General features: G+C 56.4%; 54 protein-coding genes (2 of these 54 running past the window's edge). 37 read left to right on the top strand and 17 right to left on the bottom strand.

What is annotated here, in order from left to right; genetic code table 11:
• Positions 1-16: the final stretch of a hypothetical protein gene (locus ACN08Y_RS02640; RefSeq protein ID WP_419111755.1), read on the top strand. It extends 548 nt beyond the left edge of the window; the window shows 16 of its 564 coding nt (coding positions 549-564); its start codon lies beyond the left edge, outside the window; the stop codon is at positions 14-16.
• A gap of 73 nt (positions 17-89) precedes the next feature.
• Here the strand turns inward: ACN08Y_RS02640 and ACN08Y_RS02635 are convergent, their stop codons facing one another.
• A complete protein-coding gene (locus ACN08Y_RS02635; RefSeq protein WP_419111867.1) occupies positions 90-893 on the bottom strand; it encodes an exodeoxyribonuclease III in 804 nt (267 codons plus the stop codon).
• A 189-nt stretch (positions 894-1,082) separates the two neighbouring features.
• On the opposite strand from ACN08Y_RS02635, the gene ACN08Y_RS02630 reads away from it, so the two are divergent.
• From ACN08Y_RS02630 to ACN08Y_RS02615, 4 genes are read left to right on the top strand one after another with little or no spacing between them, the layout of a single operon-like run.
• A complete protein-coding gene (locus ACN08Y_RS02630; protein WP_419111754.1) occupies positions 1,083-2,159 on the top strand; it encodes an ABC transporter ATP-binding protein in 1,077 nt (358 codons plus the stop codon).
• Positions 2,156-2,830, top strand: a complete 675-nt coding sequence (locus ACN08Y_RS02625) for an ABC transporter permease (protein WP_419098955.1) — start codon at positions 2,156-2,158, stop codon at positions 2,828-2,830. Before ACN08Y_RS02630 ends, ACN08Y_RS02625 begins: the two co-directional genes overlap by 4 nt.
• Positions 2,827-3,483, top strand: coding sequence for an ABC transporter permease (locus ACN08Y_RS02620; RefSeq protein WP_419098956.1), 657 nt, complete (start codon positions 2,827-2,829; stop codon positions 3,481-3,483). The genes ACN08Y_RS02625 and ACN08Y_RS02620 overlap by 4 nt, the downstream gene beginning before the upstream one ends.
• A 4-nt stretch (positions 3,484-3,487) precedes the next feature.
• Positions 3,488-4,423 (top strand): ABC transporter substrate-binding protein, encoded by a 936-nt coding sequence (locus ACN08Y_RS02615; RefSeq protein WP_419111753.1) that lies wholly within the window; start codon positions 3,488-3,490, stop codon positions 4,421-4,423.
• A gap of 112 nt (positions 4,424-4,535) precedes the next feature.
• On the opposite strand, the gene ACN08Y_RS02610 is transcribed toward ACN08Y_RS02615, so the two are convergent.
• Complete coding sequence (locus ACN08Y_RS02610) at positions 4,536-5,981, bottom strand: glyceraldehyde-3-phosphate dehydrogenase (protein ID WP_419111752.1); 1,446 nt, start codon at positions 5,979-5,981, stop codon at positions 4,536-4,538.
• A gap of 239 nt (positions 5,982-6,220) precedes the next feature.
• Here ACN08Y_RS02610 and ACN08Y_RS02605 point away from each other — a divergent pair, with 239 nt between their 5' ends.
• Genes ACN08Y_RS02605 through ACN08Y_RS02590 form a run of 4 tightly spaced genes read left to right on the top strand, consistent with a single transcriptional unit; the run spans position 6,221 to position 9,426 of the window.
• Positions 6,221-7,165, top strand: a complete 945-nt coding sequence (locus ACN08Y_RS02605) for a carbohydrate kinase family protein (RefSeq protein ID WP_419111751.1) — start codon at positions 6,221-6,223, stop codon at positions 7,163-7,165.
• Positions 7,166-7,223: 58 nt separating this feature from the next.
• Positions 7,224-7,745: a YbhB/YbcL family Raf kinase inhibitor-like protein gene (locus tag ACN08Y_RS02600; protein WP_419098963.1), complete on the top strand. Its 522-nt coding sequence runs from the start codon at positions 7,224-7,226 to the stop codon at positions 7,743-7,745.
• An 11-nt stretch (positions 7,746-7,756) separates the two neighbouring features.
• On the top strand, positions 7,757-8,590 hold the full coding sequence (locus tag ACN08Y_RS02595) for an HAD-IIB family hydrolase (protein ID WP_419111750.1): 834 nt from the start codon (positions 7,757-7,759) through the stop codon (positions 8,588-8,590).
• 26 nt (positions 8,591-8,616) lie between these two features.
• Positions 8,617-9,426, top strand: coding sequence for a glycerophosphodiester phosphodiesterase family protein (locus ACN08Y_RS02590; RefSeq protein WP_419111749.1), 810 nt, complete (start codon positions 8,617-8,619; stop codon positions 9,424-9,426).
• Positions 9,427-9,504: 78 nt separating this feature from the next.
• On the opposite strand, the gene ACN08Y_RS02585 is transcribed toward ACN08Y_RS02590, so the two are convergent.
• Positions 9,505-10,836 (bottom strand): uracil-xanthine permease family protein, encoded by a 1,332-nt coding sequence (locus ACN08Y_RS02585; protein WP_419111748.1) that lies wholly within the window; start codon positions 10,834-10,836, stop codon positions 9,505-9,507.
• Positions 10,837-11,131: 295 nt separating this feature from the next.
• Between ACN08Y_RS02585 and ACN08Y_RS02580 the strand changes: the two genes are divergently transcribed.
• The 6 genes from ACN08Y_RS02580 to mnhG are packed head-to-tail and all read left to right on the top strand — an operon-like array spanning position 11,132 to position 17,698.
• Positions 11,132-14,245: a Na+/H+ antiporter subunit A gene (locus tag ACN08Y_RS02580; RefSeq protein ID WP_419111747.1), complete on the top strand. Its 3,114-nt coding sequence runs from the start codon at positions 11,132-11,134 to the stop codon at positions 14,243-14,245.
• Positions 14,246-14,248: 3 nt separating this feature from the next.
• Positions 14,249-14,761 carry a Na(+)/H(+) antiporter subunit C gene (locus ACN08Y_RS02575; RefSeq protein ID WP_419110972.1) on the top strand — a complete coding sequence of 171 codons (513 nt, stop codon included), beginning with the start codon at positions 14,249-14,251 and terminating at the stop codon, positions 14,759-14,761.
• Positions 14,762-14,764: 3 nt separating this feature from the next.
• Positions 14,765-16,381, top strand: a complete 1,617-nt coding sequence (locus ACN08Y_RS02570; RefSeq protein ID WP_419111746.1) for a Na+/H+ antiporter subunit D — start codon at positions 14,765-14,767, stop codon at positions 16,379-16,381.
• The gene (locus ACN08Y_RS02565; protein ID WP_419111745.1) at positions 16,378-16,959 is read left to right on the top strand and encodes a Na+/H+ antiporter subunit E; all 582 of its coding nucleotides are present in this window, start codon (positions 16,378-16,380) and stop codon (positions 16,957-16,959) included. Before ACN08Y_RS02570 ends, ACN08Y_RS02565 begins: the two co-directional genes overlap by 4 nt.
• Positions 16,956-17,348: a monovalent cation/H+ antiporter complex subunit F gene (locus ACN08Y_RS02560; protein ID WP_419110969.1), complete on the top strand. Its 393-nt coding sequence runs from the start codon at positions 16,956-16,958 to the stop codon at positions 17,346-17,348. Before ACN08Y_RS02565 ends, ACN08Y_RS02560 begins: the two co-directional genes overlap by 4 nt.
• Positions 17,345-17,698: a monovalent cation/H(+) antiporter subunit G gene (gene mnhG, locus ACN08Y_RS02555; RefSeq protein ID WP_419098972.1), complete on the top strand. Its 354-nt coding sequence runs from the start codon at positions 17,345-17,347 to the stop codon at positions 17,696-17,698. The genes ACN08Y_RS02560 and mnhG overlap by 4 nt, the downstream gene beginning before the upstream one ends.
• A 97-nt stretch (positions 17,699-17,795) precedes the next feature.
• Here mnhG and ACN08Y_RS02550 read toward each other — a convergent pair whose 3' ends face one another.
• Positions 17,796-19,283 carry a peptide MFS transporter gene (locus tag ACN08Y_RS02550; RefSeq protein ID WP_419111744.1) on the bottom strand — a complete coding sequence of 496 codons (1,488 nt, stop codon included), beginning with the start codon at positions 19,281-19,283 and terminating at the stop codon, positions 17,796-17,798.
• Positions 19,284-19,525: 242 nt separating this feature from the next.
• Here ACN08Y_RS02550 and ACN08Y_RS02545 point away from each other — a divergent pair, with 242 nt between their 5' ends.
• On the top strand, positions 19,526-20,023 hold the full coding sequence (locus ACN08Y_RS02545; RefSeq protein WP_419110967.1) for a hypothetical protein: 498 nt from the start codon (positions 19,526-19,528) through the stop codon (positions 20,021-20,023).
• Between the two features lie 60 nt (positions 20,024-20,083).
• Here the strand turns inward: ACN08Y_RS02545 and pgm are convergent, their stop codons facing one another.
• A complete protein-coding gene (gene pgm / locus ACN08Y_RS02540) occupies positions 20,084-21,721 on the bottom strand; it encodes a phosphoglucomutase (alpha-D-glucose-1,6-bisphosphate-dependent) (protein ID WP_419111743.1) in 1,638 nt (545 codons plus the stop codon).
• A 221-nt stretch (positions 21,722-21,942) separates the two neighbouring features.
• On the opposite strand from pgm, the gene ACN08Y_RS02535 reads away from it, so the two are divergent.
• The 3 genes from ACN08Y_RS02535 (at position 21,943) to ACN08Y_RS02525 (ending at position 24,367) form a co-directional block, all read left to right on the top strand.
• Positions 21,943-22,272 (top strand): rhodanese-like domain-containing protein, encoded by a 330-nt coding sequence (locus ACN08Y_RS02535; protein WP_419098976.1) that lies wholly within the window; start codon positions 21,943-21,945, stop codon positions 22,270-22,272.
• 91 nt (positions 22,273-22,363) lie between these two features.
• Positions 22,364-22,696, top strand: a complete 333-nt coding sequence (locus tag ACN08Y_RS02530) for a hypothetical protein (RefSeq protein ID WP_419110965.1) — start codon at positions 22,364-22,366, stop codon at positions 22,694-22,696.
• Between the two features lie 201 nt (positions 22,697-22,897).
• Complete coding sequence (locus tag ACN08Y_RS02525) at positions 22,898-24,367, top strand: anthranilate synthase component I family protein (RefSeq protein ID WP_419111742.1); 1,470 nt, start codon at positions 22,898-22,900, stop codon at positions 24,365-24,367.
• Positions 24,368-24,397: 30 nt separating this feature from the next.
• On the opposite strand, the gene ACN08Y_RS02520 is transcribed toward ACN08Y_RS02525, so the two are convergent.
• A complete protein-coding gene (locus ACN08Y_RS02520) occupies positions 24,398-24,814 on the bottom strand; it encodes a hypothetical protein (RefSeq protein WP_419098978.1) in 417 nt (138 codons plus the stop codon).
• A gap of 182 nt (positions 24,815-24,996) precedes the next feature.
• Between ACN08Y_RS02520 and ACN08Y_RS02515 the strand changes: the two genes are divergently transcribed.
• From ACN08Y_RS02515 to ACN08Y_RS02495, 5 genes are all read left to right on the top strand, one after another.
• Positions 24,997-25,383 carry a GntR family transcriptional regulator gene (locus ACN08Y_RS02515; RefSeq protein WP_419104138.1) on the top strand — a complete coding sequence of 129 codons (387 nt, stop codon included), beginning with the start codon at positions 24,997-24,999 and terminating at the stop codon, positions 25,381-25,383.
• Positions 25,380-26,288: an ATP-binding cassette domain-containing protein gene (locus tag ACN08Y_RS02510; RefSeq protein WP_419104139.1), complete on the top strand. Its 909-nt coding sequence runs from the start codon at positions 25,380-25,382 to the stop codon at positions 26,286-26,288. The genes ACN08Y_RS02515 and ACN08Y_RS02510 overlap by 4 nt, the downstream gene beginning before the upstream one ends.
• Complete coding sequence (locus ACN08Y_RS02505; protein WP_419111741.1) at positions 26,285-27,238, top strand: hypothetical protein; 954 nt, start codon at positions 26,285-26,287, stop codon at positions 27,236-27,238. Before ACN08Y_RS02510 ends, ACN08Y_RS02505 begins: the two co-directional genes overlap by 4 nt.
• A gap of 137 nt (positions 27,239-27,375) precedes the next feature.
• On the top strand, positions 27,376-27,957 hold the full coding sequence (gene pyrE, locus ACN08Y_RS02500; protein ID WP_419098983.1) for an orotate phosphoribosyltransferase: 582 nt from the start codon (positions 27,376-27,378) through the stop codon (positions 27,955-27,957).
• Between the two features lie 220 nt (positions 27,958-28,177).
• Positions 28,178-28,864 (top strand): TrmH family RNA methyltransferase, encoded by a 687-nt coding sequence (locus ACN08Y_RS02495; RefSeq protein ID WP_419111740.1) that lies wholly within the window; start codon positions 28,178-28,180, stop codon positions 28,862-28,864.
• A gap of 27 nt (positions 28,865-28,891) precedes the next feature.
• Here the strand turns inward: ACN08Y_RS02495 and ACN08Y_RS02490 are convergent, their stop codons facing one another.
• The 3 genes from ACN08Y_RS02490 to ACN08Y_RS02480 all read right to left on the bottom strand — a co-directional run bounded on the left by ACN08Y_RS02490 (position 28,892) and on the right by ACN08Y_RS02480 (position 30,793).
• The gene (locus tag ACN08Y_RS02490) at positions 28,892-29,242 is read right to left on the bottom strand and encodes a PadR family transcriptional regulator (protein WP_419111739.1); all 351 of its coding nucleotides are present in this window, start codon (positions 29,240-29,242) and stop codon (positions 28,892-28,894) included.
• Positions 29,239-29,724: a hypothetical protein gene (locus tag ACN08Y_RS02485; protein ID WP_419111738.1), complete on the bottom strand. Its 486-nt coding sequence runs from the start codon at positions 29,722-29,724 to the stop codon at positions 29,239-29,241. The genes ACN08Y_RS02490 and ACN08Y_RS02485 overlap by 4 nt, the downstream gene beginning before the upstream one ends.
• Before the next feature lie 190 nt (positions 29,725-29,914).
• The gene (locus ACN08Y_RS02480; RefSeq protein ID WP_419111737.1) at positions 29,915-30,793 is read right to left on the bottom strand and encodes a hypothetical protein; all 879 of its coding nucleotides are present in this window, start codon (positions 30,791-30,793) and stop codon (positions 29,915-29,917) included.
• A gap of 379 nt (positions 30,794-31,172) precedes the next feature.
• Between ACN08Y_RS02480 and ACN08Y_RS02475 the strand changes: the two genes are divergently transcribed.
• The 5 genes from ACN08Y_RS02475 to ald all read left to right on the top strand — a co-directional run bounded on the left by ACN08Y_RS02475 (position 31,173) and on the right by ald (position 37,747).
• Positions 31,173-32,783, top strand: a complete 1,611-nt coding sequence (locus tag ACN08Y_RS02475; RefSeq protein WP_419098986.1) for an SLC13 family permease — start codon at positions 31,173-31,175, stop codon at positions 32,781-32,783.
• 372 nt (positions 32,784-33,155) lie between these two features.
• On the top strand, positions 33,156-34,181 hold the full coding sequence (fbaA, locus tag ACN08Y_RS02470; RefSeq protein WP_419098987.1) for a class II fructose-bisphosphate aldolase: 1,026 nt from the start codon (positions 33,156-33,158) through the stop codon (positions 34,179-34,181).
• A gap of 240 nt (positions 34,182-34,421) precedes the next feature.
• A complete protein-coding gene (locus ACN08Y_RS02465) occupies positions 34,422-35,627 on the top strand; it encodes a Fic family protein (RefSeq protein WP_419111736.1) in 1,206 nt (401 codons plus the stop codon).
• A gap of 475 nt (positions 35,628-36,102) precedes the next feature.
• Complete coding sequence (locus ACN08Y_RS02460; RefSeq protein WP_419111735.1) at positions 36,103-36,528, top strand: DUF3151 domain-containing protein; 426 nt, start codon at positions 36,103-36,105, stop codon at positions 36,526-36,528.
• Between the two features lie 133 nt (positions 36,529-36,661).
• Positions 36,662-37,747 (top strand): alanine dehydrogenase, encoded by a 1,086-nt coding sequence (ald, locus tag ACN08Y_RS02455; protein ID WP_419111734.1) that lies wholly within the window; start codon positions 36,662-36,664, stop codon positions 37,745-37,747.
• Positions 37,748-37,848: 101 nt separating this feature from the next.
• Here the strand turns inward: ald and ACN08Y_RS02450 are convergent, their stop codons facing one another.
• The 3 genes from ACN08Y_RS02450 to ACN08Y_RS02440 all read right to left on the bottom strand — a co-directional run bounded on the left by ACN08Y_RS02450 (position 37,849) and on the right by ACN08Y_RS02440 (position 40,332).
• Positions 37,849-38,247, bottom strand: a complete 399-nt coding sequence (locus ACN08Y_RS02450) for a hypothetical protein (protein ID WP_419110957.1) — start codon at positions 38,245-38,247, stop codon at positions 37,849-37,851.
• Between the two features lie 418 nt (positions 38,248-38,665).
• The gene (locus ACN08Y_RS02445) at positions 38,666-39,652 is read right to left on the bottom strand and encodes a hypothetical protein (protein WP_419111733.1); all 987 of its coding nucleotides are present in this window, start codon (positions 39,650-39,652) and stop codon (positions 38,666-38,668) included.
• Between the two features lie 2 nt (positions 39,653-39,654).
• On the bottom strand, positions 39,655-40,332 hold the full coding sequence (locus tag ACN08Y_RS02440; RefSeq protein WP_419111732.1) for a DUF6318 family protein: 678 nt from the start codon (positions 40,330-40,332) through the stop codon (positions 39,655-39,657).
• Between the two features lie 225 nt (positions 40,333-40,557).
• On the opposite strand from ACN08Y_RS02440, the gene ACN08Y_RS02435 reads away from it, so the two are divergent.
• Entirely contained in the window at positions 40,558-43,776 is a 3,219-nt protein-coding gene (locus ACN08Y_RS02435) for a DUF3427 domain-containing protein (RefSeq protein WP_419098994.1), read from the top strand.
• 144 nt (positions 43,777-43,920) lie between these two features.
• The gene (gene pheA / locus ACN08Y_RS02430) at positions 43,921-44,874 is read left to right on the top strand and encodes a prephenate dehydratase (protein ID WP_419104148.1); all 954 of its coding nucleotides are present in this window, start codon (positions 43,921-43,923) and stop codon (positions 44,872-44,874) included.
• Here pheA and ACN08Y_RS02425 read toward each other — a convergent pair.
• Positions 44,871-46,031 carry a diacylglycerol/lipid kinase family protein gene (locus ACN08Y_RS02425; RefSeq protein ID WP_419111731.1) on the bottom strand — a complete coding sequence of 387 codons (1,161 nt, stop codon included), beginning with the start codon at positions 46,029-46,031 and terminating at the stop codon, positions 44,871-44,873. The two genes, pheA and ACN08Y_RS02425, sit on opposite strands and share 4 nt — an antisense overlap.
• Before the next feature lie 145 nt (positions 46,032-46,176).
• On the opposite strand from ACN08Y_RS02425, the gene serS reads away from it, so the two are divergent.
• The 4 genes from serS to ACN08Y_RS02405 all read left to right on the top strand — a co-directional run bounded on the left by serS (position 46,177) and on the right by ACN08Y_RS02405 (position 50,260).
• Entirely contained in the window at positions 46,177-47,478 is a 1,302-nt protein-coding gene (gene serS / locus ACN08Y_RS02420) for a serine--tRNA ligase (protein WP_419104150.1), read from the top strand.
• Between the two features lie 211 nt (positions 47,479-47,689).
• Positions 47,690-48,646, top strand: coding sequence for a metal ABC transporter substrate-binding protein (locus tag ACN08Y_RS02415; protein WP_419110953.1), 957 nt, complete (start codon positions 47,690-47,692; stop codon positions 48,644-48,646).
• An 8-nt stretch (positions 48,647-48,654) separates the two neighbouring features.
• Complete coding sequence (locus ACN08Y_RS02410) at positions 48,655-49,404, top strand: metal ABC transporter ATP-binding protein (protein ID WP_419098999.1); 750 nt, start codon at positions 48,655-48,657, stop codon at positions 49,402-49,404.
• Positions 49,400-50,260 (top strand): metal ABC transporter permease, encoded by an 861-nt coding sequence (locus ACN08Y_RS02405; protein ID WP_419099439.1) that lies wholly within the window; start codon positions 49,400-49,402, stop codon positions 50,258-50,260. The genes ACN08Y_RS02410 and ACN08Y_RS02405 overlap by 5 nt, the downstream gene beginning before the upstream one ends.
• Here the strand turns inward: ACN08Y_RS02405 and ACN08Y_RS02400 are convergent.
• Positions 50,257-50,955 (bottom strand): metal-dependent transcriptional regulator, encoded by a 699-nt coding sequence (locus ACN08Y_RS02400; RefSeq protein ID WP_419099000.1) that lies wholly within the window; start codon positions 50,953-50,955, stop codon positions 50,257-50,259. The genes ACN08Y_RS02405 and ACN08Y_RS02400 overlap by 4 nt on opposite strands.
• A gap of 244 nt (positions 50,956-51,199) precedes the next feature.
• Here ACN08Y_RS02400 and ACN08Y_RS02395 point away from each other — a divergent pair, with 244 nt between their 5' ends.
• Positions 51,200-52,039, top strand: coding sequence for an HAD family hydrolase (locus ACN08Y_RS02395; RefSeq protein WP_419110951.1), 840 nt, complete (start codon positions 51,200-51,202; stop codon positions 52,037-52,039).
• A gap of 42 nt (positions 52,040-52,081) precedes the next feature.
• Positions 52,082-53,275 carry a glycosyltransferase 87 family protein gene (locus ACN08Y_RS02390; protein ID WP_419111730.1) on the top strand — a complete coding sequence of 398 codons (1,194 nt, stop codon included), beginning with the start codon at positions 52,082-52,084 and terminating at the stop codon, positions 53,273-53,275.
• Between the two features lie 6 nt (positions 53,276-53,281).
• On the opposite strand, the gene ACN08Y_RS02385 is transcribed toward ACN08Y_RS02390, so the two are convergent.
• The 3 genes in view from ACN08Y_RS02385 to ACN08Y_RS02375 are tightly spaced (at most 37 nt apart) and all read right to left on the bottom strand, a layout consistent with a single transcriptional unit that may run on beyond the window.
• A complete protein-coding gene (locus tag ACN08Y_RS02385) occupies positions 53,282-53,923 on the bottom strand; it encodes a recombinase RecJ (protein WP_419104153.1) in 642 nt (213 codons plus the stop codon).
• 37 nt (positions 53,924-53,960) lie between these two features.
• The gene (locus ACN08Y_RS02380) at positions 53,961-54,698 is read right to left on the bottom strand and encodes a hypothetical protein (RefSeq protein WP_419111729.1); all 738 of its coding nucleotides are present in this window, start codon (positions 54,696-54,698) and stop codon (positions 53,961-53,963) included.
• A gap of 1 nt (position 54,699) precedes the next feature.
• Positions 54,700-56,443, bottom strand: partial view of an AAA domain-containing protein gene (locus ACN08Y_RS02375; protein ID WP_419111728.1) — the final stretch only. The gene runs 2,066 nt beyond the window's last position; the window shows 1,744 of its 3,810 coding nt (coding positions 2,067-3,810); the start codon falls outside the window, past its right edge; its stop codon occupies positions 54,700-54,702.

Raw genomic sequence — 56,443 nt, 5'->3', positions numbered from 1 at the left:
AGACGCCACCATCTAAGAATTAAAAGCAGTGCACCCCACCGGCCCAACGTAGCTAACACAGCTCCCGGGTTGGCGGGGTGCTCCCGTTTCTAGTTAATCTCCACAACCACCGGGGCATGGTCCGAAGCGCCCTTACCCTTACGCTCCTGGCGGTCAATCTCCGCACCCACCACACGGGCCGCCAGTGCAGGGGAATAGAGCTGAAAATCAATCCGCATACCCTCATTCTTAGGGAAACGCAGCTGAGTATAATCCCAGTAGGTATAAGGCACAGAGGTATGAGGCCGGGCCACATCGACCAGACCCAAAGGCTGATCTAAAAAGGCTTGGAAGGCCGCACGCTCCGGCTCCGTCACATGGGTCATCTGATTCTGGCGGAAGAAATCAATATCCCACACATCCTCATCAAGCGGGGCAATATTAAAGTCACCTACCAGAGCAAACTGGGCGCCCGAATCCTGCTCCAACCAGCCCAGCGCCTCCTGCCGGAGCTGACCCAGCCACTCCAACTTATAGGCCATATGCGGGTCGTCCACACCCCGCCCATTGGGCACATACAGGCTCCACACCCGAACCCCACCGCAGGTAGCACCCAAAGCGCGGGCCTCCACCTGGGGCTCCTGCCCCGGCTTACCAAAAGCAGGCTGACCCGCAAAGGTGCGCTGAATATCTTCAAGCCCTACACGCGAGGCAAGCGCCACACCGTTCCACTGCGAAAGCCCAAAATGAGCTACCTCGTAGCCCGAATACTCAAAAATCTCAAAAGGGAAATTCTCATCGGTAGCCTTGGTCTCTTGAAGGGCGAGCACATCCACGTCGCTACGCTCTAACCAATCCTCTACACGGTCAGCGCGGGCACGAATCGAGTTCACATTCCAGGTGGCAATCTTCATGAGTTTAAGCCTAACAGGGCTACTAGCCACCAGCCTTTACCCCTGCCCGGCCACTGGGTTTAGCTCTGAGGGGGCAAGGGGTGAGGTAGAGCTAGCCTCTGGCAAAAATGAAAGTTTACTTAGTTTACCTGGGCTCTGATAGGTACTAGGGTGGTGAGACAGACCAGGTCGTCCACGAAACGAGTAAGCATGGCCCAGACACCGGCAATCGAATTTATAGCGGTCACTAAAAAATACGGAAACACTGCGGTAGTAGACAACCTTAACCTGTCCATACCCCAGGGGAAAATAACCGTCTTCGTTGGCCCCTCCGGCTGCGGTAAAACAACCTCCCTGCGCATGATCAACCGCATGGTTGAGCACACCAGCGGACAGATCCTGGTTAACGGCCAGCCCAATACCGACCAACCCGAGCACCAGCTACGCCGCTCGATTGGCTATGTTTTACAGCAGGCTGGGCTCATGCCCCACCAGACCGTTGTCGATAATATCGCCACCGTACCCCGGCTCAAGGGCACCCCCGCCCGTCAAGCCAGAGAAAAAGCACTGGCTCTACTTGAAACCGTTGGCCTTGACCCCTCACTGGCTAAAAAATACCCCGCCCAGCTTTCAGGCGGGCAGGCCCAGCGGGTAGGCGTAGCCCGTGCCCTAGCAGGCAACTCATCCATCCTGCTCATGGACGAGCCCTTTAGCGCTATCGACCCCGTCGTACGAGCCGAACTCCAAGAGAACCTGCTTGCTTTACAAAAGGAGCTCAACCTAACCATCGTCTTTGTCACTCACGACATTGACGAAGCAATCCTGTTGGGCGACTATGTAGCTGTTTTTGCCCAAAGCGGCCACATAGCCCAGTTCGGCACCCCCGAAGAAATCCTGCGCATACCTGCCAATGACTACGTGGCATCATTTGTGGGGCGAGACAGAGGAACCAGGCGGCTCACCTTTGCCCAAGCAGACGGCCTCACTCTCTACCCACTGACCTCACCCGAGGTCACCGCAGAGAGCTGGAAGCTACGCGTCACCGACGGCAAACCAGACGGCTGGGAGGCCGCAGGAAAATGCTTCCCCGGGGGCTCACTCTTTATACAGGGCGGTAGCCTGCGCGATGCTCTAGACTCGGCACTCTCTTCTCCCTCAGGCTGGGGCGTAGCTGTAGACCAAACTGGTCATCTACTAGGCCTACTCAAAGCAGAAGACGTTCTCCATGCAACCCGGCAGGAGCGAATCCAGCGTTACGGGATTAAGGGCGAGGGGGACAGCGCATGAGTTGGGCCCTCGATAACCTGGGCTATCTAAGCCGGCTCACCCTCCTGCACCTGCTCCAGGCACTTATTCCACTGATCTTCGGGTTCCTCCTATCACTACCCCTAGCCCGCCTAGCACTCAGCCGCCGTAAAGACGGGCGCTCCACCGAAGGGTACACCCCAGTAGGTAAGCTACGCCGGGGCCTAGTCATCAACGGCTCAGCCCTGCTGTATACCATCCCCTCTCTGGCATTATTTGTGCTCATGCCCCTGGTACTGGGTACCTCTATCACTTCCCCCGTAAATGTCTATGTTGCTCTGACCATCTACGTACTTGCCATGATGGTCAGAAGTGCTGTAGACGCCTTTGAATCTGTCTCACCCGTTACCCTCGAAGCCGCCACCGCGCTGGGCTACACCCCTGCCAGGCGGTTTCTCAAGGTGGAGTTCCCCCTGGCCCTGCCGGTCATGATTGCAGGCCTAAGGGTCGCCCTGGTCGCCAATATCTCTATGGTCTCGGTAGGCGCTGTCATTGGTATCCAGTCATTAGGCACCCTCTTCACCGACGGACTCCGCCGTGACCTACCCGCAGAAATTATCACCGGAATTTTACTGACAGTAGTGCTCGCCCTGATTCTGGACCGAGCCCTTGCCCTCGCCGGTAACGGCCTGACCCACTGGAGGAAGGCATGATTTTCGAACAAGTAGGGCACTGGTTCACCGCCCCCGGAGCCTGGTCCGGCGCCGGAGGTATCTGGCAACGCCTGGCTGAACACCTAGGATACTCGCTAGTCGTCCTGCTGATAGCGGCCGCTATCGCCCTACCCCTAGGAGCCTGGGTCGGGCATACCGGTAAAGGTGAGAACCTGGTGGTTGCTTCTACTGGAGCGCTCCGGGCCCTGCCCACCCTGGGTCTGCTCACCCTCTTCGCCCTCTGGCTGGGCTTGGGCTTCACCGCCCCAGCCCTAGCCCTCATCATCCTGGCTATCGCGCCCTTACTTGCTGGCACCTATGCCGGTATCTCCGCCGTAGACCCCATCACCATTGATGCCGCCCGCGCTCAGGGCATGACCGCCTGGCAGGTTCTGACCCGGGTAGAACTACCCATCGCCCTACCACTGATTTTTGGTGGCATCCGCAACGCTGCCCTCCAAGTTATTGCTACGGTCACCGTGGTCGCCTACATCAACCTGGGTGGCCTGGGCCGCTACCTCATTGATGGCCTAGCCGTCCGCGACTACGCCCGCATGGTTGCCGCCGTCATTCTGGTGGCAGCGCTCGCTCTTGTTGTCGATGCCCTGCTGGCTTTGATTCAGCGCCTACTGACCTATCCCGGATTAAGGTAAAAACATGACTTCATTCTCTTTCTCCCGCCGTTCTTTCTTCACCGGGCTAGGCCTGACCGCCGGTACTCTGGGTCTGAGCGCCTGCGGCCTGGACGGTTCTAGCGCCTTTGGTAGCGGGGCTCAGGCAGGCACCATCACAGTTGGTTCGGCTGATTTCACGGAGTCTCAGATTATTGCTGAAATCTATGCGGCGGCTCTGAACACCCGTGGCTTTGAGGCCCAAACAGCGCCTGCTATCGGTGCCCGCGAGGCCTACCTTGGGGCGCTGGCTGAGGGCACCGTGACCGTGGTACCCGACTATTCGGGGAACTTGCTTCTCTACTTTGACGCGCAGGCTAAGGCACAAACAGCACAGGAAGTTCTCGAGGCCCTGCCCCAGGCCCTGCCCCATGAACTGGCGGTTCTTTCGGCGGCCCCGGCCCAGAACAAGGACTCCCTGGTTGTCACAGCACAGACCGCGCAGGAACGCGGGCTGAACAGTCTGGAAGATTTAGCGGGTTTGAGCGGTAAGCTGGCCCTGGGGGCACCGCCTGAATTTGCCGAGCGCACCTATGGCTTGCCCGGATTGAAAGAAAAATACGGTTTTACTCCCTCTTCCTTCGAACCCATCAACGATGGGGCTGGTCCACTGACCGTGGCCGCCCTGGCAGATGGGACAGTTGATATGGTCAACCTCTATTCCACCGACCCGGCTATTAAAGCCAACGGGTTTGTGGTGCTCGCAGATCCCCTCAATCTGATTCTGCCCCAGCAGGTTCTACCGGTGGCACATGCCGCTACGCTGTCGGTCGCGGCGGCCAAGGTGCTTGATGAAGTGTCGGCTCTCATCACTACCCAAGCCCTGATTGAGCTCAACACCAGGGTTTCGGGTGAAGAGAAAGCATCCCCCCAGGTCGCTGCCAGCGACTGGGTGAAGGCCAACTTCCCGGCCAAGAAATAGCGCCGTAGGCCCCAATAAAAATAAGGTGCCCGCCAGCGCCACCCAACACAGTGTTGAGGGCCGCGGCGGGCACGGTGTTTCCGAGGAACCGGTTAACTTTTAGAAATAGCCCTTATACGCTCTCGGGGAAGGCCTGAAGACGGCCACCGACCATGCGTTCGAGCACACGAATGACCTGGCAGGAGTAGCCGAATTCGTTGTCATACCAGACGTAGAGAATGGCGTTCTCGTCCCCGGAGGTAATGGTGGCTAGACCATCGACCACGCCGGCGGCACGGGAGCCTACAAAGTCGGTAGAGACAACCTCGTGTGAGTCGGTGTAGTCAATCTGGCGGCGCAGGGGAGAACGCAAGGAGCGCTCCCGCAGCAGGTTGTTGAGCTCGTCCTTAGACCCTACGGGCTTTTCCAACTGCAGGCTCAGAATCGCCATAGACACATCGGGGGTGGGCACACGAATGGCATTGCCGGTCAGCTTACCCTCAAGCTGGGGCAGGGCCTTAGAAACAGCCTTAGCAGCGCCGGTCTCGGTAATAACCATGTTGAGCGCAGCGGAGCGGCCACGGCGGTCACCCTTGTGGAAGTTATCAATGAGGTTCTGGTCATTGGTGAAGGAGTGAACCGTCTCCACATGCCCACGCTTAACCCCGTAGACCTCGTCCATGACTGCCAGCACCGGGGTAATAGCGTTAGTAGTGCAGGAGGCGGCGGAGAGGATCGCGTCCGAATCCTCGATGATGCTGTCGTTTACACCGCAGACAATATTTTTGACGCCCTTACCGGGTGCAGTGAGCAGGACGCGTGAAACCCCCTTGGCTTCAAGGTGGCGGGAGAGGCCCTCTTTATCACGCCAACGGCCGGTGTTATCGACCACGATAGCCTTCTCAATACCATAGGCCGTGTAGTCGACTTCCGCCGGGTCGGATGCGTAGATAAAGCGGATGGGGGTGCCGTTGGCAATGATAGTGGAGTTCTCTTCATCGACCCGGATCGTACCCTTGAAGGCCCCGTGAACCGAATCGCGGCGCAGGAGGGAAGCGCGCTTGTAGATATCGTTATCGGTGTTTTTACGAACGACCACGGCGCGGAGCTTGGGCCCTGCACCCGCTGAACGCTCTAGCAAGATACGCGCCAGCAGGCGGCCAATTCGACCAAAACCATAGAGAACAACGTCCTGTGAGGAAGTTTCGATCTGACCTTTCTTGCCAACAACCGGGGCTAGGGTTTGCCGCAACCATTCCTGGCGGTCGCGGGCACCAGATCCCTCAAACTCGCCTTGCAGGCTGGCGATGTCGATGGAGCAGGCTCCCAGTTCAAGCTGGCTGAGGGCCTGCAGAAGTGCCAGGGAATCAGCGGGGTTCAGCTCAACATCGTCGAGCTGACGAGCAAAGCGGTGGGCCTTGAGAATCTGAATCACTGACTTGTTAATGAGGCTGTGACCGTGGATTGAAACAACGACCTTATTCTCCCGGTTTAACCTGCCAATGAGGGGGATCATTGCCTCAGCTTCAGCCTCAGCGGCTAGCCACTGCTGGTGGGCGTTCTCGGCGGAGATTGACATGGTGATATGACCTCTTCTTCCTCGATGAGTAGCGTCCTTGAACTCACCGGTTAGTAGCGCGACGGTGCGCTGCTAGCTAGTGTCTGATGGGCGCCAAACCAGATCACAGCCAGGCAAAACCCCTGGATATGGTGGCGCTACGAATCCAGTCTAGCGTTCTTAAGAAGCTCTTTATTTCTGCGCGCAGTTTATGACAAAAAGACTGCTCACGAGACCAAAGAAATGAGTAAACTAAGTTTATGCTTACTGTCATTGGCGAAGCCCTCGTAGATCTTGTCCAGCGCCCCGGCGTAGAGTCCCACGCCCACCCCGGCGGTTCCCCTATGAATGTTGCTGTGGGCGTGTCCCGTTTGGGCCATGAGACCCAGTTTATTGGCCGCTACGGTAGCGATGCCTACGGTGATCTGATTGAGGAGCACCTGCGGGCTTCCGGCGTGATCCTTCCGGTTGGTGCAGATGCCAAGAAGACTTCTGTTGCTCAAGCCAAGACCGGTGAGACCGGTGCCACTGACTACGAGTTCGACATTGACTGGTCCCTGGATGCAGCTGAAGCTGCCCTTGAAGAGGTAGCTAAGAAGGCGACCGCCGTCCACGTCGGTTCTATCGGTGCCATGCTTGAACCCGGTGCCAGCGCGGTGCTAGAAACCGTGCGCCAGGCCGCGCCTCACGCTCTGATTTCCTATGACCCTAACTGCCGCCCCACCATCGTCTCCGACGTTTCTGTAGCTCGGGAGCGGGCTGAAAACCTGGTCCGCTACGCTCATGTGGTTAAGGCTTCTGACGAGGATTTGCTCTGGCTTTACCCCCACCGTGCTCTTGAAGAATCGGCCCGCGCCTGGTTGGATTTGGGTGCTTCCCTGGTGGTTATTACCCGCGGTGAGATGGGGCCTTGGGCGCTGACCCGCAAGACCTCACCCGAAGGCCTTGCCCTGCCTGCTTACCGGGTAGAGGTTGCCGATACGGTGGGTGCCGGTGACTCTCTGATGGCCGCCCTGCTTGCGGCTCTCCTGGATCGTGACATTGAGGGGAAAGATGCCCGTGCCGCCATTGAGCTCTTGAGCAAGGATGACCTCAAAGAGATTCTGGCTTTCTCCGTGGTTGCCGCCGGTATCACCGTTTCACGACAGGGAGCTAACCCTCCCACCCGCGAAGAACTAGACGCTGTACTCTATCCCGGCCAGTAAGCCGGTTACCGCGCCTTGCAGATAGTTTTCTACCCGCCCACTTCAAGGAGGCTCCGCCATGCTTAACCGCCAGCCCTACGCAGATCTGCCCGAGCTGCCGACTTTCACCCTGACTTCTGCCGATGTGGAGGACGGTGCGCCGCTACCTCCGGCCCAGGTCTCCGGAATCATGGGGTGCGGTGGGCAGGACGTCTCACCCCAGCTTTCCTGGTCAGGTTTTCCGCCCGAAACCAAGTCCTTTGTGGTGACCTGCTATGACCCCGATGCCCCCACCCCCAGCGGGTTCTGGCACTGGGCTGTCTCTAATCTACCAGCAGATGTGACTGAGCTAGCTAGCGGAGCAGCGGAAAATCTGCCAGCAGGTGCGCTGACCCACCTCAATGACGGTGGTACCCGTGGATACATTGGCGCGGCACCACCGGCAGGTCATGGCCCCCACCGTTACATCTTCTGTGTCACCGCTGTTGACGTTGAGCGACTCGACCTGGACCAGAAGGCCAGCCCTGCTGTCGTCAACTTTAATCTCTTCTTCCACGGCATTGCCCGCGCCTTCCTGACGGCGACACACGAAGAGAAATAAAGCACCTGCACATGATCAAGCTGATTGCCAGCGACCTGGATGGGACGCTGATTGGTCATGACTTTAGGTTCCGCCCCCGTACCTTAGAGGCTCTGCATTTGGCAGCAGATGCTGGTATTCAGATCGTTTTTGTGACCGGGCGGCCCCTGCGCTGGATGCAACCCGTCTTGGACCAGCTCGGTTCTGAATGGAACGGTGAGAACTCTTTTGTTTTCTGCTCTAATGGGGCGGTGACCTATGACATTGGCCAGGGGAAGGTGCTTGCAACCCGCACTATGAGCGGCACCGAGACCCAGGCCCTGCACAGCGAACTGGAAAGAGTTTTCCCCGATTCTCTCTTTATTGCTGAGACCCTGGACCAGGTCTACGTTCAGGGGAAGTATCGGCCACATGAGCAGGAAGACTCTACCAAGATCGTTGAAGGCCCCATAGGGTGCACTCTTGATTCCGAGGCGGGTGTCGTTAAATACCTGCTCTACCGGGAAGGGGCTGCCCCTTCTGCACTCTTAGACCAGGTGCGTGATGTGGTGGGGGAGCGAGCGGCTGTGACCCGCTCTGCCCCCTACCAGCCCCTGGTCGAGCTTGCCCGAAAGGGGCTGAACAAAGGCTGTGTTCTGGCTGACTTCGCGGCTGAGCACAGTATTAGATCAGATGAGGTCTTAGCGTTTGGCGACATGCCCAATGACTTGGAGATGCTAACCTGGGCGGGGAAAGGTTACGCCATGGAATCTGGTCTTCCCCAGCTAAAAGAGCAGGTGGGGCGCACCTGCCCGGGGTTCGATCAAGACGGTGTAGCCCAGGTAATTGAAGGCATACTCGCTCATCCTTCAGAAGACCTTATTTGAACTGCGCGTAATAATATACTGGGGTCATGCAGGCACACGCACTTACACCCTTAAAGAGATACGCCTCTACCTCTATCTACGCCCATAGAGGCTTAGCCCAAACACAGGCAGAGAATACCGATCTTGCTTTTGCGGACGCCCTCAAGGCTGGGGCTGACTGGATTGAAACAGATGTGAACACCACATCCGATGGTGCTGTGGTGGTTTTCCATGATCCTACTCTGGACCGGCTTAGCGATAGCGTCGGCGCTATCAAAGACATGACCTGGGAGCAGGTGCGGGCTGTTGAACTCAAGGACGGTGGCACCGTACCGCTGCTGGAAGGTACGCTTCGGGCTTTCCCCCAAGCCCGTTTTAACATTGACCTCAAAGATGCGGGATCGGCTGAAAGAATCATTCCAGTCCTTTTAGCAACCGGTGCCCAAGAGCGGGTTCGCGTGGCTTCCTTTAGTGAGCGTCGGCTGCGTCAGGCTCACCGCGCGGCACAGAAGGCAGGTATCAGCCTGAGCATGAGTGCTTCACAACTTGCGGTTTCCCTCTTCTATCTTGCGTCGCGGGTAGCGCCTGGGCTGTGGGCTTCGCTCTTGCCTTTGATCAAGCACCTTTTTCTTCCCTTTGATTCTTTGCAGATCCCGCTCTACTACAGGTTGGCTGGCCGTAACATACGCATTGCCGACAGGGCATTGGTTGAGGCGGCCCACCGCGCAGGCCTGGAGGTCCACGTGTGGATCGTTGATGATCAGCGCACCATGCGGGAACTGATCGCACTAGGCGTTGACGGGATCGTCACTAACCACACAGACGTGCTTGCCAGAATCCTTGGGCGTTCTGAGTAAATAGTTCTTAACCCAAAGGCACCGAACCAAGATAGGTTCAGTGCCTTTTCTGTGGGCTGTGCATATCAGCTTTTGGGGCTAGTGGACGTCGCCTTTAGCCTCGGTGGGGGTGAGCGGTTCGGGGTGGGCACCGCTGCGCTTGTTGAGGGCAGCCATGAGATGGTAGACCACCAGGGTCGCTGCTGTACCCAGGGCGATACCGGCGAACTGCAGGCCGGCAATGTCCCAGGTGTAGTCGGCGATACCCACAATCAGAGCTACCGACGCGGCGCTCAGATTAACCTGGTTGGAGAAGTCCACGCGGTTCTCCACCCAGATACGCACACCGAGCATACCGATCATGCCGTAGAGCACGGTGGCGGCACCGCCCAGCACACCGGCAGGTACTGATGCCACGGCGGCACCAAAGACGGGGAAAATAGAGAGCAGGACAGCGAAGATAGCCGCTACCCAGTAGGCGGCGGTTGAGTAGACCTTGGTTGCGGCCATGACACCGATGTTCTCGGCGTAGGTGGTGGTACCGGAACCGCCACCGGCACCGGCCAGGGTGGTTGCCAGACCGTCCGCCATGAGGGCACGTCCTGAGTATTTATCGAGGTTATCCCCGGTCATCAGAGCCACTGACTTGACGTGGCCGATGTTCTCAGCGACCAGAACCAGGATGACGGGTATGAAAAGACCGGCCAGGTTCCAGTGGAACTCGGGGTGCTGGAAGTGGGGCAGACCGATCAGGCCCTCATTCTCCCAGGCGGCCTGAATCTTTTCGAACTTGACTTCTCCGCGTAGGGCGGCGGTCATGTAACCGATAACTACACCCAGCAAAATGGATAGACGGCCAATCATGCCCTTAAAGAGTACTGAAATGAGGATGATAGAGGTCAGCGTAACCAGCGCGGTCACAGGGGCCTCCATAAAGTTCTTCTTAGCGCTGGGGGCAAGGTTGAAGCCAATGAGAGCCACAATGGAGCCGGTAACCACCGGGGGCATGAGCTTGGTCAGCCAGGCGGTGCCAGCAATCTGAACAACGGCACCCACTATGAAGAGGGAGATACCGGCCATAACAATGCCGCCCAGTGCACCGCCGGGGCCGTACTGGTTACTTGCGGCTGCCAGAGGGGCAATGAAAGCGAAAGAAGACCCCAAATAGGAGGGTACGCGCCCGGCTGTTATCAGCAGGAAGAGCATGGTGCCCACACCCGAGAAGAAGAGCGTGGTCGCCGGTGGGAAGCCGGTCAGCAGGGGGACCAGGAAGGTTGCGCCGAACATGGCCACAACGTGCTGGGCGCCGATACCGATGGTACGGCCCCAGGTCAGCCGTTCAAGCGGGTGGACAACCCCGCCGGGGGTAATGCTTTTGCCGTCGCCGTGTAGCGTCCAGGCAAAGCCCAATCTGGAATTATTGTCTGCCAATGCTCTGCGCTCCTTATGCCCCACCAGTGGGGCTGTGCGGGTCTGAGGTGTGTGTGAACCGCTAGTAATTGTACGGTGCTCACTTGGTTTGCGGGCCAAGAGAACGGCGGTAACCGGTGTGATATTGCTTAGGGGAAACCAGAAAACCATTCCATAGGGTCTGCACCACCGTTTGGATCATGTAGAGGTTCCCCCGCTACCTGAAGAGAGGACACCCGACCCCAGCAATCGACAAATAGGCCCTTCAAAACTTAACCTGTTAAGTAACCCCGCCGCACCTACCAAGGGCCCACCTGTGACCATAGTTCTTGCGCTTTTTCTCCTTGCCACCATCGCCACACCCTGGCTCTACCGTCGCGTGGGGACCTCCACCTTCTACCTGCTGGCCGCTATCCCGGCGGCGGTGCTTGCGCTGGTGCTCTCGCGCACCGGCTCCATCCTGGGCGGAACCCCCTGGCAGGAAAGCTACCGGTGGATCCCGCAACTGAGCCTTGAGCTGACCTTCCGCATGGATACCCTCTCCTGGGTTATGAGCCTGCTGGTACTGGGCGTCGGTTCGCTGGTGCTCTTCTACTGCGCCAGCTACTTCAAGCACTCCACCGGTGATAACGGCCAGTTCGCGGCCTATCTCTTTGGTTTTGCCGGTGCCATGTTCGGGCTGATCACTGCCAATGACTTCGTCGTCATGTTCATCTTCTGGGAAATCACCACCATTCTTTCCTACCTGCTCATTGGCTACTCCCGGCATCGCCTGTCGGCCCGCCGTTCAGCCCTCCAAGCGCTGACCGTTACCACCGCAGGTGGCCTGGCCATGTTGGTGGGTATTGTGATGCTGGGCTACAGCCTGGGCACCTACAGCCTGAGCGAGCTGGTAGAGCGCGGGCCAAGTCTTCTGGCCGCCGCGCAAGAGGGGAAGGGCCCACTTAGCCTGGGCATGCTCTCAACCGCCCTGGTGCTGATTCTGTGCGGTGCCCTGTCCAAGTCCGCCATTTTCCCACTCCACTTCTGGCTCCCCGGGGCTATGGCCGCACCCACCCCGGTCTCTGCCTATCTGCACGCCGCCGCTATGGTCAAGGCCGGTATCTATATCCTGCTCCGCCTAGCCCCCGGCTATGGTGAAGTTGCCCTCTGGCAGAACACCCTCATCATCTTTGGTGCATTCACCATGGTTTTTGGTGGCTGGAGCGCCCTCAAACAGACCGACCTCAAACTCATTCTGGCCTACGGTACGGTCTCCCAGCTGGGCTTCCTGGCCCTGGTGATTTCGGGAGGGACCCCCGATGCGCTCTACGCGGCTGTTGCGCTCATGGTTGCCCACTCCCTCTTCAAGGCCAGCCTCTTTCTCTCCGTGGGTATTATTGACCACCAGTCCGGCACCCGCGATATTCATAAGCTTTCCGGTATCTACCGGCACGCGCCCAAGCTGGCTGTCCTGGCCACACTCTCCGCCGCTTCTATGGCGGGCCTACCGCCCCTGGCCGGTTTTGTGGCAAAAGAAGCCGTCCTAGAAACCTACCTGGGCCCCACCGTGGGCTGGCAGCACGCCCTAACCCTGATCGCCATTTGTGTCGGGTCTATCCTGACCTTTGCCTACTCGGGCCGCTTTGTCTGGGGTGCTTTCGCCGTCAAGCCCTACGCCTACATGCACCGTGAGGGTGTCAAATACTGCCAGCTACCGCACCAGGCCGGTGCCGAGGCCACCCCGGCAGATACCCCCGTCAGCCCGCGCGCCCTAGAAGGTAACCGCCGGGGAGTTAAGCTCAGCCCCGACACCGCCTTCCACCCGGTCCCCTATACTTTCCTTTGTGCACCGCTGGTACTGACCCTGCTCAGCCTGCTCTACGGCTTCTACCCGGAACCGGTGCACCTCTTCATCACACCTATCCTCACCGCCTTCCCCGCAGAGGCTGAGCCGCTGAGCCTGCACCTGGCCCTCTGGCACGGCATCACCCCGGCGCTCCTGACTTCGCTGGCCATTATGGCAATCGGCACCTTACTCTTTATCTTCCGCAAGCAGATTGAAGAGCTCCAGAGCGCCCTGCCCACAACACCGAATGCCTCGATTGTCTACCGCGATCTCATGGACTCCCTGGACAGGCTAGCGGTCTGGGTCACCGGTGTCACCCAGCGCGGCTCCCTGGGCTTCTACCTGGGTATTATCCTGATTACCGCCGTGGTTGTTCCCTTCACCGCTCTCTACATCAACGAAACCCCACCGCTGGCCAACGTGCGAGTCTCCGAATCCCCGGCCCAGTGGTCCATTGTGATTGTGATGATTGTGGCCGCCCTGGTTGTGGTCTTTGTCCGCAAACGCTTCCTAGCTATCATGATGGTTTCAGTGACCGGCTATGGCATGGCAATTCTCTTTGCCTTACGGAGCGCACCCGATCTAGCCACCACCCAGCTTTTGGTGGAGACCATCGTCCTGGTTGCTTTCGTGCTGGCCATGCGCGTGCTACCCCGCAAAATCCCCCTGATCCGCACCAAGGGCGGGGCAGACGGGGCCCACAAAACCCTGCGCATCATCATTGCCTTGGGCTTTGCCGGTCTCATGATGGCCCTGGCCATGTTCACGCTCTCATCTCGCTCGCTTTCACCTATCTCCGTGGAGATGCCACAGCTGGCCTACCAGATCGGACACGGCTACAACGTGGTCAATGTGACCCTGGTTGATATGCGCGGCTGGGATACCTTCGGGGAAATATCCGTGCTGGCCCTAGCCGCTACCGGTGTTGCCTCCTTGCTCTTTATCGGCGGGCGGGCAGACTCTGCCAGCACCCGCCGACCGGACACCCAGACCATGAAAAAGATCGAGAAATCCTTTGCTCAGCGCACCCAGATTACGGTGCAACAGCGAGTCGCTGGCCAGTTCTCCTCGGTAGAGCGTGACCCCTTCATCGTCGCCGGGCGCACCCTGCCGCCCGAGTTCCGTTCCATCCTGCTGGAGGTTATGACCCGCCTGCTCTTCCACACCCTGATCATGGTTTCCCTCTACATGCTGTTTGCCGGGCACAACCTGCCCGGTGGCGGCTTTGCCGGCGGCCTGGTTGTTGGCCTGGCTTTGGCCGTGCGCTACCTAGCCGGTGGGGGAGCAGAGCTTCGTGCCGCCTCACCGCTCTCTGCGGGTGCTTTCCTGGGCGCAGGTCTGGGTATTGCAGCCCTCTACGCCCTGGCTCCCGTCTTCTGGGGTGACCCGGTGTTCTCCAGTTATGCCCTGGACTTCTGGCTACCGGTCTTTGGCCAGGTCCACTTTGTCACCGCCACCATCTTCGATGTCGGGGTCTACCTGCTGGTGATTGGACTGGTTCTAGATATCCTGCGAAGCCTGGGTGAACGCATCGACCTGAAGCTCATGAACGAACGCCGCAGAAAAGAAAAACAAGCCCGCGCCAAAGCAGGAAAGGCCTAAGAAATGGTCATTGATTTCAGCCTTATCCTGGTCATGGGCGTGCTCTACGCTGTGGGGGTCTACCTCATTCTGGACCGATCCCTGACCCGCGTCCTACTCGGTCTGATGCTCATGACCAACGCGACAAACATCCTGATTCTGCATGCGGGGGGACCGGCGGGTCTGGCACCTTTCTATAAGGCAGATGCCGCCGCAAATGACTATTCAGATCCGCTTCCGCAGGCCCTGATTCTAACGGCAGTCGTGATTTCCTGCGCAGTCACTGCCCTGGTCCTGGGCATCATCTACCGTAGCTGGTTGCTCTCACGCGCCGATGAAATTACCGATGATATCGAAGATATCCGCGTTGCTATCAAAGACAGCTTCGACAAAGAAGAGGACGCCGCCGCAGAGGTCGATAGCTCCGAGTTCGACGGTGACGAAGAGACCCGTGAGAAAAAATTCACTGAAGCTGAAGAGAAGAATAAACTGATCCACACCGGCTCCTACTCAGCCACACCCAAGAAGGCGGACTAGCTCATGCAGATAGCCCAGCTTGCTCCTCTTTGTGTCATCATTCTGTTCCTGGCGGCAGCCATCACCTTTATCTCTCGCAAGGCGCGCCTTCAGCGTGTCATTGCCTTTACTGCGGTAGCTTCTACCCTTGCTTTTGAGAGCCTGCTCCTGGCTTCGGCTTGGTCTGGCCCGCCTCAGACCGTGCATCTAGCGGGCTGGGAGGCACCCTTTGGTATTACCATGGTGGTGGATCAGCTGTCGTCGCTCATGCTGGTGGTGTCTTCGATCATCTCACTGGCGGTGCTGGTTTTTGCTACTGGCCAGCACCTGCAAGATGAAGACGATGAGGTGCCCATCTCTGTCTTCTACCCCACCTACCTGCTTCTGTTGGCGGGCGTATCTAACGCCTTCTTGGCGGGTGACCTGTTCAACCTCTACGTGGGTTTTGAGATCCTGCTCATGGCCTCCTACGTGCTAATCACCATGAACGCTAATACCCCGCGTATCCGGGCCGGTGTGACCTATGTGGTGGTTTCGGTTGTTTCGTCCATGCTCTTTCTGACCGCTATCGGCTTTGTCTACGCGTCGGTGGGCACCATCAATATGGCTGATCTTTCCCTCAAATTGGGCACCCTGCCCGAGGGCACCCAGATGCAACTCCACCTGATGCTCCTGATTGCTTTCGGTATTAAGGCGGCGGTGTTCCCGCTTTCCCTCTGGCTCCCGGACTCCTACCCGACGGCACCGGCCCCGGTGACGGCGGTGTTTGCGGGCTTGCTGACCAAGGTGGGTGTGTACGCGATTATCCGTACCGAGACCTTACTCTTCCCTGAGGGACGGCTCGATACCCTGCTGGGGGTTGTAGCGGCCCTGACTCTGGTGGTGGGTATCTTGGGTGCCCTGGCTCAGGATGACATCAAGCGTCTGCTGTCTTTCATCTTGATTAGCCATATCGGCTATATGATCTGGGGGATTTCGCTGGGTAATGAACTGGGTCTGACCACAGTGGTCTTCTACATCGCTCACCATATTGTGATTCAGACTGGCCTCTTTATGGTGGTTGGCTTGGTGGAACGCCGCGGCGGGTCCACCAATACCCGCCGTTTGGGTGGCCTTGTTAAGACAGCGCCTTTCCTGGCCCTGCTCTACTTCATTCCCGCCATTAACCTGGGTGGCATCCCGCCTTTCTCGGGCTTTGTCGGCAAGGTGGGCTTTTTGGAGGCTTCTGTAGAAAATGGTGGGTTTCTGGCCTACGCTAACGCCGGAATCGGTGTTTTGGTCTCCCTGCTGACTCTGCTGTCTCTGGCCCGCGTGTGGAACAAGGCCTTCTGGCGGCCCGCTAGGGAAGCAGAAGATCCCACCCCTGAGCTGGTCATGGCCGAGCACTCCGAGGACCCGGCTCACTACCAAGCCAAGCCTATTCCCGCAACCATGATGCTTCCGACCGTCAGCCTGGTAGTGGTGGGCGTACTGATTACCGTGTTTTCGGGTCCCCTGTTTCAGCTCGCTGATAAGGCCTCGGATAACCTCTTTACCCCCGATATGTATATCACCTCGGTCTTTGGGCCAGATGCCCCCACCCGCTCCGACTACCTGCAGCAGCAAATCGTTGATCACAGATCCCAGGAGGTGAACCAGTGAAGAAGTCTTCCCTGAGCCTGGCGGGCCTGGTTCACGCCCTTCCGCCGTTTGCCTGGCTGGTCTTTGTCTGGTGTGCCCTCTGGCAGGATTTCTCGCTCCGCTTTGTGGCTTTTGGTGCGCTCCTGGCATTTCTGGTCATGGCCGTCTTTAAGCTCCCCACTCTTTACCTGTCCAACCGGCTCAATATCTTCTACGCTTCTCAGTTTGTGGTGCTCCTATTCTGGAATATCGCCAAGGCGAGTGTGGAGGTCATGTGGCTGGCCGCTATCTTCCGCCCACCCCTGTCTAACTCGGTGGTTGCGGTACCTTTGCGCACCCGCTCCGACCTTCTGCTGACGGCTGTTTCTCATACCATGTCGCTGATACCGGGCTCGGTGGTTGTTGAAGTGGATCGTCCCCATTCGGTGCTTTACTTCCATGTTTTAAATATTTCTACCCCCGCTGAAATTGAGCGCTTCACCAGGAGTGTCGCCTATTTTGAGGCGCTCATTATCAAGGCAACTGGCAGTAAAGAAGAGTACGAGGCTCTCAAAGCTGAAGAAGCGGCTATGACCGTAGCCCCTAAGGAGGAAGGATGAACTGGGTTTTCTGGGCTACAGGCCTGATGCTGACGCTGGCCACCTGGGGCACCGTCTACAGGATCTGGAAAGGGCCTGCACTCCTGGACCGTGTACTCGCCAGCGATGTGCTTCTCTCCATTTTGACTGCGGCTTTGTGCCTGCTCATGATTCTGACCGATAGCCAGTTCTACATGATTCTGCTGGTTACTATCGCCATGATTGGTTTTGTGGGTTCGGTGACGGTCGCCCGGTTTGCCGATAACTCTAAGGCTGATGAACCCGCACCGGCATCTAAGGTTATTGCTCCTGGCCGCTTGAAGGCCCGCCGCCAGCGTCTTGCGGGCTCAAAGAAGAGCCGCTCGGCAACTAAGAACAGCGAAGTTAAGTCAGAGGAGGGCCGCAAATGAGTCTCGATACGGTTTTTGATGTGCTCACCGCCGTCTGCATGATTGCCGGTGCCCTCATGTCCTTGGGCGCGGCAATCGGTCTGGTGCGCTTCCCGGACCTGCTCACGCGCTTGCACGCGGGTACTAAGCCTCAGGTTTTTGGCATGATTCTGATGCTCCTGGCGGTGGGATTTCATTTCCGCTCCTGGGCCCTGCTCCCGGTCCTGCTGGTGATTTTGCTCCTGCAGATGCTGACCATCCCCATTTCCGGGCATATGATGGGCCGCTCGGGCTACCGTAACAAGCACTTCCACAAGGACGACCTGCGCCACGATGATCTGCGTGCTCTAGTCGATAGGTCCGAACCCTAACCTTGCCCCATGAGACAGGCCAGCCCGGTAGGAGCATTGAAGGGCCTACCGGGCCAGTATGCCTCTTGAGTACACGGAATAAAGAGGAGGCTATGAGTTAGCGGATTCCCGCCATTTTATGGACAATCCACCGATTCATACCACCCAGGGCTACTCCTAGGGCGATGGTTATAAGCCCTAGTGTAGTGAAATAGGCTACCTCGGTTTCCATAGAGTAGAAGCGCCCAAGCCAGCCGGCTAGCACCGTGCCAAGTGCCGAAGAGGTGAAGTAGAGGGCCATCATGGCTACTCGGTGGTTTTGGGGTGCCAGCTTGGTTGCCAGCGAGATACCTACAGGAGAGATTGCTAGTTCACCCAGGGTGCAGATGAAGAGAATCAAGACAATCCACAGGAAGCTAACCTCAGTGTTCCCAGCCTGGGGGATAAAGAGCAAGAAGGCGACCCCGGTCAGAATAAGAGCTAGGGAGAACTTGAGGGGGGTGGTGGGTTGGCGCTCGCCCATCTTGGTCCACAAGGCTGTGAAAACGGCACCGAAAATGATAATGAAGATCGGGTTGATGGAGTTCATAAATTCCGGTGTGAGCTGTAGACCCATGATGTTCCAGTTGATACGGGACTCGGAGTAGATAGCAAGCACGGTGAACTGTTGCTGGAAGAGCGCCCAGAAAGCCACGCTTCCAAAGAACATGGGGATAAAGGAGATCACCCGTGAGTGTTCTTCTGCAGTGGTGAGTTTGGAGGTCAGCAGAGTGTAGAAAAGTGCGAGAGCGCAGACCGCGATAAGGCTCATGACCCAGGTATCCAGGTTGTCGGGGGTGATCAGGCCGGTGAAGACCAGGGCTAGAATTGCGGCAATAATGACAACTGCGGCTACGCTGTAGGTCTTCTTTTCGGAAGGGCTTAGGGGCGCAGAGATCTGGTGGACGCTCTCTGGCAGGTTCTTTCGGGTTAGAGCGTATTGGATTAGGCCGATAGCCATGCCAGCCGCCGCTAGGCCGAAGGCCAGGTGGAAGCCGTAGGTTTCACGGGTAAGGCCGGTCAGTGCTGGGCCGAAGAGGGCACCCAGGTTAATACCGATGTAGAAGATAGTGAAACCCCCATCACGACGGGGGTCTTCGTGCTGGTAGAGAGAACCTACTAGTACGGAGGCATTGGCTTTGAGCCCGCCAGAGCCGATAGCGACCATGATGAGGCCGGTGATAACACCACTTGCACCTGGTAGAAGGGCTAGCGCCAGGTGGCCGCCCATGATGAGGGTAGCTGAGGAAAATAGGGTGCGTTCGGGCCCTAGGATCCTATCCCCAAAGATGCTGCCAACGATGGTCATCAGGTAGACCATGCCACCGTAGGCCCCCATGACACCTGCAGCTGAGGTATCGCTGAGCAGGGCAAGTCCGCCGCGTTCAGTTTCCCAGTAGAGGTAGTAGAGCATGAGCACCTGCATCCCGTAGAAGGAAAAACGTTCCCACATTTCTACGGAGAAGAGGTTAGCTAGCATTCGGGGGTGGCCGAAGAAGGTTTTTCCGCTGGAGGGGGCCGGGTGTTCTCGTTTTGTCTTGTGTGCAGTTTCGGAGAGTGAAGACATGTATGTTTCTCCTGGTTGCTGGGGTTGATGCCTCATAAGTGCGGGCATTGCTTGCTTTACTGTGTGAGTTTACATCCTCTCCGCCAAAGGCCTTAGGCTAGGTCAAGGAGCAGTGACGGGATCCATAGGTAGCTGGTGTAAAGGGTAAGGCTCCTGCACCATGCTTTAGCCCCCTTGCTTTAGCCCTGATAGAAGCTGAGAGTAACAGAAAATAGCTGGTTTCCAAGGAGGAATGTAGCAGCATGGAATTTGAGATACAACCCAAATCGGTGAATGAGTTGGCTGAGCAGCTGGTTGCTACTGGCGTGCAAACCAACAAGTATGCCCAGGTTCTGTTGGAATCTAATTACTATGACCCAGCTGTATCTGGGCGGTTCACAGTGGAACTTGTGAACTTATCTGATTTAGGGTTTGATGAGCCAGCAACGCTACAACATGTTTATGAGCGTGCTCAGGCCACAGGCTACTGCCTCTGTCCACTTGAACTTGCCCCGTATGCGCGTATGCAGTGGTTAGAGCAGGCCCAGAGCAAGACTTCGATACTGAGCGGTACCCACTCTATGCCAGATAGTGCCGTCAACGTTGCTACCCCGGTACTTTCAGAAGATCACACATTCCCTAAGGGCTTTTACTTGCGCGTAGTGGACGGCGTTCCTTGGTTACGGGGCTACCGATGTGATGATACCTATCTCTTCCCCTTGGAAAGCTGCTTCATGTTTGTCCTACCGCCAGAAAACTAGCCAGGGGAAGGGCCCCTTACCCCGCACGGAGTAAGAGGCCCTTGAGGTGCGAGCGGGGGGCTAGGCGATGACGCTATCGACCAGCGCCTTGGCTTCGTTCTGTACCTGGGTCAGGTGATCAGGGCCGATAAAGGATTCTGCATATATCTTGTAGACGTCCTCGGTCCCTGAGGGGCGAGCTGCGAACCAGGCGTTCTCGGTGGTCACTTTCAGACCGCCAATGGAGGCACCGTTGCCCGGCGCCTGGGTAAGCTTAGCGGTAATGGTCTCGCCTGCCAGCTGGGAGGCGGTCACATCGGCGGGGGAGAGCTTGCTCAGCTTAGCTTTCTGTTCACGGGTTGCAAGGGCGTCTACGCGGGCATAGGCGGGCTCACCAAAAGCGTCAGTTAGCTCTGCGTAGCGCTGCGACGGGGTCTTACCGGTCACAGCAGTCATTTCGGAAGCCAGCAGAGCCAGAATGATACCGTCCTTATCTGTAGTCCACACCTGCCCCTGACGGTCCAGGAAGGAAGCGCCAGCTGACTCTTCGCCACCGAAGCCTAAAGTCCCAGCGCTCAGGCCGTCAACAAAGAATTTGAAGCCAACGGGCACCTCAACCAGCTTGCGACCCAGCGACTGGGCAACCCGGTCAATCATGGAAGAAGACACCAGGGTCTTACCGACCCCTGCGGCGGACGACCAGCCGGTGCGGTTGCTGTAGAGGTAGTCGATGGCAGTTGCCAGGTAATGGTTGGGGTTCATCAGGCCCGCGTCGGGGGTGACGATACCGTGGCGGTCAGAGTCGGCATCGTTACCGGTGGCGATGTCGTACTTATCTCGGTTGGCAATCAGCGAGGCCATGGCATTGGGTGAAGAGCAATCCATACGGATTTTCTCGTCCCAGTCCAGGGTCATGAAAGCCCACTGGGGGTCAACAACCGGGTTAACAACTTCGAGGTTGAGCTTGTACTGCTCAGCGATACGCTGCCAGTAGGCCACTGAAGCTGAGCCCATGGGGTCAGCGCCAATAGTGAGGCTGGACCCGGCGATAGCATCGAGGTCAATAACGGTACCTAGCTCGTTGACGTAAGCGCCCAGGTAGTCGTAGGTACCACTGGTCTCAGCGGCCTTGGCCTGTTCTAGGGAGATACGCTTGACCCCCTTGTTGCCTCCTTCAAGGAGCTGGTTAGCGCGGTCGGCAATCCAGCCGGTGGCGTGAGAATCAGCAGGACCGCCGTGAGGGGGGTTGTACTTGAAGCCACCGTCTGCGGGTGGGTTGTGGCTGGGGGTAATAACGATGCCGTCAGCCTGGGCTCTGTTGCTGGGATTAGCGTTGTGGACAATGATGGCACGTGACAGTGCGGGGGTGGGGACGTAGCCAGCTGCGGCATCAAGTAGGACGGTGACACCGTTGGCGGCGAGAACCTCAAGGGCAGTGTCTTGAGCCGGGCCGGAGAGCGCGTGGGTGTCTTTGCCCATAAAGAGCGGGCCGCTAATACCCTGGGCGGTGCGGTACTCAGCGATAGCCTGCGAGATAGCGGCAATGTGAGCATCGTTGAAGGATGCTTTCAGGGAGCTGCCTCGGTGCCCCGATGTTCCAAAAGCTACCCGTTGGGTGGGGTCCTTCAGATCGGGGGTTAGGTCATAGTAGGCGCCGATGAGCGCATCGAGGTTAACAAGGTCTTCTGGGATGGCAAGAGTGCCTGCGCGAGTGGACATACTTCTAAGAGTAGCCCGCAGGTCTTGGCAAAAGGCACAGATTAGGCCGTGACTGGCGTGAATGTAGGTGTGTTACAGGATTAACTTGCCTAGTCAGAGTGAACCCGCTAGCGGGATTGGGTGCCCAGGAGTCCCGCTGCCCGGCGCTTGTTGGGCTTGTGGCTAGGCCTTGCCCGGGCATAAGCTGAGACTGAACGTGAAACCTATGGAAGGGTAAACCTGTGAACGAAGATATCCCCCAGGTAACAGTGGATCAGATTCCTGATGGCGCAAAGATTTTGGATGTGCGCGAGGATTACGAGTGGGTAGAGGGCCATATTGAGGGTGCCCAGCATATTCCCCTGGGTGAGGTTCCCGAGCGCTACGGTGACGTTCCGCTCGATGAGGATGTGTACGTTATTTGCCGTGCCGGAGGCCGTTCCTTGAGGGCCGTGGCCTACCTGAACCAGTACGGTTTCGATGCCATTAACGTTATTGGCGGTATGGGTGCCTGGCAGGACGCTGAACTCCCTATGGTTTCTGAGAACGGGCAGGAGCCGCAGGTCCGCTAGGCGGTAGATCGATAGGGCAAAAGGAGGAAGATTTCAGTGTTTTCCGCACCAAAACATGGCACCTGGGATTTTTTCCCCTATGCTATAGGTTATGACAACACCATCACATAACCCCTATCAGAACAACCAGCCCCAGCAAGGTGGCTCCGTTCATCACCCGGAGATCGCCAAAGATATTAAGAACGCTAAGAATTATGGTATCGGCGCTATTGTCTTGGCGGCCCTGTCCCTGGTCATTGGCATATTGGCATTGCCCTCCTTATTCTTGGGGATTTATGGTCTTAAAACCAGCAAAAAACTAGCCCAGGCCGGAGTCGTTCAGGGTAACTCAAAGACACTCAACACCGTTGCGGTAGTTCTTGGTGCCGTCGCTGTAGCTCTTTGGGTTCTTACGCTCGTGCTTCGGGCCATGCTAGCTAGCTAGGCCTAGAGCCAAACTGCTTCTTACACTGCCCCCCTTTAACAGGGGGGCAGTTTTTTTAAATGGTGGAACCAGCCAGTTGCCCAAAGTCTGGGAATGAAGCCTGAGAATCCTGTTCGCACCAGGGGATCTTATTCACCATAGGGAAATAGATAATCCAGTCTGCCAGCTACCTATGGCTGGAAGAGCAGTTAGACTATCCGGGTGAACTTTCCGAACCACCCCCGCTATGTGCCCGGTGCTAGCATCCAGGTTAGGCCGCTGGGCTTTGCCGTAGACTGTGCCCGGGCCTACCGGCTGATCTCGGCAGGTTCCCGCTATTCCTTCTGGCTGGATTCCGCCCGCCCAGAATCTCCTATGTCGCGCTACTCCTACCTGGGGGTGGTGCCGGCGGAGGGGCGGGTTCTTATCAGTGACGATGCCCGTGAGCCCGTCTACCGTGAGCTCAACGGGTCAGGCCAAGAGGTAGGGCGTGTACCCGGTAGCTTGGACCGGGGACTCAGTACCTATCTGGCGCAGGGGCCTGCCGTGAACGGTGCCCCCGGCCAGCTGGGCGAAGCTCTACTGGGTGGCTACGTTGGCTACTTTGGCTACGAATACCGGGCACGCACCGAGCCAGGCTCACCGGTGACCCATAGCTCACCCACCCCAGACGGGGCCTGGCTTCAAGCTGTGCGCTACATGCTTTATGACCATCAGGGCGGGCAGAGCTGGCTGGTAGGGGACACAGCTTGGCTTGATGCTATCGAGGCAGCTCTTTGCGACTATGCCGGGGAAGAATCAACTGCTCCACCCACCGCAGGCGCCGATGCCCAGCCTATGAGCGGCCTGGTATTCTCCCCACCCACCCGCACCGACTACACCGCCGATGTTCGCACCTGCCAGCAAGAAATCGCAGACGGCAAGAGCTACGAGATCTGTCTGACCGCCCAAACCCAGGCCAGCGCCGTCACCCCGGTTTCCCCAGAGCAGGCCCTAGCAACCTACCTGCTTCAGCGCCAACATAACCCCGCCCCCTACGCGGCCTTTATACACTGCGACAGCTTCTATATTCTGAGCTCGTCACCCGAACGGTTCCTGACCATCAGCCCAGCGGGGCAGGTGGAGACTAAACCCATTAAAGGCACCATTGAACGCACAGATGACCCCCTAGAGGATGCCCGCCGCGCCTACTGGCTAGCGCACGACCCCAAAACCAGGGCTGAGAACCTCATGATCGTTGACCTGCTGCGCAACGACCTCTCCCGCATCAGCTACCCGGAGTCGGTGCGGGTCCCCGTCCTCATGGGGGTTGAAAGCTACCAGACCGTACACCAGCTCGTCTCCACGGTTCAAGCGCAGATGCGCCCGCAGGTAGGCAGGGTAGAAGCCGCCCTGGCCTGCTTCCCCGGTGGCTCTATGACCGGGGCACCCAAACCGTCCACCATGGATATCATTGACCGGTTAGAGGGGCGCGCTCGCGGTATCTATTCGGGGGCTCTAGGCTTCTTTTCTGCGACAGGTGCCGTCAATCTGTCCATCGTGATTAGGGCCCTGGTGATTTCGTCCTCCGGGCAGGTCAGTCTGAGCGCGGGTGGTGCTATTGTGGCTGATTCAGACCCGGATGCTGAGTACGAAGAGATGCTGACCAAGCTGGCGGCGGCCCTGCCGCCGCAGCTGGGCAGGCTGGGCTAAAGAAGCCCGCTCGCGTAAGCCTGTGAGGTGTTAGCGGGCCTTGCGGGCAAGATAAAGACCCGCCGCAATCAGGGGGATCTGGAGGGGCAGGCGGCGCAGTCGCTTAGCGTCGGAATCCAGTAGGCCGGGAATATCAATCTTGTGGGTGTACTGGTAGATGTTTGCCGGGTAGACCGCAGTGAAGAGGGCGGCGGCCCCTAGTCCAGTGATGCGACGTGCCCCCGGTGCGGCCAGCAGACCCAGCCCCACACCGAGCTCGGCAACCCCAGAAGCGTAGACTACCTGCTTTGCGCTCCCCGGAACCCAGGGCGGAACGATGGAGGCAAAGCTGGGTACCTTATCGCGCTTAAAATGAAGGGCCCCCATGGTGGTCAGGCCCGCGCCCAGGGTGTAGCGGGTTATCTTTTGGCCGGTGGTTTCGCTGGTATCGTGTGCAAAAAGGTTCATGGTTTTTATAGTAGGCCAGCGGTGGGCCTGCGCTTCCCGGTGGAGTCTCCGTTTATTTTATTCTTCTTTTGTAGAGAGCCTTGTATTGCTTTAACTGAGTCCATGCCTTAGGTTAGTTACATAACTAACTAACCAATGAACCAACTAGCGTGGTTTGGTGCATACAGAGAAAGGGGGTGCCCATGCTCACCGGTGATAAACCCATCTTCCAACAAATTGCGGACCACATTAGCGGTCAGATCCTCGCGGGAACCTACCCCGAAGAATCACAGGTCCCATCGACCAACGAATTTGCGGCCTTCTACCGCATCAACCCGGCAACAGCCGGTAAGGGCGTCAACCTCCTGGTAGACCAAGGGGTGCTCTACAAGAAGAGAGGTATCGGCATGTTTGTGGCTCAAGGAGCACAAGACATTCTGCGCTCTGCTCGGCGCAAAGAATTTATCGCAGGCTATATCACCCCTCTGGTCGAAGAAGCCAGGGTGCTGGGGCTCAGCAGTGACGAGGTACTTGCTGCCCTGCAAGCTGGCCTGAGTGAGGCCGCTAGCAAGACAGGGGAGAACGCATGAACACCATCGCCCGCACACAGAACCTCAGCAAAACCTTCCGGGGCACCAAGGCCCTGGACGGTATTAACCTGGAGATCGAAGAAGGCCTCATCTACGGCCTAGCAGGTAGGAATGGTGCCGGTAAAACAACCCTGCTGACGGCACTGACCGGCCAGACCCTGCCCGATAAGGGCTCACAGATAGAGCTCTTTGGGCAGAGCCTTAATGCCACCACTATCGCTAGAACCCACCTGCAAAGAACCAACCAGAGCTACCCTGATGACCTGCGGGTTTTCCAGGTGCTCAAGATGGGCCGGCTGGCTCACCCCAACTGGGACCAGTCCCTGGCGCTATCGCTACTGCTTGATTTTGAGATTCCGTTCAAGGCCCGTGCCCGCAGGCTCTCGGACGGGCAAAAATCAGCCCTGGGTATCGCGGTTGCCCTTGCCAGCCGCGCAGACCTGACCCTGATGGACGAGCCCTACACCGGCCTTGACCCGGTAGCACGCGCCCTCTTCTACGATCGCCTGCTCGAAGACTTTAGCGCCCACCCGCGCACCTTTATTATTTCCACCCACCTGCTCGACGAAATCTCACCCCTGCTTAACCGCGTCATCTTGATTGACCGGGGTGAACTGGTCTTTACCGGTGACGCTGAGGACGCTACCTACACCGCCCACGAGGTTGCGGGGAACCAGGACGCTGTTTCTGTTTACCTTGCCAAGACTTCCCTGGAGGGCTTTGTGGTGCGCGACCGCGCAATCGGCTCTATGCGGAGTCTTGTAGTGGCTGCCGCTCTCACAGCAGAGAACGAGGAACTTGCGGGCAAGCTGGGCGTTGGTGTCCAGCCGGTCTCACTCCAGGACACCGTTGCCGCCCATAGCCGGAAAAACACTGACCAGATTACACAAGGAGAGCTCTCATGACCGCAACAAACCCAGTTTGGGCTGAGGAAACAGGGCTCCACGCCCCCGGAGCTGAGAAGAAAAGGCGGGCACGCTCCGCCCGAATTCAGGGGAGCTGGGCTGTCTTCCACATGCTACGCAACCAGAAAACAATGGCAACCCTACTTCCGCTACTACTGCCCATCGGGATTGCCGCGCTGATTATGCTCCTTGTTGGCATCAACAGTCTGCTCACCGGAATGTCGTTTGGTGCCCACGGTGGCTTTATCAACGCAAATTCTTTGCACACCACTATCGTCCCCGTGGTGCTAGGAGTCTCTTCCCTTCTGGGTTTTTATTCTCATGCACAGCTCGTGCTCAACATGGGACGAACCCGGTGGAGCTACCTGGGCGGTTTTACCCTGCTCTCCCTTTTCCGGGCTAGCCTTGCAACGCTTATCTACGCACTGACATCTGTTATCGAGCTCGTGACACACGGTTACGGTAGGGGCTGGCAGGTCTTTAACCCAGAGCTGGACCCCTGGCCCTTCGCCTTCTGGCAGAGCTACTCAACCCCGGGGCGTTTCTACGCTCTGGGCAGCTACCTGGCAACCTGGTTGGCGGTGCTGATTGCGGTTCAGGTCGCTGGAATCGCTGTGGCAGCCCTCTACCTGCGGTGGGGCAAGGTCACAGGCTCCGTGGCTCTCATCTTGACCGTTATAGGGGCGCTAGCCATCAGCCGTAACCTTTTCGGTGGACACCTTTGGGACATGGGAATCAGTACCCTCTGGGAGCAATTTGAGTCCAATTATTCCAGCTTTAACGGCTGGGAAGTTGCCGAGGCAAGTGGTGGGTTTCTGGACGAGCACACCAATATTGTCAATGTCCCTGAACTCGCTTCTATTATTGGACATTACGGGTTACTCTTGGGAGCTGCCGCGGTGTCTTATTTGGTCGCAACTATGACCTGGGCCAGAACTTCCCTGCGCTAGACCCTCTTTGCCCGTCCCGGCCTTCCTGATCCGGGGCGGTGCTTTATAGAGTGGCCGGGGCTGAATAATTTTTCACCTGCCGGGATTCTCCCACCCAAAAACAAGCCCCGCCCACCCCATCTACTAGACTAAAACCCATGACTACCCTCTCCGAAAATCTCCCCATCGAAGCCGCCCGCGAACGCCTCCGCCAGCTCATCAGCGAATTGGCTGTAGTTCGCGGAAAAGTAACCCTAGCCTCCGGCAAAGAAGCTAACTATTACGTTGACCTGCGCCGCATTACCCTGCACCACGAAGCCTCCCGCCTAGTCGGCCAGGTCATGCTCGACCTTCTTGATAAGGCCGGTATTGAATTTGAGGCAGCAGGTGGCTTGACCATGGGTGCTGACCCGGTGGGCCACGCTATTATGCGCACCGCAGGTGATCAGGGCCGCGCTATCGACACCTTTGTTGTTCGTAAAGCCCAGAAGTCCTACGGTATGGGTCGCCAGGTTGAAGGCCCCAGCGTGGTAGGTCGCCGCGTGGTCGCTGTGGAGGACACCTCCACCACCGGTGGGTCAGCCCTTACTGCCGTTGAAGCCCTCCGTAATGCGGGGGCTGAAGTTGTCGCTGTCGCCGTTATCGTTGACCGAGCCACCGGCGCCAAGGAGCATATCGAAGAAGTTGCGGGTGTGCCCTGCCTCTACGCCTACTCCAAGAGCGACTTGGGTCTGGACTAAACCTTTAAAGGCAGATAAAAGCAGACAAAGATGTGCTGGACGCGCCCCGCCGACACCCTTAAGCGCCAGCCCCGAGCCAGTCGGCTTCTGGTGCGTCCACCGCCTTCCCACTGGTAACCCTTATACGCCAGTCCCGAGCCAGGGTTGCGCGGATACAATTTTGCCCTTTTCCTATAGGCTCTACCCCGAACGCCTAGCCCTGGAGTTGTAGTAAACACGTATGAACGAGAAGAACACTGAAGCAGAGGCCCCCGCCAAGGCTGCTGAACCCAGTAGTGAGGTTAGCGAACCCGAACGAGAGGTTGGCGTCGGCCCCTGGGAGGGCCCCTGGCCCGAAGGGGACCACTGGGACCCCGAACTATTGCGCGAGGGTGACCGCCGTAACGTGGTAGATAAGTATCGCTACTGGCGCATGGAAGCAATCATTGCAGACCTCGACCAGCACCGGCATGAATTCCACGTAGCTATCGAGAACTGGCAACACGACCTGAACATCGGCACCGTGGTCCGCACCGCTAATGCTTTTCTCGCACGGGAGGTCCACATTATTGGTAGGCGTCGCTGGAACCGCCGCGGTGCCATGGTGACCGACCGCTACCAGCATGTGCGCCATCACCCCACCATCGAAGACTTTCTGGCCTGGGCAGACTCCCAGGGTGTCGCTGTTATTGGGATTGATATTTTCCCTGATTCCCAACAGCTTGAAACCTACGACCTGCCCAAGAAATGCGTGCTGGTCTTTGGGCAGGAAGGCCCTGGGCTATCGCCTCAGATTCATGAGGCGGCGGTTGCTACCCTATCCATTGAGCAGTTTGGCTCAACTCGTTCCATGAACGCGGCTTCTGCGGCGGCGGTTGCTATGCACGCCTGGATCCGCAGGCACGTTTTCGGGCAGAAAGTCTCCTAGCGGTTTTGGTCATTAGATGCATACCCTCTAAGTGATGAGTGACTCAGAAATCCGTTCCAGGTAAAGAGCACCGGCCGGAGTCACCGTAAAATCTTTGCGTCTGGCTCCCGTACCGGGCACACTCACCGGTGTGATGGTCAGTAGGCTCAGTGAAGCTAAGCGCTTGAGGGTGCGGTAGAGGCCTCGCTCGGTGATGCTCCAACCCGTTTCAGCCTCAAAAACCTTATGAATTTCCTGGGCCGGAATGGGCCCCCTCTGGCTGATAATCCTTAGAAGCACCAGAGTTGTGGCTGACTTCTTGTAGACCTCAATCCAGGAGCCTGCCAGCTCTTCAATCCATTCCCGTTCAGCTGAGCCTAGCTTTTTCTCTGTGCTCATGAGACTACTTTTCTAACTCCCAGGACGCTGGTTTCCTCAAACCCGTGGCTACCGATGACGGCGAACATATGAATGAGTAGGCCCAGGCCCCAGAGCACCGGAATAGCAACGGCTGGTCCGCCCCAGGTAGCCAGCAGGATGCTCCGCTCCCAGATCCCAGAAGCGGCATCGATAGCAAAGTGCGTCAGATTACTGCAGGTCAGGAGGGTGTAGGTAAAAGCGTTAATGATGACTCCCCCGAATCGGAGGCGGTCTAGGCCCTTGCCGAAGGTGATGGCGTGGGCGAGCATGAGCAGAAGGACTGCTATGGTTCCCAAGGCAACAATCAGCATGGTGGCCCAGGGATAGAAAACGGTCAGGGTATGCGTAACAATAACCATGGAGGTAGTAGCTAGGCAGTAGGGCATCATCGTTTTGAGAGCGGTATCTGGGCTTTTACGAGTGCGAATCAGCTTGCTCAAGGAAAAAGGGGAAGTGGACATGTGCATCGTCCTTAGCTTGTAGTGTACCTATGGTTCATAGAATGACTGTACCATAGGTACACTAAAGATGTGCTAGGGGTCGGGTCAGCAGAAACATAATTCGTCACTCCCGGGCAGACCCTGACCTACCAGCAGTTAAGCGCAAATTCAGAAGCCCAGCCAGCGGCACCCTTCCCCGAAACCGTTTGACTTAGTTGCTATGGGCAAAATGGTCCTGCAGGCTACCCTGGGCTACCATCTGGCCCTCAGCACCTTGCTCAAGGATGGCAGGTTTAGAGAACAGGGGCGCATGATATTTTTCAAGATCTTGGGTGCTGATATGAGGAGGACCAACCATATCTCCCCTAAAAACTCCCAGGTGGGCTAGCGCAAGCATACGCCAAGGTAGCGGCGGGGCTGGGTTGGTCCAAGCAGCCACCAGGTTAAAAATCTTTTCCCTGCCAGCCCTCTTAATTGTTTGAGAGGGGTGAAAGTCCAGCCAGCAGTCCTTTGAAAGAGCCAAGACCCCAAAATAGTCTGCCGCATATTCCGGGGCCAAAGCCGCCCCGTAACGATCCGCGGTATAGGTCTCTGTCCAATTCAACAGGTTCTTCAAGAACGGGATGGATTGGCTGACCGTAGTTGAAAACTCGTACCAGAGCGCCTGATGGTTAGCCGAAAGGTTACCGACTTCCCGGGCCAAGGCAAAATGGAGCGCACCCAGGGTACCATCTGGGCGAGGGGCATTGAGGAGGTCTGAATGAATGAGGATAACCGATTCGCCTCCCGCTTGCAGAGAATGAGACAGTCCCTCAAGACCCGGAACCACAACCACCAGAGGAGTCCGCTCTAAACCGGCATCGTGAGCTAGCCCCTCAAGGGTACTTAACACCTGGGGAAATTGCTGGCTATCAACTAGGCAGCCCTTGGTTTTTGATTGCGCGGACTTGAGCAGGCGAATAAATCCCAGGGCAAAAGGAAAAACAAGTGCCAGCACTACGAACTGATAAATCTCAGCCAGGGCCTTTGTATCAAGAGCGCTGCTCATCTCTGGGAAGAAGAGGAAAACTCCAGCAATCGCTAAGGCCATACAAACAGTTAGAGACGTGAGAAAGACAGATAAAGTGAAGGCCAGCTTGTGCCAGCGATACCTTAAAGAGCGTTTTTCTAATCTACTCAGAGGATAATTCAAGGCCTTTGATTCCTATTGTCGTTTATTTCTACCCCCCAGAAGGCTTCTGCTGAGAGGTTAGCGTGCGTGCCACCGGTCCGGGAGTCAGTAGCGAGCTCAGATACAACCAGAAGGGGGCTGATAAGGAAAGGTTGCCAGTCATGGAGGAGATGACATGCCCCGCGTCCACTTCACAAAGGCAGATATCGGGTAGATTGATAATCTGCACTCTCGTAGCTGGCTACCAGCAGTCTGCAAGGGTCGCTTCCCTGAACACACAAAGACGTGAGGTCTCAGCATGAACAAACCCCATATTACGGGTGATCACCTACAGAAATACAGTGCCACCCCCACCCAGTCCATCGATCAGATCCACCGATCCCGAGGCTCCCAGGCACCAGAGGTCGAAGCCAAGGAACGCACTAAGCGCTTGCTGGGACTTCTGGGTGGTCTGCTTCTTGCCCTCGTAATCTATTTCGCGATGCCAGCGGACCTATCCCACCCTGCCCGTCTCACCGCTGCCATGGCTGTGCTCATGGGTATCTGGTGGATGACAGAAGCACTACCTATCCCCGCCACCGCGCTCTTACCTTTAGTCGTTTTCCCTGTCCTGAACCCAGAGGTGAAAATTAATGAGGTAGGAGCTAGCTACGGCAACAGCATCATCTTCCTTTTCATGGGTGGCTTTCTGCTGGCGCTTGCCATGCAACGCTGGAACCTTCACCGCCGTATTGCCCTGCTCACTCTTAAATCTATGGGCACCAAATCGTCAACCATGGTAGCCGGTTTCATGATCGCCACCGGTTTTCTGTCCATGTGGGTTTCCAATACCGCTACCGCTGTCATGATGATCCCCATCGGAGTTTCAGTGCTCATGCTGATAGCCCAGGCAAGCGGGTCAACCCAGATACAGATTGAGGAGGGTGCTGCCGCAGAGAGCCAGCAGGTCAAGCAGGCTGTCATCAACTCCAATTTTGGGACCGCTCTGATGTTGGGGATAGCGTATGCGGCCTCTATTGGGTCCCTGGGAACTCTCATCGGAACCCCTCCTAATACCCTTCTAGCCGGTTATATGGCAGATACCCACGGTATCCAGATTGGCTTTGGTCAGTGGATGCTGGTGGGCGTTCCCCTGTCCATAGTTACCCTTTTTTGCTGCTGGTTCCTGCTAACTAAAGTATTTTTTAAACCAGAAATCAGCGAAATCCCCGGAGGCAAGAAACTTATTGCCCAGGAATACGCCAAGCTAGGCCCCATGGGGTCCGGCGAACTGCGTGTGCTCATTATCTTTATCGCCGCAGCTCTGGCCTGGATTTTTGTTCCCCTCATCTGGTCTAAACCAGCTCCTATCACAGATGCAGGTATCGCGGTGCTGGTGGGCCTTATCCTCTTTGCCCTCCCTGCCGGTGGGACAGCTCAGAAAGGTGTACGCCTGATTGATTGGGAGACAGCCACTAAACTTCCCTGGGGCGTTCTCTTGCTCTTTGGCGGGGGGCTAGCCCTTTCATCCCAGTTCACCGGATCGGGCCTCACTGATTGGATTGGCAAACTGGTAGGAGGTATGGGCGCAGTTCCTCTAGTGTTCCTTGTCTTGATGGTAACCGCCGGTGTTATTTTCCTGACCGAGCTGACGTCCAATACCGCAACGGCAGCTACCTTCCTGCCTGTTGCCGGTGGTATTGCGATGGGTATGGGCCAGGCGCCTATGGTTCTAGCTATTCCTGTTGCCTTGGCGGCAACCTGCGCTTTTATGCTGCCTGTTGCAACCCCGCCCAACGCCATCGCCTACGGGTCTGGTTATGTGACCATTGGGCAGATGGTCAAGGGCGGTCTTTGGCTGAACATTTTCTGTATTGTGGCCATCACCGCAGTGACCATGACTTTAGCTGTCTGGGTCTTTGGCTTATAGGTTGAGCCGAGGCTAGAGCCCTCTAGCTGCCTGCCCCTGAATTCGGAGGTCCGGTAGCTGGAGGGTTCCCTGCTTTTGTGATCTTGCCTGGCAGTTGGTGGCCTGGCAGGCAAACCCATAAAAAACAACATTATTTTCCACTTATCGCCGATTAGAGGGGAAAGGTGCCTGGTATTTACACCAAAACACATTGTTTTGAGTGGGTTTATGCCCGAAATTAATGTGGGAAAGCTCCCCATTGCACCGCTACCCTTGGTAAACTGGGAACCAGGCAGGCGCCCACCTCTGCACCTTAGACGGGTCGGGGGAGCGGGCACCAACTCACAGCAGGCCGCCAACCGGGTGGCCCAACCCAACATATGAGGAGTCAGCATGCCTATTGCAACCCCCGAAGTCTACGCAGAAATGCTCGAAAACGCCCGCTCTAAGGGCTTTGCCTACCCCGCCGTTAACGTAACCTCATCACAGACCCTCAACGCAGCCATCGCCGGTTTTGCTGAGGCAGGCTCAGACGGCATCATCCAGGCTTCTACCGGTGGCGCAGCCTACTGGTCGGGCTCCACCAAGAAGAACATGGTTGCTGGCTCACTTGCTTTTGCCGCGTACGCACGCGAAGTTGCTAAGCAGTACGACGTCAACATTGCTCTGCACACCGACCACTGCCCCAAGGACAAGCTGGACGGATTCGTCCTGCCCCTGCTCGAAGAGTCAGAGAAGGCCGTAGCTCGCGGTGAAGCCCCCATCTTCAACTCACACATGTGGGACGGCTCCGCTATCTCCCTGGAAGAGAACCTGGAAATCGCTCAGCAACTGATCGCTCGCACCGCTAAAACCGGTCAGGTTCTGGAAGTTGAAATCGGCGCTGTGGGCGGCGAGGAAGACGGCGTTGAGGGCGCTATCGACGATTCCCTCTACACCACTGTTGAGGACGCCATCAAGACCGTTGAGGCCATCGGCCTGGGCGAAAAGGGCACCTACATGGCAGCTCTGACCTTCGGTAACGTCCACGGCGTCTACAAGCCCGGTAACGTCCACCTACGCCCCGAACTGCTCAAGGAAATCCAGACCGAGGTCGGCGCTAAGTACGGCAAGGGCGAAAAGCCCTTCTTCCTGGTCTTCCACGGCGGCTCAGGTTCCACCGAGCAGGAGATTGCAGATGCAGTTTCCTACGGTGTTATCAAGATGAACATCGACACCGACACCCAGTATGCCTACACCCGTCCTGTAGCCGATCATATGTTCCGCAACTACGATGGTGTGCTTAAGGTAGATGGCGAAGTTGGCAACAAGAAGACCTACGATCCCCGCGTATGGGGTGCTGCAGCTGAGGCTGGTATGACCGCTCGTGTGGTTGAAGCCGCTCAGCAGCTCGGCTCTGTTGGCACCTCCCTTAAGTAGTCTCTGCTGGTAGAGACTCGCTTACCGAGGTGAGCTAAGGCGCCGGCCGCCCCTGTATAGGGGCGGCCGGCGCCTTTATCTGTTCGGTTTCTTTCTGGTAAAAACCGCTGCTTTTACGTTTTAGCTGTATGCCCTGGCGCCCTTTAAACGTAAAAAGCGGTGTTTTTACGTTTATGAGTTAGCTAAGGTAGGTGCTAAAACGTAAAAAGATCGGTTTTTAAGAGGTAGGAGGTAAACCAGATGAAGAAGTATAAGTCCCTTAAATCTGTCTTCCACCAAGATGACCGTTCTACAGCAGAGCAGGAAGCTCAGCGCAGGCGAAGCAATGGGTTCGAGACCAACTTTGAGATGAACGGGAACAAACTGTTCTACGCTGTGACCCCTCAGCTCTTACTCTTGCAAGAGCAAGTCTTGCTGAATGAACGCACTTTAGAAGTACTTGCGGCGGATATCCCCCTAGCTGCCCGGCGTAGCTATCTTTATGAGCTTATTACCCAGGAGATTACTGCAAGCCATGAGATTGAGGGGGTTCGCTCCACCCGGCACGAGATCCAGCAGGCTCTTGAAGCGGAGCCGCGTGAGAATAGGAAATTCCGGCAAACTGCTAGGCTCTATCTGGAACTTTCAGACGGCCAGGTCAAAGCTCCTACAACTTTAGATGAGATTCGGGAGATTTATGACCGCCTATTTGGTGCTGAGATTGTGACAGAAGACAGGCCTGATGGGGACCTGTTTAGGCTAAATCCGGTATATGTCTATGACGGCGCAGATAAAGGTATTCATGCCGGGTCTGCCACCGAAGAGGACATAAGTAAACAGCTCCAAGCCATGCTGGATCACCTTGCAGATGATGAAGCGCCTTCTCTCCTGTCGCGGGTGGTCTCGCACTTCATGTTTGAGGCTGTACACCCTTTCTACGACGGCAACGGCAGATTGGGTAGGTTCCTACTGAGCGTTCAGCTCCAGGAAGTTTTTTCTGCTTATACCGTGCTGACGCTCTCTTACCTCATCAACCAGAGGAGAGCCGAATACTATAAGGCCTTTACGGAGGTGGAAGAGCCCCTCAACATGGCTGACGCCACTTCTTTTGTCCAGACTATGCTCGGTTTTATCCGTGATGCCCAACAGAGGCTTATTGACGATTTTGTAGACAAAAAGTATCTCATGGAGGGCCTTAAATTTCATGTACACCATTTGTCGCAGTCTGCTGAGCTACCGCAGGATACAGTTTCTACGCTCTTTATTCTTGGCCAAGTTCACCTCTTTGGTGGTGAACGAGGGCTGGATTGGGATACTTTGAGCGAGGTAATAGGTAAGTCAAGGAGCACTACCCGAAAGTACATCACAGAGTTAGAGGAGCAGGGGCTTGCCCAGCGAGTTTCATCCCGGCCTCTACGCCTTAGGCTGAGCGAGAAGGGTCTTGCGCTTCTGTTCCCGGAACAATGACCTTGTAATTCTAAGGTGCCGGCCGCCCCTGCATAGGGGCGGCCGGCACCTTTTTGCATTTAGGCATCAATACCGATGGGGCCGCCGTCCTCACGCCAGACCACTACAACGGAAGGGCGCGGAACCCTGCCAGGGCCATCGGGCCAGACCGCATTTGTAGGTGCAGGTGAGCGATGAACGGGACGAGAAAAAATTGGTGAGCAGGTTCTTGCCGGTGAGCGACATGCTGGGTCACCTGTTTTCTGTGTGGGGAATTACTATGTTTGACAAGGGGTTTGTCTTCTAGTCACTGTAGGGGCGGTAGCTTGCAGGCTGTTAAACGTCGGGTTTCCCGGTGTGAACAGCCGGTTAGAGCGGGCTTGGGCAGAGTTCCTCTTCCCTGCGACGGTTGATCTGCCTCGCGCTAGCTGCTGTACTCTTAGGGCCTGCGAGTAGACTGTTGTGTAATTACAACTTTTCACAAAAGGAGCACCGCATGTCCCTTGCCGGTAAGAACCTACTAGATGGCCCTGCCCCCACTTACCTGCCGGAAAACCCGGATCTGGATGCCCGCATCGCAGCTGGTGATACGCCGCAAGAGCTGGCCCAGGCCTTCCCTAAGTCCTCACTGGCATGGGCTCTACTGGCTGAGGAAGCGCTCGCGGCTGGCCGTACCGTGGAGGCTTACGCTTACGCCCGTGTAGGCTACCACCGCGGGCTTGATGCCCTCCGAGGTAATGGTTGGCGCGGCCACGGCCCCATCCCTGTGGCCCACCAACCTAACCGGGGCTTCCTTCTGGCGCTACTGCTGCTGGGGCAAACTGCCGCTGTGATAGGTGAGACCGATGAGGCTGAGCGTATTGATACTTTCCTCAAGGATTCAGACCCTCAAGCGGTGACTGTGCTCACAGATCAGGGGTAGAATCTGGTCTTGATGAGCACAGAGGCCCTTCATAGTGAGTTATAAAGGTGAGGTGGCTTGTGGGCGTCAAAGGAAAAGGCGTAGGCTGAAACCAGCATTTTTCAACGACGAAAATGAATGGAAGACACCTCTCATGCGCATTGGCGTACCCCGCGAAATCAAGCCCCAGGAACAGCGCGTTGGGCTGACCCCTGACGGCGTTCTTGCTCTCACCCAAGCAGGCCATCAGATCTTTATTGAGAAGGACGCTGGCCTGGGTGCTGGCTTCTCCAACGACGAGTACGAGCGGGTCGGCGCCCAGCTGGTCAGCCAGGACCAAGCCTGGTCACAGGCTGAACTCCTGGTCAAGGTCAAGGAACCCATCGAAGCCGAGTACAAGTATCTGCGTGAAGACCTGACCCTCTTCACCTACCTGCACCTGGCAGCAGACAAGCCCCTGACTGAGGCTCTGCTGACCGCTAAGACTCGCGGTATTGCCTACGAGACCGTTCGTAGCGGGCGTGCCCTGCCCTTGCTACTGCCCATGAGCGAAGTTGCTGGCCGCCTGGCCGCCCAGGCTGCCGCCCAGTACACTATGGGAACCGAAGGCGGGCAGGGTTTGCTCCTGGGCGGTGTGCCGGGTGTAGCGCCTGCACGGGTGGTTGTACTCGGTGGCGGTAACGTGGGTACCCAAGCCGCTAAGCTCTCGGTTGGCCTCGGTGCAGAGGTTACCATTCTGGAAGGCTACGGCCCTCGTGTCCGCGAGCTAGCTGACCTCTTCGGTTCAACAGCCCGCGTCTTGCACTCAACCCCCGCCAATATTGAGCGTGAAATTGCCGGTGCGGATGTCATTATCGGCTCTATTCTGGTACCTGGCGCTAAGGCCCCTAAGGTGGTTCGTCGTGAGCACCTTGAAACCCTCAAGCCTGGTGCCCTGCTCATTGATGTAGCTATCGATCAGGGCGGTTGCTTTGAGACGTCCCGCCCCACCACTTACGCTGATCCTATCTTTGAGGTCGAGGGTATCCGCCACTACTGCGTTGCTAATATGCCTGGCGCTGTGCCCCGTACCTCTACTATTGCGCTAACCGACGCTACTCTGCCTTACGTGCTGAAACTGACGGAAGGTGTTGACGCTGCGCTGGCGCAGAACCCTGACCTGGCGCTTGGCTTGAACACCGATGCCGGCAGGATTAGTTGCCCTGCGGTCGCTGAAGCCTTCCCGGACCTGGCAGGCTAGACCTAGTTCTAGGGCCTGCCGATAGAAGCCCCTGCTATCTCGCTGTTTGAGCGAGGTAGCGGGGGTTTTATGTGGTTTTGACGATTCGGGGGCTTTAGCGGTTAGCCAGCTTTTGGTCCCTGGGGGAGGACCGGCATGAGCTTACGGAAAATACGGTAGAGGGCAAAAGTCGCAACTGCTTGAGACAGGAAGATGCTGGCGATGAGTGTAGATGAATCATCGAGAGGCAGGAGTCTAGTAACTGCGTAACTGATGAAGATACTTCCCATAATTGCAAGCAGAACGATGCCCGCACTGTACCAGGCCAATCTACCCCTGGTAGGGGGATTCATGGTGCGAACTCCTAGTAAGCCAATGACAACCGACAGGGCCCCAATCCAGGTATTCTCCGAAAAGTCTAACCATACGAGAACGCTTAATCCCAGTGCGGCAAGAAGAGAGGGGCGTGGGGATGCTCCGAACATAATCCGGGTTTTGTGGGTGGGAGTTTCTGCCGTCATCACTTGTCCTCTCGTGCAAGGTGGTAGCCGGGGGTAAGGGTTTTGCTAGTCGCAGCTACCTGCTTTGGCATCTTTCCATCAGTATAGTGATGTGCGACATGTTGAGAAAGGTGGGGGTTGTTGCTTGGGGCCAAAGAAAAGGGCCGCAACCTGTTGGTTGCGGCCCTTTCCCCATACACACACATTTCTCATGAACCGCCCCTTGCGGGGCGACGCCTCAGAGGTTCACACACGTTCTCTGAAAAGGTGACTCATCGTCACGGCGAGATTATTAGTCTCTTGAAGGTTGCGGGGTTTTCTCTCCTCGTCCTTGTGTTTTAACTATGGCACCCTAACCTAGGTGGGGAGTACAGGAAGCCTGTGTGTAAGCTAGGAAAAGTTTTGGGGTGAAGTATTTTGGGTGGTGGCGGCCACTGATTTAGGTGCCGGGGCAACCCCAGGCTTGTGGGTTCTGCTCGCAATCATCTGCGACAAGACCCGCTTTGACCCGCCATACGCGGACGAGCTGGGGGTCAGTGGAGCGTTCGACGGTCCCATCGATAACCTGCCAGGGTCCACCGTTGACGGAGTATTCACCGCGGTAGCTGGTGGTAATGGTGAACTGGTAGTCCCCGGGCTCTGTGTATTTGTGGGAGGTGTCTGTGGGCTGATCCCAGATATCTTCACCTAGCTGGTAGCCGGGGTAGTTGATTGGCCCTAGAGTTGTGCCGTCACCGTAATGGAAGGTGTATGAAACGGGGGTAGCTCGCAGGGAGACTTCTTGCCCGGCAATGGTGCGGGTAAATTCTTGGGGGTTAGGGTCAGCCCAGAAGTTGGTGTTGTAGTTTTTGAGGGTGTGCGGTGCTCGTTCTTGGTGAGCTTGTGCGGGGGCGACCGGGAAAGTGTTGAAATCTTCTACGCTCAGGATAACTTGTGTGGCACGTAGGACGGTTTGTCCGTCTACTTCTGTGGCTTCTAAACCTGCTGCTTCAAGGTCTTCTGGCGTGAGGGGGACGCAACCGATGGGGCCTTGGCGGGTCTTGTAGGGTGTATCTGCCCCATCACCCCAGTCTGCGGGCACTAAGGAGAGTACGCCGAGTTTGTTGTTGGCTGCCAAGCAGTAGGTGCCTGGTTGTGCACTACCACCTTTTTGTAGGCGGGCGTGGGAATCATCGGGATCTTTACGCTCCTGAAAGTGGATCAGTTTAACTGCAGTAGCAATTTCGGAGGATGGTTCATTGATGGGCTGAGGTACTTCTCTGTTTTCTTCATAGCCTTCAAAACCTTTTGCAAATGCATCTGTATGCTTGACCGATACCTTGAAACTACCAGTCCCGCTTGTTCCTTTGGTTTCTGCATAAGCTATTGACATGCTTGTTGGCAAAATAGCGGTCAGCATCAGAGTGCTCAAAAAAATTTTTCGCATACCTAGCTCACCACTTTCGCGCTAACTATCTTCCAAGAGCTATTTGAGTAAGTAAGCCGCAGGTCCACACCCTTATAAATTGAGTCTGATGCATCATACGCTCTGGCTTCACCGTTGACCCACAAGACAGTATTTTCTACGTCAAAATTACAACCTATTGAGTAGGCTCCATTCCCATCTGAAGTAAGAAGGTCCTTGTTATAGTGGATTTGCCTAGTTCCGCCTATTACCCATCCACCTGAGTTATAGATTTCATTAAGTGATTCATAAAATTCTAATTCTTGTGTATAGGATTCATCTACGAGCTTGGTAATCTCTGTGACGTCCCCGGTTTGCATAGCGTAGTTGCGCAAATCATTCCAGTAATTAATGAATAGCTCCATGCCTTCCGTTGTCTCAACATTCATACCTTCGGGTTTAACCGGTTTGGGGACGTTTTGGGCCGGACCGAACTCGTCTGCCGGGCGGTACTCACCGTCGGGGGCCTTGGATCCACCGGAGTAGTGCTCAGTTTCTTGAGCTGTTGCGCTAGCACTCACGCTACTGCTAGCACCGCTTGCACTACTGGCTGAGCTGCTATCTGAGGGCTCTGGGATTGAACCAGTCTTTTGTTCACCGCAACCTGTGAGGACCAGGAGGGCAAGAGCGGTCAAGGTCAGGGTTCGTTGTGCGGTGCGCATTGAGTCCTCCTGGGACATATTTGTGACTAGGGTTTATGTGTTCGTTTATAGTGCTGGACACCTGACTTGGCAAGGACCTGGGGCGATTAGACCGTTTTTGACAGCAGATTACGCCCAATGTAGCTGGTCTATCCACAGATCTGACATAAAAACTAGGGCCCCTAGCTGAGGGCTATAGCAGCAGCCGCGTAACGGCTCAGAGCATGGCTGAAGTATGCTGCATATATGAGTAATAAACAGGTTCTCCCCATCGGTCTGTACGAAACTCTTAAGACTCGTCGGATGCTCTCCCAAGCTCTCCCCATCGAGTCTGAATGGATCGAGTCAGAGATCCCTGCCGATGACTCTGAGCATGTTTCTTCGTTAGCGCGTTATCTTGCACAACAAGTTGTTGCGAAACTTGAACAAACCGAGGCCCACGAGCGCATTATGCTCATCAACTCTCTCCTTAACCATTTGGAAGAAGAGCAGGCTGAATCTGACGAAGTCCTAACGCTAGAGAGCCAGAAAAAAGTGGGTTCTCTAGTTCAGCTCACCGAACTCAAACCCCTGCACCAAGAAAAGCCTCTAAGCCGTCCCAATACTCCGCTGAGCAATGTTGCACTGTTGACGAACAACCCGAAAGAGCCTCAGCTAGGCGACGAACTTAAGAGAGAGCTAGAGAGCGCCGATCGTGTTGATCTGCTGTGTTCCTTCCTCAAATTAACTGGTGTTAACGTTCTTGCACCGCAACTTAACATCCTAAAAAAGCGGGGTATCCCCTTCCGCGTCATTACTACAACCTACATGGGAGCTAGTGACCGTAAAGCCGTCGATAAGCTGGTGAAAGAATACGGGGCACAGGTCAAGATTAGCTACGAGAAAAATTCAACTCGATTACATGCGAAAGCCTGGCTCTTTCACCGTAATACGGGCTTCTCAACAGGATATGTAGGCAGTTCAAATCTTTCACATGCTGCACTCACCGATGGCCTTGAATGGAACGTCAGAATATCCAATATTGTTACCCCCGGCATTCTCCGACAATTCAATGCGGCTTTTGAAAGCTATTGGGAATCCCACCAGTTTGAAAGCTACACAGGGTCAGATGAAGACCGCAAAAAGCTTGATAAGTCGCTAGAACAAGCAAAAATAGGTACAGGCGCATCAGCGCGGCCGAACCTTGGGATTAACTTTTCATACGTTGATGTTCACCCCTACCCGCATCAAGCCATTATGCTTGATGAGCTTCAAGCGGAGAGGCAAAAAGGCCACCACCGGAACCTTGCCGTAGCTGCTACAGGTACAGGTAAAACGATCTTCTCAGCTCTTGACTACAAGAGGTTGTGCGAAGACGCTGGCCGCCGCCTGCGCCTTCTTTTTATCGCTCACCAGTCTGAGATTCTGAACCAGTCACAGAGTGCTTTTGCCACGGTCATGCGTGATGCTAACTTTGGTGAGCAATACTTCGGAGGTATGGTCCCCGAATATAATGACCAGGTCTTTGCAACGATTCAGACCCTTGCAGGCACTGGTAGCGAACGATTTAAACCAGACCACTTTGACGTAGTTATCGTTGATGAATTCCACCACGCCTCGGCCCCTACCTATCAAAAAATTCTTAATTATTTCCAGCCTCAAGAGCTATTAGGTCTTACTGCCACCCCTGAACGAACAGATGGCAAGAACGTTGCTGCTGAATACTTTGATGGGCGCCTTGCTACCCAGCTTCGTCTTTGGGACGCACTTGAAGCCGACCTGCTGGTTCCTTTTCACTACTACGGCATTAACGACGCAACAGACCTTAGTAGCCTCACCTTTGAGCGAGGAAGTTATCGGGACAGTGAATTGTCACGGTATTACCTCGAGAATAAGCGGCGGGTAAGCCTTATCCTGCAGCAGATTGATGAAAAAATTGCTAACCCTGGAAGTATGCGAGCCATTGGCTTTTGCGTAGATAGAGAACATGCTCGGTATATGGCCGAGGAGTTTAATAAAGCCCACTTACCGGCTACGTATCTCCTTGGCAATGATAGCGCAGACCGGCGCCGCGAGGTTATCGCGCAGCTTAAAGACCCTGAACATGAGCTGACTACAGTTTTCACAGTGAACCTGTTCAACGAAGGTGTAGATATTCCTGAAGTGGACACGCTGTTGATGCTTCGCCCTACTCAGTCACCGACTCTTTTTCAACAGCAACTTGGCCGTGGTCTACGCAGGTCCCCCGATAAGGCAGTCTTGGTTGTACTTGATTTCGTGGGTAACCAAGCCAAAGGGTTTAGGTTTGACCTTAAGATGCGTTCCCTAACTCGTACTGGTGTAGTTACACCCGGCGAGGTCGAAAACCCACATCTTCCACCGGGCTGCAGCATCCAGCTCGATAAGAAAACTCAAGAACAGGTGCTAAAAAGCATCAAAGATGCTCTTAACCCCAAAATCGAAGTTCTGGCCGATAACCTCAAGGTATTTGTTGAAGAACAGAAGAAAAAGAACTTTGAAGTTATCGTCACGGATCTGTTGGAACCCTACCTCGAACAGTACGGTCTTGAACTTGCTCATATCTATGGGCGGAAGACAAAGAACGGTAAAGGTTTAACATTTACCTTCCTGTTGGACCAGGCAGGGCAAATTCCCAGAATCCCAGAACTTTATGAAAAGGGATCAGTCGTTGAGCATCTTTCCAATCGGATTAAGTCCTTGGCTAATGTTAATGACGAAGAGCGAGCCTCTGTTTATCAACGGCTTTTGACAACTGATGTGTTGGAAAAGGACCTTAGCCTACGGGAGAAACGTTTTGCCTGGATGCTCCTTTTTTCCTTCTGGCCTAATGGAAAGATAGGAAAGGAAGAAAAGAAATTTACCCTAGACCAAGGGCTGGGTGAGCTCCGCCAGCACCCTTATTTCATTCAGGAGCTCCTACAGATCTGGGCCTACCGTCTGGGGACGGATAGGCATGCACCCCAAAAATCACTGACTATTTCACAAGATATTCCGCTGAGCACACACGCCTATTACTCACGTGAAGAGATTTTTGCTGCAATAGGCCTTCACGAGAACGAAAAGAGGTCCGTTCCCGCGGGCGCAGTGCAGGGTGTCTACGAGTCACAGGCAACGAATACCATCGCTTTGTTGGTCAACCTCAGTAAGTCTGAGAAACATTTCACTCCCGAAACCATGTACAAAGATTATGCGGTTACTGAAAGAGAATTCGCATGGGACTCCCAGAATTCAACTGACCCAGAGAGTCGCCTCGGGCAGATTTACCAGCATCACGGTGAGCTGGGGCGGGCGCCCTTGCTTTTTATACGCTATACCAAAGAAGACGGGATTGGCACTGCTCCCTATATATTCGCAGGTCCGGTGACCTACCTGTCCCATAGCGGTTCAAAGCCGATGCATATTAAGTGGGAGCTTGAGCGTCCTATACCGGCAGACCTTTTTGCCCTGGCTCGGTCTACAGCATAACTGGGGCCCGTCATTTGCGGGTGGGCAGGTCTTTTATGGGTGTTGCAGGCGCTATGAGCAAAACATGCCCCGGTATTGGCTGTTTCCCAGGTGACTCCTCAGTAAAAACGGAGGCCCTAGCCCTTGCCCACTAGACTAGGGTTCATGCGTTATACCTTTTTGGGTCCGGTGGGTACCTTTACTGAAGCTGCTTTGTTGACCGTTCCGGGTGCCCGGGAGGCTGAGCGTATCCCTGTGTCTTCTGTGCCGGCGGCGCTAGATGCCTTACGTTCGGGGCGGGCGGATGCGGCTATGGTGCCCATCGAGAATTCGGTAGAGGGCGGGGTGACTGCCACCCTGGATGCTATCGCCGCCCTGGATGGGTCTTTCCGCATCGTCCGGGAGGTGCTGGTCCCTATTACTTTTGTGCTGGTGGCTGGCCCCGGCACAACCCTGGCTGACGTTCAGACCATCTCAACGCACACTCATGCCTGGGCTCAGGTGCGCAACTGGGTTGCCCAGAATAAGCCGGAAGCGGGCTACCTGCCGGGTTCATCAACAGCGGGCGCGGCCCTTGGGCTACTCCAGCAGAACTGTGGCTACGATGCGGCAATTTGTTCGCCAGCCCTTGCTGAGGCTCACCCGGAGTTGAAGGTGCTGGCCCACAATATTGGGGATAACAAAAGGGCTGTGACCCGCTTCGTCTTGGTGGCCCGTGACGCTGTGACTCCGGAACCTACCGGGGCAGATAAGACAACCCTGGTGATACCGCTCCCGCAGGATCGGCCCGGTGCCCTGCTGGACCTGCTGGAGCAGTTCTCTACCCGGGGGATTAACCTTTCGCGGATTGAGTCGCGGCCCACGGGCGAGTTCTTGGGCGCCTATTTCTTCTCTATTGATATTGACGGGCACCTCTACGATGCGCGGGTACGCGATGCCCTGCGCGGCCTGCACCGGGTAGCACCGGGCGTGCTATTTTTGGGCTCTTACCCCCGTGCGGATCAGCGGGTTGCCAGGGTTGACCCTGTGCACGATGAAAGCTCTTTCGACGCGGCTCGTAGTTGGGTAGAATCCCTCTTCCCTGGGGGCCGCCCGGACTCCCTCAAACACCATATTTAGAGGCCCAGAACCTGCCGCCACCAGCGTTTTTGCTGGGCGGCTAGTTCTTGGCGGGCATCGAGCAAGTCGGTGAGTGAGCGGATCTGCAGGTCCTCGGGGTAGACCTTGATGTTCACGGCTGCGGGGAGCACTTTGGCATTGAGGCTGGTGGTTTCCCCCAGCACGTCCCCGTCCACCTCAACGGGTAGGGGCGCCTGCGGGAAGTCTACCTGGGCCTCGGTGCCCACAAAGTGTTCCACTACGGGGAAGATGGCTTGGCGGGGGTGCACGATGAACTGCCCGGCCATGCGAATCCAGCTCAGGAGCGTTCGGGGTGTGAGCACTATGACTTCCAGCTGGCCGTCTGAGACTTCAGCTGAGGAGGCAAGATTAAGTCCGCCCTGAATTTTACCGGTATTGGCAATAAGGACTGAACGTATTTTGCGGCGGATGGGTTCCGCTCCGTCAACGGTAATGATGGCTGGGCGACGGCGGGTGAACATGTGTCTGATGCTGGCTTCTACATAGGCGAGCCAACCAATTTTAGCTTTGAGGTCTTCACTGGTATCCGTCATGATTTGGGCATCGAACCCCGCTCCACCCATGATAATGAAGTCAACCGGGTCAAGCTGATCCGTGTTGCCAAAGCTTATACGAATCATGTCTACGGCCAAGTTTTCCCCATGCAAGGCAAGGTTAATGCAGGCCCGCAGGTCTGTGATGTCTAACTTGAGGTTGCGGGCTAGCAGGTTGCCGGTGCCCAGAGGAACTACACCCAGAGGAACGCCTGTTCCTGCAAGGGCGGTAGCCACCGCGCGTACCGTACCGTCACCACCAACCGCTAGAACAAGCTCGGCACCCTCTTCTAAGGCTTGTTTGGCCATGCCGTGGCCGGGGTCTTCTTCCTGAGTCTCGTAGAAGTGGGCACCCGGCCAGTCTGCCTGCTCGAGGGCTGCGGTAATAAGTTTCTTGACCGAGTCAGAACGCTCCTTGACGGGGTTATAGATAACTGCGACCTGCTGGGGTGGCCCCGGCTCAATCATACGGTGCAGGGGTCGGTAGACCGGTAGCACATCGGGCCTTTTGTGCTGGATATGTCGAACAGCAAGAGCGAGACCGCTGGCGGTCAGGGCCGAGGAAATGGCAAGGGCTGTTAGTGTTGCGGAACGGGATAGCATAGAACTAAGCATACTGAAAATATGGCAGGTCAGGTGTCGCCTCTGCCACCCCTGGCTTAGAAGAGGGGCAAAGCTTGGCGGATATCGGTTCTATCAGGTGACCCCCGCCAGCAAAAGGAAGGGTAACTACGGTAGATTTAGAGGCATGATTGACATTAACCTCCTGCGTGAAAACCCCGATGCCTTCCGCGCTTCTCAGCGTGCCCGAGGTGCCGACGAAACCCTCATCGACCAGATCCTTGAAGCGGATACCGCCCGCCGCCAGGCCATCGTAGAGTTCGAAAACCTGCGAGCTGAGCAGAACGTCTTCTCTAAGAAGATTGGTAAGGCTGCCAAGGAAGAAAAGCAGGCCCTGCTCGCAGAAGTTAAGGAGCTTTCGCAGAAGGTCTCCCAGGCTAAGGCGGCTTCGGAGGCCGCTCAGGCCCACCAGGACGCGCTGCTTTCGAGCATGGGGAACCTGATTATTGATGGTATCCCTGCCGGTGGCGAGGACGATTACGTGGTCATCAAGCAGGTGGGGGAGCCGCGCGACTTTAGCGCCGACGGTTTTGAGCCCCGCGACCATCTTGAAATCGGCGAGCTGGTGGATGGCATCGATATGGTTCGCGGTGCCAAGGTATCTGGAGCCCGCTTCTACTTCTTGAAGGGTCACGTTGCCCGCCTTGAGCAGGCCCTGCTGTGGATGGCTCTGGACCAGGCAACCGCTGCCGGGTTTACCATGCTGACCACCCCCACCCTGGTGCGCCCCGAAACCATGAACGGCACCGGCTTCAATGTTGAGCACGACGATGAGATTTACCGTCTTGAACGCGATGATCTCTACCTGGTGGGTACCTCCGAGGTCGCTATTGCGGGCTTCCATGCTGATGAGATTATAGATTTCTCTAAGGGGCCCAAGAAGTACCTGGGCTGGTCGTCTTGCTACCGCCGTGAGGCCGGTTCAGCGGGTAAGGACACCCGGGGTATTATCCGAGTGCACCAGTTCAACAAGGCAGAAATGTTTGTCTACTGCCCCCTTGAGCAGGCGGAGGATATGCACGCGCAGATGCTGGCCTGGGAAGAGGAAATGCTAGCCAAGTGCGAGCTGTCCTACCGGGTGATTGATACCGCCGCAGGGGATCTGGGTTCGTCTGCTGCCCGTAAGTTTGACTGTGAAGCCTGGGTCCCCACCCAGGGTGCTTTCCGGGAACTGACTTCTACCTCTAACTGCACCACCTATCAGGCCCGCCGCCTGAACGTGCGTGAGCGTATGCCCGATACCGTGGACGCCCAGGGCAAGGTCAAGAAGGGTGGGACCCGTCCTGTGGCTACCCTCAACGGTACCTTGGCTACTACCCGCTGGCTGGTCGCCATCCTAGAAACCCACCAGCAGGCTGATGGCTCTGTGCGCATCCCCGAGGCCCTACGCCCCTATATGGGCGGTCTTGAGTTAATACCTGTCAAGTAGGTTTTTGCGTGAAATGTTTTTAGGGCGCCCCCTCCTGTGGAGGGGGCGCCCTGTTGTGTGATGTCCGGGGTGCGGGCGTGTCACCGTTGAAAAGTTCGTCTAGACGAACTTATGCTGTTAGCGGTGAAAGATAAGGCCGGTACAAGCTATGAACAAAGCAGTTCAGCAGCGGAAACCGCCCCAACCCGCCCTCAAGACAAGAAAGATACTGATGACTTCCACAATTCACGCAGATAAGGCCAAGAGCAGTAGCAGAAGCTGGGGCAGGAGCCTGTTCGCTATGGCCGCAGCTCTCCTCCTGATCTGCCTATCAGCCTGCTCCGCAAAACCAGGGGAGGCCAACTCGGAAAAGCCCTACGTCCTAGCAACCTTCACTGTTATTGCGGATATTGCCCAGAACATCGGGGGTGAGTACGTTCAGGTGGAATCGCTCACTAAGGCTGGCGCTGAAATTCACGGTTATGACCCAACCCCTTCAGATGTGCGTAAAGCTTCAGAAGCCGATCTGATCATTGCTAACGGTCTTCACCTAGAGTCCTGGTTGGATAAATTCCTGCAAGATTCCAAGGCACCGGCCGCTATCTTGACTGAAGGTATCGAGCCAATCAGCATCACCGAGGATGCCGGCGCTGGCTACCCTAACCCTCATGCCTGGATGAGCCCGGTAGCTGCTCAGGTTTATGTGGATAACATCGTCAAGGCCCTGAGTGAGGTCGCCCCTGAACACGCCGATGACTTTGAAAACAACGCTAAGGCTTACAAGGGGCAACTGGAGGAGGTTCACCAGGAACTGGTGGATTCCCTGTCCCAGCTCCCCAGCAATCAGCGCATGCTGGTTACCTGTGAAGGTGCTTTCTCCTACCTGGCGGCCGATGCCGGTTTAACAGAAGCCTACCTCTGGGCAGTTAACTCTGACGGGCAGACTGGTGCTCAGCGTATTGCCCAGATAGTTGAGGAGGTCGCTACTAATAATGTGCCCGCTGTTTTCTGCGAATCAACTGTCTCCGCGCGTTCCATGGAGCAGGTCGCTGCTGAAAGCCATGCTAAATTCGGCGGAACACTCTATGTTGACTCTCTTTCTGAGGAAGGTGGGCCGGTGCCGACCTACCTGGACTTGATCCGTTATGATACCCAGCTCATCGCTGATGCCCTGGGCTCAAAGGACTAGGGCTAGTCATGGTAGAGAACACACAGGATATGTTAGAAATCTCCAATGTCACCGTGCACTACGGGCAGGTAGCTGCCCTGAGTGATGCTTCCTTGAGCCTGGCGGCTGGGCATATTTGTGGGCTGGTAGGCATGAACGGATCGGGTAAGTCCACGCTCTTTAAGTCCATTATGGGTCTGGTACCCGCATCAGGGTCAGTCCGTATTGCTGGGCTGAGCCCCCGCCAGGCCCGCCGCCAGGGCTTGGTCAGTTACGTACCCCAGAGCGAGGACATTGATTTTAGCTTCCCGCTATCGGTTCGGGATATCGTCAGCCAGGGTCGCTATGGGCGCTTGGGGCTGACCCGGCGGCTCAAAAAAGAGGATGTCCAGGCTGTTGATCAGGCTTTGGAGAGAGTAGGGCTTGAGCAGCTTTCCCACCGCCAGATTGGCAACCTTTCCGGCGGGCAGAAAAAACGAGCTTTTGTTGCTCGAGGCTTAGCCCAAGGGGCCCGGATCCTGCTCCTGGATGAGCCTTTTGCCGGTGTCGATAAAAAGAGTGAAGCTATGCTGATTAGTCTCTTCAAAGAACTCCGCGATTCGGGTGCCAGTATTCTTATTTCCACCCATGACCTAGCTAATTTAGCGGATTTAGCGGATAGCGCTGTCTTGTTGCGCAATAGGGTTATCTCACGAGGTAGCCCCCAAGAGGTGCTAGAACCATCGAACCTTATTCGGGCTTTTGGAGTAGACCCCCTTAATCAGGCAGGAGCAAATTAGCATGTACGAACTCATTATCGAGCCTCTGAGCTATGGTTTTATGCAACGGGGGCTACTCGTAACGGTGGTAGCCGCCACGGTCTGTGCCTTGCTGTCCTGCTGGCTAGTGCTGATGGGGCTTTCACTCATGGGTGATGGTATTTCGCATGCGGTTCTACCGGGTGTAGCGATATCCTACATTTTGGGTATCCCCTATGCCATTGGTGCGGTTCTGGCAGCTCTTACTGCTGTGGCTTTAATCGGATCCGTCTCATCTGGGGGGCGGGTTCGTAAAGATGCTGCTATAGGCATCGTCTTTACCACCATGTTTGCCCTCGGGCTGGTCCTACTATCTGCCTTCCCTTCTCAGGTTGATCTGCACTCAGTGCTCTTTGGCAATGTGCTGGGAGTGTCATGGCTAGATCTAGTGCAGGTAGTAGTGCTTGCTGCTCTGGTGATCTCGATTCTTATGATTAAGCGTAAGGATTTGATTCTCTACGCCTTTGACCCTGGTTACACTCACGCTATCGGGCTCAACCCGCGTGCCCTTTCAGCTATTTTGTTGGTGGCCCTGGCAGTGACTTCGGTACTGGCTCTTCAGATCGTGGGAGTTGTTTTGGTGGTGGCTCTACTGGTCATTCCAGGGTCTACTGCCCGCTTACTGACCGATAAATTCAATTCCATGTTCATTATCTCTATCGCGGTATCGGTAAGCGGGGCTCTACTGGGTTTCTTCTGCGGCTACCTATTTGATGTTTCCGTAGGAGGTACCGTAGTCCTAGCTCTAGGAACGATTTTTGGGATCACCTACCTGTTTGCCCCTAGGCACGGAATTCTGGCTCACTGGCGGGCTCGCAAAATGGCAACTGTAGCCTAGCTTGCTGGCAGAGACACGAAGATCGCCTCTGTCTCTGCTGGGCTGAGTCTGAGCGGGAGGCCCTGACCGTTATGAACGGTTAGCTGGCCTCCCGTGTTTGTCTCACGTAAGGTCAGAAGAGTACCGGGAATGACCCCTTGATGGGTGCAGGCCCTGAGAGTCTGAGCGTTAGCGTCGGAGACTCTCTCAACCTTAAGGGTTAAGGGCAGTTCTTGCCTATACTCCTGGGAACCTGCGTAGTGGCTCAGCGGAGCCATCGGTGGGTGGGTCATCTCCCCTGAAGCGGAGGGGATGGGGTCCCCATGAGGGTCTCGGCTGGGGTGCCCTAAAAATTGATCCAGGCGTTCAATGAGGGTATCCGATACTGCGTGTTCCAGTACTTCTGCCTCATCGTGAACCTGATCCCAGCTGTAGCCCAGAGTCTCTACCAGAAAAGTTTCTATGAGGCGGTGCCTGCGAATCATAGAGAGAGCGTAGCGATGGCCTTCTTCGGTGAGCTCAATAGCGCCGTAGGGTTGGTGCTGGACCAGCCCGGCTTGGCGCAGGCGTTTGATGGCATCCGAGACAGACGATTGCCGTACTCCGGCTCGGGAGGCTATTACGGAGGTACTAGCCGGTTCTGAAGAATGTTCGGTAATGCTCCAGATAATTTTTAGGTAGTTTTGGGTGCTCTCAGAAAGGTCAGCTAAAGACATGTTCTCTAGTTTAAGGCCTCTGGCCCCCCATAAACCTTTAGGCCCTGCCTTGCTTCTATTTTCACAGGAGAGATTTTCTGTATAGTCTGGTCAGGGGTGGGCGGCTAAAGAGGCCATGAACCTTGCTGGCATAGCTAGTGGCTGGGGCCAGCTGATAGGGGGCCTACCCTGCGGCAAGGCGATGCACCCGGTGCAAGAACCTGACCTGAGAGACGGAGATAGAGTGATAGACAGCATTAAAGATATGAAAACCCTGCCCTTGCGGCAGTCTGACTGGCGGAAAGAGCCGGGGGTCCACTACCTGGTGGCCCTTGACGTGGATGGGACCTTGGTTAACCACGATGGGAAGATGAGTGAAGCCGTCAAAGAAGCGACCAGACAGGTAGCTGCGGCCGGGCACCATGTAGTGATCTCCACCGGCCGCTCCCTAGGCGCTACCCTGCCTATTGCTCAGCTCATAGGCCTTGATAGGGGTTATACCGTATGCTCCAATGGGGCTGTTACTGTGAGCATAGATCCAGGGGCAGAGGGGGGCTATCGGGTCGTTAACAAGGTCAGTTTTGATCCTTCCTCAGCCATTACAACCATCAAGGAGCGTCTGCCTCAGGCATCTTTGGCTTTGGAGGCCCCCGACGGCACCGTTTATGCTACTGACAATTTTGAAGACTGGTCCTTTGGGGTTAAGACCACTAAAGTAAGCCGTACCCAGATGGCCGCTATGGACTCAGCGGTGCGCGTAGTTGTTTGTTCACCTGAGGACACTCCTGCCGATTTTAAGGAAGTCATTAGCAACCTGGGCCTCAGCGGGGTCAATTACGCTGTAGGTTGGAGCGCCTGGCTAGATATCTCTCCAGAAGATGTCTCTAAGGCAACAGCCCTCGAAGAGATCAGGCAAGGACTGGGCGTCAAGCCAGAGCACACCATCGCTATTGGCGACGGCCTCAACGACCGCGAAATGATTCAATGGGCTGCCCGTGGTGTGGCTATGGGTCAGGCCTTGCCCGAGGTCGCGGAGCTCGCTACAGATGTGACTTTATCGGTCTATGATGATGGCGTGGTGCCTATCATCCGGGAGCTACTCTAAGAGAGAAAATGCAGTGCTTTACCCGGAGCATACGGTGGAACCATGACGCTTAGAAGCAGATACGGGTTAATCGCTATCTGTCTGTTGGCTCTCGCTGTTGCCGGAGCGCGAATCGCTCTGCTGTCTTCTACACTGGTCTATGGGCCGGTTGACTACGGTGTTTACCGGGGTGTTGGGTCCTACCTGTTCGAGGGTGCCAACGTCTATGCGGAGAACATCGTCGGTGAGTATGTACCCCAGGGTCTCCCCTTTGTTTACACCCCTTTTGCCGCTATCCTACTGACCCCGCTAAGCTGGCTTCCTGAGCCTCTGGGCTTAGGTGTGTGGACCTTCCTCAACGCACTAGCCCTCGGCTTTATCCTGGCAAGCTCACTGAGGTATGTCCGACCCAACCTGGCGATTAAGTCTTACCTGCTATGGTTTACCGTTCTTTTCACAGGTTCTTTGGTCTCCAATGTTGTTGCCCAGCACCTTATCTTCGGGCAGATCAACCTCATCTTGGTCGCTCTCTGCTTAGCTGACATGACTCGCCCTCCGTCGCGCTACCTACCGCGCGGGGTGCTTCTGGGCATAGCTGCCGGAATCAAGCTCACACCAGCCCTCTTTATTCTCTTTTTTGTGCTGACCGCCCGCTGGAAACCTGCCCTGGTCGCATCGGCTACCGGCCTTGTAACCCTTGTGGTGAGCGCTGTTTTTCTTCCCGCTACCACCTTCAACTACTTCAGTTCGCGGCTGTTAGAGCTAGAAACAGTTGTTGATTTAGGCGAGAATTTTGCGACCTCTGGCAATAGCTCACTGCAGGGGATCAGCGAGCGGCTCTTCGAGACCCACTCTCTGTTCCTGCTTGCGCCCCTTCTGGTGGGAGTCCTAATCGCAACCTTTTGGTTGGCAGATCGCTTCATCAAGACTGACGATTTCCTGGCAGCCACCGCTTTAATCGGTGTTGCCACCTGCCTACTCTCACCTGTTTCGTGGCTCCACCACTGGACGTGGGCTTTCATGGAGATAGCTGTTCTAGCTCGCCACAGAGGGGCAGGCAGAGTATGCGCTCTTGTCTGGGTCTTAGTATGCCTCAGCCACCTCACAGATCTCGGAGACTTGGCCTCAGTAGCAGGGTGGCCACCGGTTCTGGTAGAGCTGATGAGAGCATCAATGGTGATCTGTGCTCTTTCCGCGCTGGCTCTCCTTGTGGGTAAAACTGTCCAGAAGAAAAAGTCGGTTGACCTGACAAGCTAGGTCGTTCTAGCGTCGGGGCCGCTGGTGGGTTCCCTGCGGGGCACGGTTGAGTTCATCCATGAGCTCGGCAAGCAGTGCGCGGGAGGCCAACTCCTCATGCCAGTAGGCCCTGACCAGGGTCTTACTGACCGCCTGGGAACTGATACCGAGCGCTGCCGCTACTGCCTTCTGCTGGCCACGTACCCCGGGCACAATCAGGTCAAGAACACGCCACTCTGCTTCGGTGCGGGCCGCTGCCACCCGGTAGAGCAGACGCAGGAGGCCGGTTACCCGGTCGGCGCGGACGGCGGAATCACCGGCGGCGTGCAGACAAATACCGCGCGGTGGTGCACCGGTCTGTGCCTGCTCAACGGCTGACCGCGACAGGCTCAAAGCGGGCCCCGAACACTCCGGGGTACTTACCGCTCCCAGGGCGGCGGCAAACCGGGGCTGGGCTAGCTCACCGACACCAATACCCACCCAAAAACTCGCCTGACGCGCCCCCAAGAGGGCAGCGGCTAGAGAATCCTCGCTGGTGGCAAATGCGCCCTGTAGCTCATCCGGGTAGGTCTGAGTAAACGCTACTGCCGGGTGCAACTGATCAAGGCGGGACTCCAAGGCGGCCAAGTCAGCATGTTTCGAACGTGCAATAAAGGTCAGTACAAACACAATTCTAAGTATGCCCTACTGAAAGCCCTATAGGGGGTTAGTTTTTGTCCCAAAAAAGGGTTTCAGCATCCACTCCGGCAAGAAAGAGTTCTTCTTCTAGCGGCCGCCGGCACTCTATCGGCAGGCAAATGCTGCTACAGGTCAGATCATAGCCCATATAGGCGACCATCCGATCAAAACCGGTTCGCTCCCGCGCCAGTTCTCGGCACAGACGGACTATCTGTTTAAGGTCAGGGGCAGAGCCAAAGACCCAGAAGGAGGTATTACTGGTCAGCTGGAAAAGCCCGAGCGGCTGATTACCGCCAGGGGTTTCCCGCACCCTCACCCAACCACCGGCAGGGTCTGGCTCACCGCCCCCCTCGTAGGGGGCAAGCGGGTCAATAGACCAAGCTCTAGAGCGTTCTAGCCAATCTGGTAGCTGGGGCATATAGAGGGTGTCATCGCAGTCTGCACCCCAGCTCGCGGCATTGAAAGCCCTAGCGTACATGGCAGACCAGAACTCACTACTGGTGCAATCCACACCCACGCTGTTGAGCTGGTCAGCCTGGCTGGGAAGATCGAACTGTTCGGCGGCGACGCTAAAGTTTTCGGGATTGGTCATAGAGAGATCAGCCAGGTAGGCCTGGTCCCAATAGGTGGGCCTGGTCCTGTAGCCTTGCTCGATGAGGCGCTCGTTAATGCGGTGCAGGTAGCGGGCTTCCCCCAGGGCCACGGTCTGACCCTCGAAGTGGAAGATGTAGGGGCCGCGTTTACGGCTGGTGGGTTTGAGGTTCACGTTAACTCCCGGTGGATGAGAAATCGGTCGTAGAAGCAGGCGGCGGAAGCGCAGGCAGGGATTGGGCAGCCTGTTCAAGTCGAATGAAAGCGCCGAGCTGGGCCAGGGATTCTGGGCTGGCAGGTAAGAAGTCGGTAAAACGGTCGGAGCAGACCACCACAGCCGCCCACATGCCACGGGACAGAGCGACATTCAACCTGTTGGGCGAGAGCAGGAAGTCTGTTCCGCGGGGGCTATCCCCGGCACTGGATGCTGCCATCGACATAATCACCACAGGTGCCTCCTGGCCTTGGAACTTATCGACTGTACCCACACGGACACCCTTGCCTTCTGCGTCAGTTAATCCTGACTCAACCAGAGCAGAACGAATCATATCTACCTGTGCGTTGTAGGCGGCAACAACAATGATGTCCTCGGGTTCTAAGGGGCTTGCCTGCTCTGGTTTCTGACGGTTAGGGGTCCACATCTGCCCCATAAAACTTCGCGCCAGAGAAATAACTTCGGCTGTTTCCTCGGGCGAGAAAGTGGAGTTTCCGCTGTGTTCCACAGTGCGCAGGTAGACTCCAGGTGCCCAACCGTCCAGGTGACGCTCTTCCCCCACGGGTGCAGAAATCAGCTTACCCTCGTAGGAAAGTTCAGATACCGGGGCGCAGAGAGCCGGGTGCATGCGCCAGCTCATATCCAAGAAATAACCGAACTCAGCAGGTAACACGGACCGGCCTGCAGAGAGCCAGCCCAGGGCTGACTCGTCCACGGGGTAGGGGTGGGCACCCTGGGTCACCTGGGGGAGCTGGGCAGGGTCCCCCAGGAGCAAAAGGTTCTTAGCGGACCGGGCCACCGCCAGGGTATTGGCCAGTGAGTACTGGCCGGCTTCATCAATGACCAGCAGGTCAAGACTTTCCCCACGGAACTTGCGGTCGGAGGCAAAGTCCCAGGCTGTGCCGCCAAAAATTCGGCCTCCGGGTTCGTCCATAAACCGAGTGACGTCCGCATTACTGACCTCCCGCCAGGGAAAGTCGGGGGTCTGGCTCTTACCCGCACCCTTGGCTACCGCATCGGGGTCAACCTGACCATTCTTGATACAGCCCAGGAGCATGTTCTCTACCACCGCGTGGGACTGGGCCACAATGCCCACCTTCCAGCCGGAGTCCACCAGCCTGCCGATCACATGTGACCCCACAAAGGTCTTACCCGAACCGGGCGGTCCCTGCACCGCCAGATAGGACCGCTTAAGCCGGCTCACTGCCCGGTAGATAGCCTGCGCCCCCGCCAGAGAGCCGTGGCTCTCCACGAACTCACTGGGCTGAGGTAGCTCACCACCGCCGGTCAGGCGGGGTGGGGTCCGCAGGAGCAGGTCGGTACCCGCTGACTGCGGTAGCTCGGGCAAAGACCGTGCAGTCCGCAAGGCAAGCTCAGCTAGCGACTGCTCCTGAGCACGTGTAGGAATAGGCTGGCCAGGAGTAATCGCCAAGGGAAGCTGAGCATAAGGACTGGCAGCTTCCTCCCCAAAACCCCGTAGGGTTTCCCGTACCGTCAGCTTTACTAGGTGCGGCTGACCGACCTGTTCCTCGGGAATTTCCGCAAGCTCCACAATCTCTGTATTAAATGCTCCCGCCCGTTCTGGCTCAACCGGCAGAACCCCCTCATGCAGAGCCGCATAGGTCAGAGCCTGCTGACGAGCCTCCACCTCCAGGAAAGGGGGAAAGGGACGCGCGTACATAGCAAACAGGTTACTGTTGCCCACC

Origin of the sequence: Rothia sp. P5764, from assembly GCF_048512965.1 — a bacterium.
Lineage (GTDB): Bacteria > Actinomycetota > Actinomycetes > Actinomycetales > Micrococcaceae > Rothia.
This window is presented reverse-complemented; position numbering and strand designations above follow the sequence as displayed.

Bases quoted from the DNA above. Each gene is read 5' to 3' on its own strand.
- ACN08Y_RS02505 (WP_419111741.1), top strand. From the start codon at position 26,285: ATGACCGCAACAAACCCAGTTTGGGCTGAGGAAACAGGGCTCCACGCC.
- ACN08Y_RS02610 (WP_419111752.1), bottom strand. From the start codon at position 5,981: ATGTCAATCTCCGCCGAGAACGCCCACCAGCAGTGGCTAGCCGCTGAG.
- ACN08Y_RS02595 (WP_419111750.1), top strand. From the start codon at position 7,757: ATGATCAAGCTGATTGCCAGCGACCTGGATGGGACGCTGATTGGTCAT.
- ald (WP_419111734.1), top strand. From the start codon at position 36,662: ATGCGCATTGGCGTACCCCGCGAAATCAAGCCCCAGGAACAGCGCGTT.
- ACN08Y_RS02545 (WP_419110967.1), top strand. From the start codon at position 19,526: ATGGAATTTGAGATACAACCCAAATCGGTGAATGAGTTGGCTGAGCAG.
- ACN08Y_RS02415 (WP_419110953.1), top strand. From the start codon at position 47,690: ATGACTTCCACAATTCACGCAGATAAGGCCAAGAGCAGTAGCAGAAGC.
- ACN08Y_RS02480 (WP_419111737.1), bottom strand. From the start codon at position 30,793: ATGGCCTTAGCGATTGCTGGAGTTTTCCTCTTCTTCCCAGAGATGAGC.
- mnhG (WP_419098972.1), top strand. From the start codon at position 17,345: ATGAGTCTCGATACGGTTTTTGATGTGCTCACCGCCGTCTGCATGATT.
- ACN08Y_RS02590 (WP_419111749.1), top strand. From the start codon at position 8,617: ATGCAGGCACACGCACTTACACCCTTAAAGAGATACGCCTCTACCTCT.
- pheA (WP_419104148.1), top strand. From the start codon at position 43,921: ATGCGTTATACCTTTTTGGGTCCGGTGGGTACCTTTACTGAAGCTGCT.
- ACN08Y_RS02485 (WP_419111738.1), bottom strand. From the start codon at position 29,724: ATGTCCACTTCCCCTTTTTCCTTGAGCAAGCTGATTCGCACTCGTAAA.
- ACN08Y_RS02630 (WP_419111754.1), top strand. From the start codon at position 1,083: ATGGCCCAGACACCGGCAATCGAATTTATAGCGGTCACTAAAAAATAC.
- ACN08Y_RS02570 (WP_419111746.1), top strand. From the start codon at position 14,765: ATGCAGATAGCCCAGCTTGCTCCTCTTTGTGTCATCATTCTGTTCCTG.
- ACN08Y_RS02625 (WP_419098955.1), top strand. From the start codon at position 2,156: ATGAGTTGGGCCCTCGATAACCTGGGCTATCTAAGCCGGCTCACCCTC.
- ACN08Y_RS02475 (WP_419098986.1), top strand. From the start codon at position 31,173: ATGAACAAACCCCATATTACGGGTGATCACCTACAGAAATACAGTGCC.
- ACN08Y_RS02560 (WP_419110969.1), top strand. From the start codon at position 16,956: ATGAACTGGGTTTTCTGGGCTACAGGCCTGATGCTGACGCTGGCCACC.
- ACN08Y_RS02395 (WP_419110951.1), top strand. From the start codon at position 51,200: ATGAAAACCCTGCCCTTGCGGCAGTCTGACTGGCGGAAAGAGCCGGGG.
- ACN08Y_RS02530 (WP_419110965.1), top strand. From the start codon at position 22,364: ATGACAACACCATCACATAACCCCTATCAGAACAACCAGCCCCAGCAA.
- serS (WP_419104150.1), top strand. From the start codon at position 46,177: ATGATTGACATTAACCTCCTGCGTGAAAACCCCGATGCCTTCCGCGCT.
- pyrE (WP_419098983.1), top strand. From the start codon at position 27,376: ATGACTACCCTCTCCGAAAATCTCCCCATCGAAGCCGCCCGCGAACGC.
- ACN08Y_RS02450 (WP_419110957.1), bottom strand. From the start codon at position 38,247: ATGACGGCAGAAACTCCCACCCACAAAACCCGGATTATGTTCGGAGCA.
- ACN08Y_RS02550 (WP_419111744.1), bottom strand. From the start codon at position 19,283: ATGTCTTCACTCTCCGAAACTGCACACAAGACAAAACGAGAACACCCG.
- fbaA (WP_419098987.1), top strand. From the start codon at position 33,156: ATGCCTATTGCAACCCCCGAAGTCTACGCAGAAATGCTCGAAAACGCC.
- ACN08Y_RS02465 (WP_419111736.1), top strand. From the start codon at position 34,422: ATGAAGAAGTATAAGTCCCTTAAATCTGTCTTCCACCAAGATGACCGT.
- ACN08Y_RS02445 (WP_419111733.1), bottom strand. From the start codon at position 39,652: ATGCGAAAAATTTTTTTGAGCACTCTGATGCTGACCGCTATTTTGCCA.
- ACN08Y_RS02495 (WP_419111740.1), top strand. From the start codon at position 28,178: ATGAACGAGAAGAACACTGAAGCAGAGGCCCCCGCCAAGGCTGCTGAA.
- ACN08Y_RS02490 (WP_419111739.1), bottom strand. From the start codon at position 29,242: ATGAGCACAGAGAAAAAGCTAGGCTCAGCTGAACGGGAATGGATTGAA.
- ACN08Y_RS02515 (WP_419104138.1), top strand. From the start codon at position 24,997: ATGCTCACCGGTGATAAACCCATCTTCCAACAAATTGCGGACCACATT.
- ACN08Y_RS02390 (WP_419111730.1), top strand. From the start codon at position 52,082: ATGACGCTTAGAAGCAGATACGGGTTAATCGCTATCTGTCTGTTGGCT.
- ACN08Y_RS02460 (WP_419111735.1), top strand. From the start codon at position 36,103: ATGTCCCTTGCCGGTAAGAACCTACTAGATGGCCCTGCCCCCACTTAC.
- ACN08Y_RS02425 (WP_419111731.1), bottom strand. From the start codon at position 46,031: ATGCTATCCCGTTCCGCAACACTAACAGCCCTTGCCATTTCCTCGGCC.
- ACN08Y_RS02600 (WP_419098963.1), top strand. From the start codon at position 7,224: ATGCTTAACCGCCAGCCCTACGCAGATCTGCCCGAGCTGCCGACTTTC.
- ACN08Y_RS02510 (WP_419104139.1), top strand. From the start codon at position 25,380: ATGAACACCATCGCCCGCACACAGAACCTCAGCAAAACCTTCCGGGGC.
- ACN08Y_RS02520 (WP_419098978.1), bottom strand. From the start codon at position 24,814: ATGAACCTTTTTGCACACGATACCAGCGAAACCACCGGCCAAAAGATA.
- pgm (WP_419111743.1), bottom strand. From the start codon at position 21,721: ATGTCCACTCGCGCAGGCACTCTTGCCATCCCAGAAGACCTTGTTAAC.
- ACN08Y_RS02575 (WP_419110972.1), top strand. From the start codon at position 14,249: ATGGTCATTGATTTCAGCCTTATCCTGGTCATGGGCGTGCTCTACGCT.
- ACN08Y_RS02620 (WP_419098956.1), top strand. From the start codon at position 2,827: ATGATTTTCGAACAAGTAGGGCACTGGTTCACCGCCCCCGGAGCCTGG.
- ACN08Y_RS02605 (WP_419111751.1), top strand. From the start codon at position 6,221: ATGCTTACTGTCATTGGCGAAGCCCTCGTAGATCTTGTCCAGCGCCCC.
- ACN08Y_RS02635 (WP_419111867.1), bottom strand. From the start codon at position 893: ATGAAGATTGCCACCTGGAATGTGAACTCGATTCGTGCCCGCGCTGAC.
- ACN08Y_RS02440 (WP_419111732.1), bottom strand. From the start codon at position 40,332: ATGCGCACCGCACAACGAACCCTGACCTTGACCGCTCTTGCCCTCCTG.
- ACN08Y_RS02410 (WP_419098999.1), top strand. From the start codon at position 48,655: ATGGTAGAGAACACACAGGATATGTTAGAAATCTCCAATGTCACCGTG.
- ACN08Y_RS02435 (WP_419098994.1), top strand. From the start codon at position 40,558: ATGAGTAATAAACAGGTTCTCCCCATCGGTCTGTACGAAACTCTTAAG.
- ACN08Y_RS02400 (WP_419099000.1), bottom strand. From the start codon at position 50,955: ATGTCTTTAGCTGACCTTTCTGAGAGCACCCAAAACTACCTAAAAATT.
- ACN08Y_RS02615 (WP_419111753.1), top strand. From the start codon at position 3,488: ATGACTTCATTCTCTTTCTCCCGCCGTTCTTTCTTCACCGGGCTAGGC.